Origin of the sequence: Methylophilus sp. 'Pure River' (assembly GCF_046765995.1) — a bacterium.
Taxonomy (GTDB): Bacteria; Pseudomonadota; Gammaproteobacteria; order Burkholderiales; family Methylophilaceae; genus Methylophilus.
In genome coordinates this window covers 1-54697 of sequence record NZ_JBKOUE010000009.1, presented here as the reverse complement: position 1 = coordinate 54697, position 54697 = coordinate 1, and the positions used below count along the sequence as shown (strand labels likewise).

At 49.5% G+C, this 54697-nt stretch carries 66 protein-coding genes, 1 tRNA gene and 1 pseudogene (1 of these 68 cut by a window edge); 56 read left to right on the top strand and 12 right to left on the bottom strand.

Annotated elements, in window-relative coordinates:
- Both ACIDE9_RS11595 and ACIDE9_RS11590 read right to left on the bottom strand, forming a co-directional pair.
- Positions 1-647 carry the 5' end (the start) of a sigma-54-dependent transcriptional regulator gene (locus ACIDE9_RS11595; RefSeq protein WP_194754977.1) on the bottom strand. The gene continues 853 nt to the left of window position 1, outside the view, so 647 of the gene's 1500 nt are visible here — the first part of the coding sequence; it begins with the start codon at positions 645-647; its stop codon lies off the left edge, out of view.
- Entirely contained in the window at positions 648-2252 is a 1605-nt protein-coding gene (locus tag ACIDE9_RS11590) for a two-component system sensor histidine kinase NtrB (RefSeq protein ID WP_411994933.1), read from the bottom strand.
- A 285-nt stretch (positions 2253-2537) separates the two neighbouring features.
- Between ACIDE9_RS11590 and ACIDE9_RS11585 the strand changes: the two genes are divergently transcribed.
- From ACIDE9_RS11585 to ACIDE9_RS11575, 3 genes are all read left to right on the top strand, one after another.
- Complete coding sequence (locus tag ACIDE9_RS11585; protein WP_411994932.1) at positions 2538-3113, top strand: RNA polymerase sigma factor; 576 nt, start codon at positions 2538-2540, stop codon at positions 3111-3113.
- Between the two features lie 3 nt (positions 3114-3116).
- Positions 3117-3488 carry a DUF3619 family protein gene (locus ACIDE9_RS11580; RefSeq protein WP_411994931.1) on the top strand — a complete coding sequence of 124 codons (372 nt, stop codon included), beginning with the start codon at positions 3117-3119 and terminating at the stop codon, positions 3486-3488.
- Between the two features lie 73 nt (positions 3489-3561).
- Positions 3562-4059 (top strand): DUF3106 domain-containing protein, encoded by a 498-nt coding sequence (locus ACIDE9_RS11575; RefSeq protein ID WP_194755095.1) that lies wholly within the window; start codon positions 3562-3564, stop codon positions 4057-4059.
- An 80-nt stretch (positions 4060-4139) separates the two neighbouring features.
- Here the strand turns inward: ACIDE9_RS11575 and pbpG are convergent, their stop codons facing one another.
- Positions 4140-5216 (bottom strand): D-alanyl-D-alanine endopeptidase, encoded by a 1077-nt coding sequence (gene pbpG / locus ACIDE9_RS11570; RefSeq protein ID WP_194754973.1) that lies wholly within the window; start codon positions 5214-5216, stop codon positions 4140-4142.
- A 215-nt stretch (positions 5217-5431) separates the two neighbouring features.
- On the opposite strand from pbpG, the gene ACIDE9_RS11565 reads away from it, so the two are divergent.
- The gene (locus tag ACIDE9_RS11565) at positions 5432-5803 is read left to right on the top strand and encodes a glycine cleavage system protein H (RefSeq protein WP_411994930.1); all 372 of its coding nucleotides are present in this window, start codon (positions 5432-5434) and stop codon (positions 5801-5803) included.
- 24 nt (positions 5804-5827) lie between these two features.
- Here ACIDE9_RS11565 and ACIDE9_RS11560 read toward each other — a convergent pair whose 3' ends face one another.
- The gene (locus tag ACIDE9_RS11560) at positions 5828-6022 is read right to left on the bottom strand and encodes a hypothetical protein (RefSeq protein ID WP_411994929.1); all 195 of its coding nucleotides are present in this window, start codon (positions 6020-6022) and stop codon (positions 5828-5830) included.
- A gap of 131 nt (positions 6023-6153) precedes the next feature.
- Here ACIDE9_RS11560 and ACIDE9_RS11555 point away from each other — a divergent pair, with 131 nt between their 5' ends.
- The 8 genes from ACIDE9_RS11555 (at position 6154) to yegQ (ending at position 12785) form a co-directional block, all read left to right on the top strand.
- Positions 6154-6420 (top strand): FmdB family zinc ribbon protein, encoded by a 267-nt coding sequence (locus ACIDE9_RS11555; protein WP_411994928.1) that lies wholly within the window; start codon positions 6154-6156, stop codon positions 6418-6420.
- A 13-nt stretch (positions 6421-6433) separates the two neighbouring features.
- Positions 6434-7033 (top strand): DUF502 domain-containing protein, encoded by a 600-nt coding sequence (locus ACIDE9_RS11550; RefSeq protein ID WP_194741250.1) that lies wholly within the window; start codon positions 6434-6436, stop codon positions 7031-7033.
- Between the two features lie 32 nt (positions 7034-7065).
- Positions 7066-8856, top strand: a complete 1791-nt coding sequence (gene aspS / locus ACIDE9_RS11545; RefSeq protein ID WP_411994927.1) for an aspartate--tRNA ligase — start codon at positions 7066-7068, stop codon at positions 8854-8856.
- A gap of 109 nt (positions 8857-8965) precedes the next feature.
- Positions 8966-9493 (top strand): adenine phosphoribosyltransferase, encoded by a 528-nt coding sequence (locus ACIDE9_RS11540; RefSeq protein ID WP_411995002.1) that lies wholly within the window; start codon positions 8966-8968, stop codon positions 9491-9493.
- 68 nt (positions 9494-9561) lie between these two features.
- Positions 9562-9993 (top strand): VOC family protein, encoded by a 432-nt coding sequence (locus ACIDE9_RS11535; protein ID WP_194754967.1) that lies wholly within the window; start codon positions 9562-9564, stop codon positions 9991-9993.
- Positions 9994-10089: 96 nt separating this feature from the next.
- On the top strand, positions 10090-10878 hold the full coding sequence (locus ACIDE9_RS11530) for a quinoprotein dehydrogenase-associated SoxYZ-like carrier (RefSeq protein WP_411994926.1): 789 nt from the start codon (positions 10090-10092) through the stop codon (positions 10876-10878).
- A 105-nt stretch (positions 10879-10983) separates the two neighbouring features.
- Positions 10984-11403, top strand: a complete 420-nt coding sequence (locus ACIDE9_RS11525; protein ID WP_024930884.1) for a secondary thiamine-phosphate synthase enzyme YjbQ — start codon at positions 10984-10986, stop codon at positions 11401-11403.
- A 35-nt stretch (positions 11404-11438) separates the two neighbouring features.
- Positions 11439-12785: a tRNA 5-hydroxyuridine modification protein YegQ gene (yegQ, locus tag ACIDE9_RS11520; RefSeq protein ID WP_411994925.1), complete on the top strand. Its 1347-nt coding sequence runs from the start codon at positions 11439-11441 to the stop codon at positions 12783-12785.
- Positions 12786-12842: 57 nt separating this feature from the next.
- Here yegQ and ACIDE9_RS11515 read toward each other — a convergent pair whose 3' ends face one another.
- On the bottom strand, positions 12843-13274 hold the full coding sequence (locus ACIDE9_RS11515; RefSeq protein WP_194754964.1) for a CBS domain-containing protein: 432 nt from the start codon (positions 13272-13274) through the stop codon (positions 12843-12845).
- A gap of 123 nt (positions 13275-13397) precedes the next feature.
- On the opposite strand from ACIDE9_RS11515, the gene ACIDE9_RS11510 reads away from it, so the two are divergent.
- The 22 genes from ACIDE9_RS11510 to xerD all read left to right on the top strand — a co-directional run bounded on the left by ACIDE9_RS11510 (position 13398) and on the right by xerD (position 28867).
- Positions 13398-13910, top strand: coding sequence for a MarR family winged helix-turn-helix transcriptional regulator (locus ACIDE9_RS11510; RefSeq protein WP_411994924.1), 513 nt, complete (start codon positions 13398-13400; stop codon positions 13908-13910).
- Positions 13911-13939: 29 nt separating this feature from the next.
- A complete protein-coding gene (locus tag ACIDE9_RS11505) occupies positions 13940-14317 on the top strand; it encodes a YybH family protein (RefSeq protein ID WP_194754962.1) in 378 nt (125 codons plus the stop codon).
- A gap of 34 nt (positions 14318-14351) precedes the next feature.
- Positions 14352-15254, top strand: a complete 903-nt coding sequence (locus tag ACIDE9_RS11500) for a DMT family transporter (RefSeq protein ID WP_411994923.1) — start codon at positions 14352-14354, stop codon at positions 15252-15254.
- A gap of 143 nt (positions 15255-15397) precedes the next feature.
- Positions 15398-16126: a YebC/PmpR family DNA-binding transcriptional regulator gene (locus ACIDE9_RS11495; protein WP_194754960.1), complete on the top strand. Its 729-nt coding sequence runs from the start codon at positions 15398-15400 to the stop codon at positions 16124-16126.
- A 41-nt stretch (positions 16127-16167) separates the two neighbouring features.
- Positions 16168-16728, top strand: coding sequence for a crossover junction endodeoxyribonuclease RuvC (gene ruvC / locus ACIDE9_RS11490; protein WP_194755094.1), 561 nt, complete (start codon positions 16168-16170; stop codon positions 16726-16728).
- Positions 16725-17300, top strand: a complete 576-nt coding sequence (ruvA, locus tag ACIDE9_RS11485) for a Holliday junction branch migration protein RuvA (RefSeq protein ID WP_411994922.1) — start codon at positions 16725-16727, stop codon at positions 17298-17300. Before ruvC ends, ruvA begins: the two co-directional genes overlap by 4 nt.
- Before the next feature lie 139 nt (positions 17301-17439).
- Positions 17440-18486, top strand: coding sequence for a Holliday junction branch migration DNA helicase RuvB (ruvB, locus tag ACIDE9_RS11480; protein WP_194741262.1), 1047 nt, complete (start codon positions 17440-17442; stop codon positions 18484-18486).
- Position 18487: 1 nt separating this feature from the next.
- Entirely contained in the window at positions 18488-18883 is a 396-nt protein-coding gene (gene ybgC, locus ACIDE9_RS11475; protein ID WP_411994921.1) for a tol-pal system-associated acyl-CoA thioesterase, read from the top strand.
- The gene (tolQ, locus tag ACIDE9_RS11470; RefSeq protein WP_194741264.1) at positions 18880-19554 is read left to right on the top strand and encodes a protein TolQ; all 675 of its coding nucleotides are present in this window, start codon (positions 18880-18882) and stop codon (positions 19552-19554) included. The genes ybgC and tolQ overlap by 4 nt, the downstream gene beginning before the upstream one ends.
- Positions 19555-19565: 11 nt before the next feature.
- Entirely contained in the window at positions 19566-19958 is a 393-nt protein-coding gene (locus tag ACIDE9_RS11465) for a biopolymer transporter ExbD (RefSeq protein ID WP_194741265.1), read from the top strand.
- Positions 19959-19979: 21 nt separating this feature from the next.
- On the top strand, positions 19980-20810 hold the full coding sequence (tolA, locus tag ACIDE9_RS11460) for a cell envelope integrity protein TolA (protein WP_411994920.1): 831 nt from the start codon (positions 19980-19982) through the stop codon (positions 20808-20810).
- Between the two features lie 58 nt (positions 20811-20868).
- Complete coding sequence (gene tolB / locus ACIDE9_RS11455; RefSeq protein WP_411994919.1) at positions 20869-22203, top strand: Tol-Pal system beta propeller repeat protein TolB; 1335 nt, start codon at positions 20869-20871, stop codon at positions 22201-22203.
- Between the two features lie 46 nt (positions 22204-22249).
- A complete protein-coding gene (gene pal / locus ACIDE9_RS11450; protein WP_194754955.1) occupies positions 22250-22804 on the top strand; it encodes a peptidoglycan-associated lipoprotein Pal in 555 nt (184 codons plus the stop codon).
- Positions 22791-23657, top strand: a complete 867-nt coding sequence (locus ACIDE9_RS11445; protein ID WP_411994918.1) for a YbgF trimerization domain-containing protein — start codon at positions 22791-22793, stop codon at positions 23655-23657. Before pal ends, ACIDE9_RS11445 begins: the two co-directional genes overlap by 14 nt.
- Before the next feature lie 84 nt (positions 23658-23741).
- Positions 23742-24383: a 7-carboxy-7-deazaguanine synthase QueE gene (queE, locus tag ACIDE9_RS11440; protein ID WP_411994917.1), complete on the top strand. Its 642-nt coding sequence runs from the start codon at positions 23742-23744 to the stop codon at positions 24381-24383.
- Positions 24384-24385: 2 nt separating this feature from the next.
- A complete protein-coding gene (gene queC / locus ACIDE9_RS11435; RefSeq protein ID WP_411994916.1) occupies positions 24386-25087 on the top strand; it encodes a 7-cyano-7-deazaguanine synthase QueC in 702 nt (233 codons plus the stop codon).
- A gap of 81 nt (positions 25088-25168) precedes the next feature.
- Complete coding sequence (rpsP, locus tag ACIDE9_RS11430; RefSeq protein ID WP_411994915.1) at positions 25169-25594, top strand: 30S ribosomal protein S16; 426 nt, start codon at positions 25169-25171, stop codon at positions 25592-25594.
- A 37-nt stretch (positions 25595-25631) separates the two neighbouring features.
- A complete protein-coding gene (gene rimM / locus ACIDE9_RS11425) occupies positions 25632-26168 on the top strand; it encodes a ribosome maturation factor RimM (protein WP_411994914.1) in 537 nt (178 codons plus the stop codon).
- A 17-nt stretch (positions 26169-26185) separates the two neighbouring features.
- Positions 26186-26920, top strand: a complete 735-nt coding sequence (gene trmD / locus ACIDE9_RS11420; protein ID WP_228520118.1) for a tRNA (guanosine(37)-N1)-methyltransferase TrmD — start codon at positions 26186-26188, stop codon at positions 26918-26920.
- 33 nt (positions 26921-26953) lie between these two features.
- Positions 26954-27343: a 50S ribosomal protein L19 gene (gene rplS, locus ACIDE9_RS11415; RefSeq protein ID WP_194754948.1), complete on the top strand. Its 390-nt coding sequence runs from the start codon at positions 26954-26956 to the stop codon at positions 27341-27343.
- A 61-nt stretch (positions 27344-27404) separates the two neighbouring features.
- A complete protein-coding gene (locus tag ACIDE9_RS11410; RefSeq protein ID WP_411994913.1) occupies positions 27405-27923 on the top strand; it encodes a methylated-DNA--[protein]-cysteine S-methyltransferase in 519 nt (172 codons plus the stop codon).
- An 8-nt stretch (positions 27924-27931) separates the two neighbouring features.
- Positions 27932-28867, top strand: coding sequence for a site-specific tyrosine recombinase XerD (gene xerD / locus ACIDE9_RS11405; RefSeq protein WP_411994912.1), 936 nt, complete (start codon positions 27932-27934; stop codon positions 28865-28867).
- A gap of 617 nt (positions 28868-29484) precedes the next feature.
- On the opposite strand, the gene folB is transcribed toward xerD, so the two are convergent.
- The gene (folB, locus tag ACIDE9_RS11400; protein ID WP_411994911.1) at positions 29485-29835 is read right to left on the bottom strand and encodes a dihydroneopterin aldolase; all 351 of its coding nucleotides are present in this window, start codon (positions 29833-29835) and stop codon (positions 29485-29487) included.
- A 114-nt stretch (positions 29836-29949) separates the two neighbouring features.
- Between folB and plsY the strand changes: the two genes are divergently transcribed.
- A complete protein-coding gene (plsY, locus tag ACIDE9_RS11395; RefSeq protein WP_411994910.1) occupies positions 29950-30561 on the top strand; it encodes a glycerol-3-phosphate 1-O-acyltransferase PlsY in 612 nt (203 codons plus the stop codon).
- 10 nt (positions 30562-30571) lie between these two features.
- Here the strand turns inward: plsY and tsaD are convergent, their stop codons facing one another.
- Positions 30572-31594: a tRNA (adenosine(37)-N6)-threonylcarbamoyltransferase complex transferase subunit TsaD gene (gene tsaD / locus ACIDE9_RS11390; RefSeq protein ID WP_411994909.1), complete on the bottom strand. Its 1023-nt coding sequence runs from the start codon at positions 31592-31594 to the stop codon at positions 30572-30574.
- A 148-nt stretch (positions 31595-31742) separates the two neighbouring features.
- Here tsaD and rpsU point away from each other — a divergent pair, with 148 nt between their 5' ends.
- From rpsU to cueR, 8 genes are all read left to right on the top strand, one after another.
- Entirely contained in the window at positions 31743-31955 is a 213-nt protein-coding gene (gene rpsU, locus ACIDE9_RS11385) for a 30S ribosomal protein S21 (RefSeq protein ID WP_018987466.1), read from the top strand.
- Between the two features lie 129 nt (positions 31956-32084).
- Positions 32085-32528 (top strand): GatB/YqeY domain-containing protein, encoded by a 444-nt coding sequence (locus ACIDE9_RS11380; RefSeq protein WP_411994908.1) that lies wholly within the window; start codon positions 32085-32087, stop codon positions 32526-32528.
- Positions 32529-32606: 78 nt separating this feature from the next.
- Entirely contained in the window at positions 32607-34346 is a 1740-nt protein-coding gene (gene dnaG / locus ACIDE9_RS11375) for a DNA primase (protein WP_411994907.1), read from the top strand.
- A gap of 151 nt (positions 34347-34497) precedes the next feature.
- On the top strand, positions 34498-36447 hold the full coding sequence (gene rpoD, locus ACIDE9_RS11370; protein WP_411994906.1) for an RNA polymerase sigma factor RpoD: 1950 nt from the start codon (positions 34498-34500) through the stop codon (positions 36445-36447).
- Positions 36448-36467: 20 nt separating this feature from the next.
- A tRNA-Ile gene (locus ACIDE9_RS11365) sits at positions 36468-36546 on the top strand.
- A gap of 303 nt (positions 36547-36849) precedes the next feature.
- On the top strand, positions 36850-39150 hold the full coding sequence (locus ACIDE9_RS11360) for a heavy metal translocating P-type ATPase (protein WP_411994905.1): 2301 nt from the start codon (positions 36850-36852) through the stop codon (positions 39148-39150).
- 101 nt (positions 39151-39251) lie between these two features.
- Positions 39252-39446: a heavy-metal-associated domain-containing protein gene (locus tag ACIDE9_RS11355; RefSeq protein ID WP_411995001.1), complete on the top strand. Its 195-nt coding sequence runs from the start codon at positions 39252-39254 to the stop codon at positions 39444-39446.
- A 66-nt stretch (positions 39447-39512) separates the two neighbouring features.
- Positions 39513-39926, top strand: a complete 414-nt coding sequence (gene cueR, locus ACIDE9_RS11350) for a Cu(I)-responsive transcriptional regulator (RefSeq protein ID WP_411994904.1) — start codon at positions 39513-39515, stop codon at positions 39924-39926.
- A gap of 81 nt (positions 39927-40007) precedes the next feature.
- Here cueR and ACIDE9_RS11345 read toward each other — a convergent pair whose 3' ends face one another.
- Positions 40008-40196, bottom strand: coding sequence for a hypothetical protein (locus ACIDE9_RS11345; protein WP_411994903.1), 189 nt, complete (start codon positions 40194-40196; stop codon positions 40008-40010).
- Positions 40197-40497: 301 nt separating this feature from the next.
- Between ACIDE9_RS11345 and ACIDE9_RS11340 the strand changes: the two genes are divergently transcribed.
- From ACIDE9_RS11340 to ACIDE9_RS11325, 4 genes are all read left to right on the top strand, one after another.
- Complete coding sequence (locus tag ACIDE9_RS11340) at positions 40498-41709, top strand: DUF2231 domain-containing protein (protein WP_411994902.1); 1212 nt, start codon at positions 40498-40500, stop codon at positions 41707-41709.
- Positions 41699-43078 (top strand): TolC family protein, encoded by a 1380-nt coding sequence (locus ACIDE9_RS11335; protein ID WP_411994901.1) that lies wholly within the window; start codon positions 41699-41701, stop codon positions 43076-43078. Before ACIDE9_RS11340 ends, ACIDE9_RS11335 begins: the two co-directional genes overlap by 11 nt.
- Positions 43079-43088: 10 nt before the next feature.
- Positions 43089-44468 (top strand): multicopper oxidase family protein, encoded by a 1380-nt coding sequence (locus tag ACIDE9_RS11330; RefSeq protein WP_411994900.1) that lies wholly within the window; start codon positions 43089-43091, stop codon positions 44466-44468.
- A 427-nt stretch (positions 44469-44895) separates the two neighbouring features.
- Positions 44896-45255, top strand: a complete 360-nt coding sequence (locus ACIDE9_RS11325) for a VOC family protein (RefSeq protein WP_411994899.1) — start codon at positions 44896-44898, stop codon at positions 45253-45255.
- Between the two features lie 686 nt (positions 45256-45941).
- On the opposite strand, the gene ACIDE9_RS11320 is transcribed toward ACIDE9_RS11325, so the two are convergent.
- Genes ACIDE9_RS11320 through ACIDE9_RS11310 form a run of 3 tightly spaced genes read right to left on the bottom strand, consistent with a single transcriptional unit; the run spans position 45942 to position 48764 of the window.
- Positions 45942-46127, bottom strand: a complete 186-nt coding sequence (locus tag ACIDE9_RS11320) for a hypothetical protein (RefSeq protein WP_411994898.1) — start codon at positions 46125-46127, stop codon at positions 45942-45944.
- A gap of 16 nt (positions 46128-46143) precedes the next feature.
- A complete protein-coding gene (locus ACIDE9_RS11315; protein ID WP_411994896.1) occupies positions 46144-46476 on the bottom strand; it encodes a cupin domain-containing protein in 333 nt (110 codons plus the stop codon).
- A 26-nt stretch (positions 46477-46502) separates the two neighbouring features.
- Positions 46503-48764 (bottom strand): nitric-oxide reductase large subunit, encoded by a 2262-nt coding sequence (locus ACIDE9_RS11310; RefSeq protein ID WP_411994894.1) that lies wholly within the window; start codon positions 48762-48764, stop codon positions 46503-46505.
- Positions 48765-49668: 904 nt separating this feature from the next.
- Here ACIDE9_RS11310 and ACIDE9_RS11305 point away from each other — a divergent pair.
- Positions 49669-50298, top strand: a complete 630-nt coding sequence (locus tag ACIDE9_RS11305; RefSeq protein ID WP_411994893.1) for a hypothetical protein — start codon at positions 49669-49671, stop codon at positions 50296-50298.
- Between the two features lie 52 nt (positions 50299-50350).
- On the opposite strand, the gene ACIDE9_RS11300 is transcribed toward ACIDE9_RS11305, so the two are convergent.
- Positions 50351-50596 carry a helix-turn-helix domain-containing protein gene (locus tag ACIDE9_RS11300; protein ID WP_411994891.1) on the bottom strand — a complete coding sequence of 82 codons (246 nt, stop codon included), beginning with the start codon at positions 50594-50596 and terminating at the stop codon, positions 50351-50353.
- A gap of 100 nt (positions 50597-50696) precedes the next feature.
- Between ACIDE9_RS11300 and ACIDE9_RS11295 the strand changes: the two genes are divergently transcribed.
- From ACIDE9_RS11295 to ACIDE9_RS11260, 8 genes and pseudogenes are all read left to right on the top strand, one after another.
- Entirely contained in the window at positions 50697-51335 is a 639-nt protein-coding gene (locus tag ACIDE9_RS11295) for a hypothetical protein (protein WP_411994889.1), read from the top strand.
- 14 nt (positions 51336-51349) lie between these two features.
- Positions 51350-51811, top strand: coding sequence for a hypothetical protein (locus tag ACIDE9_RS11290; protein WP_411994887.1), 462 nt, complete (start codon positions 51350-51352; stop codon positions 51809-51811).
- Between the two features lie 195 nt (positions 51812-52006).
- Positions 52007-52234 carry a hypothetical protein gene (locus ACIDE9_RS11285; protein WP_411994886.1) on the top strand — a complete coding sequence of 76 codons (228 nt, stop codon included), beginning with the start codon at positions 52007-52009 and terminating at the stop codon, positions 52232-52234.
- A gap of 78 nt (positions 52235-52312) precedes the next feature.
- Positions 52313-52783: a hypothetical protein gene (locus ACIDE9_RS11280; protein WP_411994884.1), complete on the top strand. Its 471-nt coding sequence runs from the start codon at positions 52313-52315 to the stop codon at positions 52781-52783.
- Between the two features lie 94 nt (positions 52784-52877).
- A complete protein-coding gene (locus ACIDE9_RS11275; protein WP_411994882.1) occupies positions 52878-53351 on the top strand; it encodes a hypothetical protein in 474 nt (157 codons plus the stop codon).
- Between the two features lie 306 nt (positions 53352-53657).
- Entirely contained in the window at positions 53658-53813 is a 156-nt protein-coding gene (locus ACIDE9_RS11270; RefSeq protein WP_411994881.1) for a hypothetical protein, read from the top strand.
- A 149-nt stretch (positions 53814-53962) separates the two neighbouring features.
- Entirely contained in the window at positions 53963-54112 is a 150-nt protein-coding gene (locus ACIDE9_RS11265; RefSeq protein WP_411994879.1) for a hypothetical protein, read from the top strand.
- A 12-nt stretch (positions 54113-54124) separates the two neighbouring features.
- Positions 54125-54373, top strand: a pseudogene (locus ACIDE9_RS11260) (antirestriction protein); the annotation flags it as partial.
- Positions 54374-54697 lie beyond the last annotated feature (324 nt).

The following is a 54697-nucleotide window of genomic DNA, read 5'->3' as shown; positions in this document are numbered from 1 at the left end:
GCACCGGTAAACGAACCTTTTTTATAGCCAAAGAATTCGCTTTCCATCAGGTTTTCCGGGATCGCTCCGCAGTTCACGGCGATAAACGACTGGTCTTTGCGCGAGCTGTTGAGGTGAATCAGCCGGGCGGCCAGTTCTTTACCGCTACCGGATTCACCGCTGATATAAACGGGTGCCTGGCTGCGTGCCAGTTTGGCGATCATGGTGCGCACGTAACCCATGGCTGGCGATGCGCCAATCAGGTCTACCGTGTTAGCGCCTTGAGATTCTTTTTGAGACGACAGCTTGAGCGCAGACTCTACCAGTGGCCGTAACTGCTTGAGGGAAATTGGTTTGGTGATGTAGTCATAGGCCCCAGCTTTTAAGGCGGAGACAGCATTTTCTGCACTGCCGTATGCGGTAATCACCGCGACTGGCAGGCCGGGAAACTGCGCATTGATATATTGCACCAGTTCTAGCCCCAAGCCATCAGGCAGGCGCATGTCGGTCAGGCAGAGGTCGTAGCTAAAAGAATTCAGCATGTGTTTTGCGTCGGTGACCGAGCTGGCACTTTCTGCCTGTATGCCCATGCGTTCCAGGGTCAGTACGACCAGTTCCCGGATATCGGTCTCATCATCGACCACCAGGCAGCGATAAGAATTTGCCATTTAAACGATTGCCTTTTTAACTGTCAGTGAAAATTGCGTGCCATTGGCACTGCTGATGTAATTGAGTTTCGCACCATTGGCTTCGGCTAGCTCACGGGCGATAAATAAACCCAGGCCGGTGCCGGTTTTTTCCGTGGTCATGAATGGCTCGAACAAATGTGGCTGAATTTTCGGATCAATGCCGCTACCATCATCTTTGATGGTGATATGAATAAACTGGCCGCTTTTGTCGCCCAACACTTTCAGTTGCAGACTCTTGGCGTGCTGCTGGCTATGCCGCCAGCCGTTCTTACATAAGTTCCATAAAATCTGGTTGATATGCCTGCGGTCGAAAACGATAGTACTCTCTTTAGCAGGCAGATCTAGCGTAAAGTGAGCCAGGTCTATCTTTTCTACAGCACCAAACTGCTGGTAGAACTCTTGCACAAAATGGTTGATATTGAGTTGTTCCTGATTGGTGCGGTCACGGCGGTTGAGCTCTAGCACATCCTTGATAATCTGATCCAGTCGCTGCACGTTATCAGAAATAATCTGCAGCATGCGCTGTGTGCCGGGCTGCTGGGTGTCTTCCTGCATGAGTTGCGTTGCATGGCTGATCGCGCTGAGTGGGTTGCGGATTTCATGTGCGATATTGGCCGTCAGTCTGCCCAATGCGGCCAGCTTGACCTGATGCGCCTGGGTCTGGATTTGTGACCAGTCCTCAATAAAAATCACCACGCCGTTATCAATATTCTCAGAAATAGCATGAAAGCGGATGCCCAAATCGCGGTTGTTGATACTCAGTTTGACGGCATCGGCGGCAGTCAGTTTGCTGGCGGGCGAAGACTGTAGCAGTTGTCTCACCGTCGGCATGAGTTGTGCCAGCGGTGTGTGTAGTTGCACGGCTGCCTGCATCATGTCTTCTTCCAGCCCCAACAGGTTGCAGGCCTGCTGGTTATAGTGCTTGAGCTGTTGGTGCTGATCTATGACCAGCACACCGTTAGGCATTTCCTGCGTAATCAGTGCATTGGTTTTGGCCAGATACTCAATATCCTGACCGCGTTGTGTTGCCAGGGTTTCACTCGTTTGCATGCGTGCGGTCAGCGTTTGCGCCAACCAGGCTGTCGCGAAGCAGCTCAATGACAACAAGACGGCATTGCTATAGTCATTGAGCGGCAGGTTGCGGTGAATCACCTGGAAAGTGTTTTCCAGCAAAATGCCTATGGTGGCAATGGCGGCATAAAACAAGGCGAAGCGTCCGTCACTGATCAGCCCGGCAAAAATAATATTAATAATCAGTAGCAGTCCGATGCCGCTTTGGTTGCCAGGTAAAAAGTGCATCATGCCGACGATAAACACAATATCCAGGCTGGTTTGGACTTTTAATGCCAGGCCACGTTTGCATTGTAGTGACTCGAAGCTAACACTGACGGCGATGGCATACAAAAAGAATATCAGCAGCAGCCAGAACGAGAATGAAGGATCGGTGGGGGCGTTCCTGAAATAGGGCCAGAGCTGGCTGCCAAACAGCATGCCTGAAGCTCCAAGGCGGAACAGGCTGTAAAGCCGCAGGTGTTGGCTGTCTGGTGTTCTGTCTGTGGTCGGTGTGAGGGTGTCTGCAGGCATCAGGCTGGCTCCGCAAAGGCGTGGCTGATGGCGTGGAAACGCCATGGATGCAATGAGTCAAGCAGGGGCATTGTTATTTTCGTCGTCATTAAGGAGTGTGCGTACTTTCGCTGCTATCGGCCTTATTCTAACAGTAAATAAATTTAAAACTGATATACTCGCAAGCGACAGGGAGATAAAACGGTGCATATTTCTGTGATGACATCTCATAATTCACAACAATATCGCGAAAAAAGCACGTGCGTCAGTGGCAAACACTGGTGATCTCGGGGAAGAGGATTTGTAGTGGCGAGTGCGCAAGAAATATCGGATTTTTTACGTCAGGTTGAAAAGCGGGCGTTCAGGCAAACTGCTTATGCAGTGCGTGATGACCATGCTGCGCTGGATATTGTGCAAGATGCCATGCTGAAACTGGCCGATAAATATGCCAGTAAACCTGTTGAAGAATACCCTATGTTGTTCCAGCGTATCCTGCAAAATACCATGCGGGATTACTGGCGTCGGCAGAAGGTGCGCAACCTGTGGACCACGCTGTTTTCGTCTTTTGGCCAGTCTGAGGACGAAGATTACGACCCGCTGGAAACCATAGAAGTAGAAAGTGCAGACAGCAACCCCGCCGATCAACTGGAGCGGTCGCAAATCATGGCCCTGATCGAAAAGGCATTGGCAAAATTACCTTTACGTCAACGAGAAGCATTCGTGCTGCGTTATTGGGAAGAGTTGGATGTTGCTGAAACGGCATCGGTCATGGGTTGTTCAGAAGGAAGTGTCAAAACGCATTGCTCGAGAGCGGTCAGTGCGTTATCTACATTGTTAGAGCAAGCCGGGATCGGAACCCGCAAGTTACAAAAGAAGGAGTAAGCCATGAGGAAACAACGTCATCCTGAAGACGACTTGCCTACCCCTCTGCGCGAAGGTGTTGAGTGGCTGAAGCAAGATGATCGCCCGTTACCGGCTGAGGTAGAGGCGCGCCTGGCTGAGGCGCGGCAGGCGGCATTGCAGCAGTTTGTCAAATCAAGCCAGTCTGGGCATGCCTGGGCCGATGCGCTTTCCTGGGCATCTTTTGGCCACCCGCGCGTGGCTGGTATGGCCGCCTTATCTGTATTTTTTGCGGTTGGCCTATTCGTCCTTTCAGCCAGCCATAACGATGATGCCATGTTGCTGAGCGATGATTTGCCGGTCGAGGCCTTTGTTGATAGCGGATTTGATGCTTGGCAATATTCAGAAAATATTTAAGTGGCCAGGCTGGATAAAAGCAAATGCTGGGCGTGATGAAGAGAATAATGTGTCAATGGAACAATGAGAAATGATGCGAAATCATTCTGTGTTATTAGGGTTGGTGGTGTGGTTGATGTGTGCGCCAGTCAATGTGAACGCGGCTGATGCTGAGTCCGGTCAGCGCTGGCTCGCCATGGCAGATATTGGTGCGATCAAAAATGATTTATCCCCTGCTGATCCTGCGGCCAATGTGACTTGGTCGCACCTGACTGACCAGCAGCGCGCTGTGTTATCGCCGCTGGGTGGCGAGTGGGATACCTTACGCCCGTGGCAGCGTGAGAAGATGCTGGATATTGCCAAAGAGTACCCCAAAATGGATGCGCAAAAACAACAGCGTATTCAGCATCAACTGGTGAAATGGAGTCGCATGACGCCGTATGAGCGCGAAAATGCGCGCAAGCGTTATCAGCAGTTCCAGAGCTTAAGCCCTGAGAAAAAAGAAGTGTTGCGCAAGCAGTGGAAAGAGCACAAACAAAAAGCGGCGATCACTGAGGGCTATGATCCTGAGTTTGATGGCGCTGAACATTAGTTTGATTGTTTTAGTGATAAGAATCAGCAAATAAAAAACCCGCGAATATCGCGGGTTTTTTATTTGAATCTGTGCAGTGATTAGTTGGCTTCGTCGCCCAGTGTTTTGCTCATTGAGAGACCTGTCAGCACAATGCCACCGTCGTTTTGTGAGCTCAGGGTGCTGTAGTTGTGTTCCATCCACTTTTTAATGCGTCTGGCGTCGCCGATACGGGTCAGTTTGCCAACGGAGTCCAGCAATACCAGGATTAATGGTTCGCCTGCGATCGTGGCTTGCATCACCAGGCAGCGGCCAGCTTCACTGATGTAGCCGGTTTTGGAGAGGCCGATTTCCCAACTGCTGTTAGTGCTCTCACGCACCAATGCATTGGTGTTGTGGAAGTGTATCGGTTGACGTCTGCTGCCCACATTCAAGTCGTAGTCGGAAGTGGTCGTGATTTGACGAATCAGCGGATATTGGTAAGCCGCGTGTACCATTTTGGCCAGGTCCATGGCCGTGGATACATTGTTGCTGGTCAGGCCGGTAGAGTCTTCAAAGTGCGTATTCATCATGCCCAGGCTGGCTGCTTTGGCATTCATGTCCTGAATAAAACGTGCTTTGCCGCCCGGGTAATTGGTGGCTAATGCAGAAGCGGCGCGGTTTTCTGAGGCGATCAAGGCCAGGTTCAGCATGTCTTCGCGTGTCATGGTAGTGCCCACTGGCAGGCGTGAAGAGGTCCCTTTCAGGTAATCCACATCCATATCGGTAATGGAGACCTGGTCATTCAGGTTTAATTTTGCATCCAGCACGACCATGGCAGTCATCAGCTTGGTGACTGAGGCGATCGGAGTCGGCGTATCCAGGTTTTTGGAGTAGATGATTTCGTGCGTGTTCTGGTTCATCACCAAGGCTTTGGTGGAGGCGATGGATAGATTGCCATTGCTACCAGACTTACCCTGAAATGAATCAAACATTTCTGCATCAATCGCAGGCCTGGCTGATTTTCTGGCATGCGCATGGAGTTTAACCGGGCGCATGGATTTGGTTTTTTCTGGATTGACACGATATTGTGAAGATCGCGTGCTGTATTTTTTACTTTTGGCCGCGGAAACGGTCTGTTTTTTAGAAGGTGACTTTGCTATGGCTTGACCCGCAGGTGCGAAAGCGATGGAACACATTAGCAACACTTTAAGACAATGCTTGTAAAAACTCATAATCAACCTTCCGAAAACCCGATTCATTATTGCTTAGTTATTATTCAGAGTCAATCACTTATCGCAATTTTTTAGTGTAAAAAATTAAACAGTTTTTTTGGCCGGTCTGAATAAGTTTTGGTGCGTTTCGCAGACTGTGGCACAATAATTATCCACTAAACTTTTGATTTTTAAATCATATGTCAGCAGGCTTGAAATACTTCTTTTCTAAAGACCACACCTGGGCGGCCCAGTCCGAAGATGGGGCGTGGTTGGTTGGGATTACCGATTATGCGCAGAATATGCTGGGTGATGTGGTGTTTGTGGATCCGCCCAAAGTGGGCCAATCCGTGCAGCAATTCAGTGTCTGCGGCTTGATTGAATCCGTTAAAACAGGTTCAGATATTTATGCGCCGCTGACAGGAGTGGTTCAAGCGGTCAATGAAGAGGCGCTCTCTTCGCCGGAAAAGATCAACGACCATCCGTACACCACCTGGATATTCAAGCTGGCGCCCGATGCGAGCGGTGTGGCGTCTTTGCTGGATCAGGCTGCTTACGACGCGCAGCTCTAAGGCTGTGTGCTGGTAGTGCGGCCCTTATTTCACTTTTCTGATTTTGAGTGTCGGCTCGGCGTAGAGCAAATCTGCCAGGTGTAAGGTCACCATTTTGTTGGATGGTGTCTGGCTGTTAAATGTCAGCATGGTGTGATGGATGTTGAGGTCGCGGCTGGCGAATCCCAGAAAAAACAGCATGCTCAGCATAAAGGGTAGTTTGAGTGAGAGTTGTTGCATGTCGTGCTCCTTTAAAGTCTTTTCAATTCAAATACATCAGCCGTGCTTTTGATGATTTGTAACGCGAATCAGGTATAATTTGCACTTGGTGAAATTTTTCCAGCAAGTTGCCCTTCAGGTTGTGTTAACAAATGCCTATCTACGATTTTCAATGTACAGCGTGTGGTTACCAGCAAGAGCTGATGCGCAAGGTGTCCGCGCCCTCTGTGGAGGCGTGCCCCAAGTGCGCGCAAGAGACCTTTAGCAAGCAGGTATCTGCCCCTAATTTTCAGTTGAGCGGTAGTGGCTGGTATGCCACTGACTTCAAAAACGGTCAGTCTGCCTCCAGCGCTAAACCTGCCGAGTCTGCCAGCACAGAGAGTGCTGCCAAGTGCAACCCAGGCTGTGCCTGCCATTAAAAAAACAAGACGCATGAAAAAATATTTCATTACAGGTTTGCTGGTGCTGGTCCCATTATTTATTACGGTGTGGGTGCTTAAAACTTTAGTGCAAACGCTGGACCAAAGCCTGCTGTTGCTGCCGGTTGCCTGGCGCCCGGAAGCTTTGCTTGGTGTCGATATTCCTGGCTTTGGCGTCATATTGACCGTGGCGATTGTGCTGGCGACTGGCCTGGTGGCGACCAATATTTTCGGCCAGCAGTTGATTGAGTTGTGGGAAGGGTTGTTGATCCGCGTGCCGGTGGTGAAATCCATTTACTCCAGCGTCAAGCAAGTGTCTGACACCCTGTTTTCTGATTCCGGCAATGCTTTCCGTCAGGCGCTGTTGATTGAGTATCCGCGCCAGGGTTCATGGACGATCGCCTTTTTAACAGGCACGCCCGGTGGTGATGTCGCTAATCACTTGCAGGGCGAATATGTCAGCGTTTATGTACCGACCACGCCTAACCCGACTTCTGGGTTCTTTCTCATGCTGCCCAAGTCCGATGTCGTGGAACTCGATATGAGTGTGGATCAGGCCTTGAAATACATCATCAGCATGGGTACAGTGGCGCCCTTGCCTAAACATCATTAACCGCAACACACCTTTAACTTTATAAAATTATTATGATGCGTACACATTATTGCGGTCACCTGAACCGCGAACATATTGGACAAACTGTGACACTGTGTGGCTGGGCCCACCGTCGTCGCGACCACGGGGGCGTGATTTTTATTGATTTGCGTGATCGCGAAGGCCTGGCGCAAATTGTGATTGACCCGGATACCAAAGACGCATTTGCGATTGCTGAAACCGTACGTAGCGAGTTTGTCTTGCGTGTGGTGTGTAAAGTGCGTGCGCGCCCAGAAGGTACCGTCAACCCGAACTTGCCTACTGGCGAAGTGGAGATGCTGGCGACTGAAATTGAAGTGTTGAACGCCTCACTGACGCCACCGTTTATGCTGGATGACGACAACCTGACCGAGACCGTGCGTCTGGAGCATCGTTATATCGACCTGCGTCGCCCGGCCATGCAGAAAAACCTGATGCTGCGTTACAAAGTGGCGAAAAACCTGCGTGATTACCTGGATGACAACGGTTTTATCGAAGTTGAAACACCGATGCTGACACGTTCGACACCTGAGGGTGCACGTGACTACCTGGTGCCATCCCGTGTACATCACGGCATGTTCTTTGCATTGCCGCAATCGCCGCAGTTGTTTAAGCAATTGCTGATGGTGTCCGGCTTTGACCGTTACTTCCAGATCACCAAGTGCTTCCGTGACGAAGACTTGCGTGCGGACCGCCAGCCAGAATTTACCCAGGTCGATATTGAAACTTCCTTCCTGGAAGAAAATGAAATCATGGACATCGTCGAAGAGATGATCCGTCGCATGTTGAAAAAAATTCAGGATGTGGATCTGCCTGCCAAATTCCCACGCATGCCTTTCTCTGAAGCGATGAACCGTTACGGTTCAGATAAGCCAGACATGCGCGTGACACTGGAAATCACTGAGCTTAGCGATGTGATGAAAGATGTCGACTTTAAAGTGTTTGCCGGAGCCGCCAATATGGCGGGTGGCCGTGTGGCGGCGATCCGCGTGCCTAATGGCGCGGCGATCAGCCGCTCAGAAATCGATGCCTACACCGAGTTTGTCAAAATCTACGGTGCCAAAGGCCTGGCTTATATCAAGATCAATGACATCACCAAATTGAATGAAGAAGGCCTGCAAAGCCCGATTGTGAAAAACATTCACGTCAATGCGCTGCAAGCCATTATTGAGCGTACAGGCGCACAAAACGGCGACATCGTATTCTTTGGTGCCGATAAAGCCAAAATCGTGAACGAAGCGCTGGGTGCTTTACGCACAAAAGTCGGTCATGAAAAAGGTCATGTCGATGGTCGCCAGTGGGCGCCATTGTGGGTGGTGGATTTCCCGATGTTTGAGCATGATGAAGAGGCTGACCGCTGGGTGGCCTTGCATCACCCGTTCACTGCGCCTAAAGATGGCCACGAAGATTTACTGGTCAGCAATCCAGGTGCCTGTTTGTCTAAAGCCTATGACATGGTGTTAAACGGCTGGGAAGTGGGTGGCGGTTCTGTACGTATCCATAAACAAGACATCCAGTCTAAAGTGTTTGATGCATTGAAAATCAGCAAGGAAGAAGCACAAGAGAAATTCGGCTTCCTGCTGGACGCCTTGCAATACGGTGCGCCTCCACACGGTGGCCTGGCGTTTGGCCTGGACCGCTTGGTGACGCTGATGGCCGGTGCCGAGTCTATCCGTGACGTGATTGCTTTCCCGAAAACCCAGCGTGCACAATGTCTGATGACCAATGCGCCAAACGAGGTGGACGAGAAACAGTTGCGCGACCTGCATATCCGCGTGCGCCAGCAGAACGTCGCAGGCAACTAAGCCGATTGGCTTGGTCGACCGGCCAGAGTCAAGAAACAAAGCGCGTCTACCATGGGGTAGGCGCGTTTTTTATTGGATTGAATGCCTTGCTTGAAGGGATGGGCGCATGATGGATATCCGCAGTTATATACGCACCATTGCAGATTACCCCAAAGCGGGCATCCAGTTCCGTGATATCACGACCTTGCTCAAGGATGCTGCCGCTTTTAATGCCACCATTGATGCCTTGGCATTGCATTATGCCGATATTGCCCTGGATAAAGTGGTCGGTATTGAGGCGCGTGGGTTTATTATCGGTGCTGCTTTAGCGAGCAAGCTTGGGCTCGGGTTTGTACCAGTGCGTAAACCAGGCAAGTTGCCTGCGGCCGCCATTTCACAAGGCTATGCGCTGGAGTATGGTGAAGATGCACTGGAAATACATCAGGATGCGATTACTGCTGGCGAAAAAACACTGCTGATTGATGATTTGATTGCAACCGGTGGGACGGCTCTGGCTGCGGTTGCGTTGATACGTCAGTTGGGTGGTGTCGTCGAGCATGCCGGGTTCGTCATTGATTTGCCCGACTTGGGCGGCTTGCAACATTTGCAGGCGAGCGGCGTCCAACCATTTGTCCTGTGTCAATTTGAAGGACACTGATTTTTGTACTATATTGCGCAGACGCTTTGCACACACTTTTGATACGGCACTAATTAGATTGGAAAATCATGCCATTGACAGGAATTGATCACGTCAACTTTCGCACCGATCGCGACACCATGCATTTGTTGCGTGACTTTTATTGCGACGTGTTGGGCTTGACGGTAGGTAAACGGGTGGCCAGTACGACTTATGGCTACTGGCTCTATATTGGCAGGCAGGCTGTGGTACACCTGGCTGAGTATAAAACGGCCGAGCCGCCGCAACTGCATGTGCATGGCACCTATGACCATGTCTCATTTAACTGTAACGATATGGATGCGATGGAAGCCAATCTGCAGGCGCGCGGGGTGACATACACCACACGTATCCTGGCGAATGGTATCCGCCAGATTAATATGCGTGACCCGGCGGGTAATGGCGTGGAATTGAATTTTGCTGAATACGCCGATCCCAATTACGAGATGCGGCCTTCAGGTGACCCGAGCAAACTGGCCTAGGACTAGTGTGATGTGCATCACATATTGACGTCAGGCATTCGTTAGACAATTATTTTCATGCAGATCAAAATCAATTATGTGAATACGGGGAAGATCATGAAAAAAGTATGGATGATGATGTTGGGGGTGGTGGTGTTAGGCATGGCCGGACAGGCGCATGCGGAAGCCGATCCCAAATTATGGGCCGTCGTTAAAGAAGCATTTTTTCCAAAGCGTGAGATTCAGGAGGTTGATTTCCTGAAAATTGAAGCGCCGCGCCGCGCCGAGAGTGGGGCGCAAGTGCCGGTCACGCTGATTTATGACAAGGCCGCCGCCAATGGCGTGGTGCTAAAAAAACTGTATGTCATTGTGGATGCTAACCCGATTCAACTGGCGTCTACCTATCACCTGACCGATATGTTGAATGGTTTCCAGATGGCCACCCGTATCCGCCAGGAAACGGATTCTTTTGTGCGCCTGATTGGTGAAACCGCTGATGGCAAGCTGTATATGGGCAAGCGTGAAATCCGCGCCGCGGGCGGCTGTGGTGGTACCGTGGATAATAATGAAGCTGAAGTGCGGGCCGCGGCCGGTAAAATCAAATTAAATGTAGATGCACCCAAGTTTGGTGAGGCGGCGACGGCCACCTTTAATATCCGCCACGTCATGCGCACAGGCTTACAGCGCGACTTGGTCTCCCAAGGGTATGTGCCAGCGTTTTATATCAATAAAACGACTTTTACCTACAACGGTAAAGAGGTGATGACGGTGGATGTGGGTGTGGGAACCAGTGAAGATCCTTATATGAAATTCAGTTTTATTCCGGATGCACCGGGCAAGCTGGAAGTCGTGGCGACGGATAATGAAGGTAAAACTTTTACGCAAAGTCTTGATGTACACAGCTAGATGAAATGTTGCAGATCAGGCCTCTTTATAGAGGCCTTTTTTGTTTTATGGCAAATGACAGTTTAATCCCGGTGCTAAAATAACCGCTTTAGGAAAGGGGACAAGATGAAGAGTTTTCGTAAAGAGCTGTGGTTTAACATTTCCGCGCGTATGGATTTCAAGAACATTACGCAGGATGTAGTGGCATGTGTACGCGAAAGTGGCGTCAGAGAAGGCCTGGTACTGATCAACGCCATGCATATTTCTGCCAGTGTGTTTATTAACGACGACGAGCGTGGCCTGCACCATGACTACAAAGTGTGGCTGGAAAAGCTGGCCCCGCATGAGCCTGTGAGCGGTTATCGTCACAATGATACCGGCGAGGACAATGCAGATGCGCACATCAAGCGCCAGATCATGGGCCGTGAGGTGGTGGTGGCGATTACTGAAGGCCAGCTGGACTTTGGCCCTTGGGAACAGATTTTTTACGGTGAGTTTGATGGTCGCCGCAATAAGCGTGTGCTGGTGAAAATTATCGGTGAGTAAATGCAAATACTGCGTGTTGAAATGGAAATACGGTAATGAAGTCTCCTGAGTTATTAGCCCCTGCTGGCGACTTGGATCGCATGCGTACGGCGTTTGATTATGGTGCGGATGCGGTGTATGCCGGTCAGCCGCGCTACAGTCTGCGGGTACGTGAAAATGATTTTTCGATGCAGAATCTGGCGATTGGTATCCAGGAGGCGCATGCGCGCGGCAAAAAGTTTTTTGTTGCCAGCAATATTTCGCCGCATAACGCCAAGGTAAAAACCTATATGCGTGACATGGTACCGGTGATCGCCATGCAACCGGATGCGCTGATTATGGCCGACCCTGGCCTGATTATGATGGTGCGCGAGCAATGGCCGGAAATGCCTATTCATCTATCTGTGCAGGCCAACGCGGTCAATTACGCCTCGGTCAAATTCTGGCAGCGCATGGGGCTGACGCGCGTGATTCTGTCACGTGAATTATCCCTCGATGAAATTGCCGAAATCCGCCAGGAATGCCCGGAGATGGAGCTGGAAGTGTTTGTACACGGCGCTTTGTGTATTGCCTATTCAGGCCGTTGTTTATTGTCTGGCTATTTCAATTCGCGTGACCCTAACCAGGGCACCTGTACCAACAGTTGCCGTTGGGATTACAAGGTGCATGATGCGCAGCCGGATGCAGCAGGCGTGATCCGTTTGAAAGAGTTTGATTTTCAGGCGGAAATGGAGAAATCCAGCTTGTCTTCTTGTGGTTCCTTGCCACGCCATCCGGCCGCCGACCAGGTCTACCTGGTTGAAGAAAAGGGCCGCCCCGGCGAGCTGCTGCCGATGATGGAGGATGAGCATGGCACCTATATCATGAACAGTAAAGACCTACGTGCGATTGAGCATGTGGAAAAACTGATTGCGCTGGGCGTGGATTCGCTCAAGATCGAGGGCCGTACCAAGTCACGTTACTACGTGGCTCGCACCAGCCAGAACTATCGTCAGGCGATTGATGATGCCGTGGCGGGGCGCCCGTTTGACTGGCGCTTGCTCGGCGAGCTGGAAAATCTGGCTAACCGTGGTTACACCGATGGTTTCTACCAGCGCCACCATACCGCTGAGCACCAGAATTATGTACAAGGGCATTCCAGCGCCAACCGTAGTTTGTATGTCGGTGATGTCGTAGATTACGATGCTGAACGTGGGCTGGCCTCCATTCAGGCGCGTAATAAGTTTGCCGTGGGCGATAAGTTGCAATTAATCCACCCCAGCGGCAATCGCGATATTGTGGTGGAGCAATTGTTTGATAAGCGCGGCACGCCTGTACAGCAGGCTGCTGGCAGTGGGCATTTCGTCAAGCTGCCTATCGCCGCCAGCGTGCTGGATAACGCGATGGTGGCCAGGTATTTGTAAGGGATGGGCAATAAAAATAAAGGGGAGCATAGCTCCCCTTTATTTTTATTGGATCGGCTAGCTGTGGATATAACTTTCCAGTTGCTTGATCAGCTCTTGCTGGTAACTGATGGTTTCCTTGAGGATGTCGCCGATAGACAGCATGCCCAGCATCTTGCCATTGTCTAGTACCGGTAAGTGGCGGATGCGTTTATCCAGCATGGTGCTCATGGCTGATTCGACCAGTTCTGTGGGCTTGCCAGTAATGACCTTTTCGGTCATCACTTCACTGATGGCCGTGGTTTTGGATGAGCGGCCTTTGAGGATAATCTCGCGCGCATAGTCGCGTTCGGAGAAGATGCCTACCAATTCCCCATCCTTGATCACGGCCAGGGCGCCGATCTGGTATTCCGCCAGGATGACCAGTGCATCATACACCGGCCGGTTGGGCGCAATGCTGATGATGCCTTGGTGTTTTTTATGAGCGAGTACTTGTTGAAGTGTCTTCATGACTTCCTCCTTTCATCGGGCACGGATAGTTAATATACACCGATGTGCTAGTTTGTAACATATTTGTTTCATTTTATTTCACCTCTTGACATAATTAGCCAGCTAACTATAATGTGGCTAATTATGTTGCAACTTAGAGATCTCCCTACCCAAGAAGTCTTGCAGCGGTTTGCCCAACGGTACCCCGCAGCAGACGTCACTGCTATTGCCGGTTTCCTCATGTTGTTGCGGGTGGCGACGGATTTATCCATTGCGCTCGATGCTTGCCTGAGCAAGCATGACTTGTTGCAAGGGCGCTGGTGGGTGTTGATCCTGCTCATGCGTGAAGCCGACCTGACGTCCACGCCTTCTACCTTGGCTGAGAAGCTTGGCGTCACCCGGGCGACCATGACGGGCTTGCTGGATGGTTTGGAGCAAGTGGGCCTGGTGCAGCGTGTGGCTGTGCTAGAAGATAGGCGTAGCGTGAAAATCCGCCTCACCGCGGCGGGCCAGGCCAAGCTGGATGCCGTGATGCCTGACTACTACACACGCTTGCGCCTGTGTATGCAAGGGTTATCAGAAAGCCAGCGCAACGATCTGCAAAGTATTTTAGGTGTGATAGACCAAGGGATGTCTGCCTGGGATTTTAATCAATAATTTCGCAATTTTTAAAGAGGAGTAACACCATGGCAACAGTAGTTGATACCTTGATCGCTTTGAATCAGCAATTTGATGCGGCTTTTAATAGCAAAAATACCCAGGCAATTGGTGCCTTGTATGCTGAAGACGCGATTGTGATGCCAGCACCAGCTGGTGCCCCAGTCAAAGGACGTCAAGCGATTGCAGATTTCTTCGGTGGCTTGATTCAGGCAGGCGTGATTGAACATGCACTGACCATGAAAGAGGCCGTTGTGACGGATGCCCTGGCGACACAAACCGGTAATTGGGCAGGTGCCTTGATCGGCGAAGATGGCGTCAAACAACAGTTTGGCGGCAACGTACAAGTCGTTTTCCAGAAACAAGCCGATGGCCAGTGGCTGGCTGTAACACATATCTGGAACTAATACACACGTCACATACTTCTATGGAACAGGGTTTATGGATCAACTGATCAAACAACGCTCGCAGGCTTTAACGGCCTTGCTCGTACTCACCATCATCTGGGGTTATAACTGGGTGGTGATGAAGAGCGCGCTGCAATATGCCGGACCGTTCCAGTTTGCGGCCATGCGTACGTTTTTTGGTGCGCTGGTGTTGTTCCTGGTGTTGTATGTGACGCGCCGCCCGATGGGCTTAACCGAGTTTCCGACCATGCTGCTGTTGGGTATTTTGCAAAACGTCGGCTTTACCGGTGTGCTTATGTGGGCCCTGGTAGAGGGGGGCGCGGGTAAAACTGCCGTGCTGACTTATACCATGCCGTTCTGGACCCTGCTGTTTGCCTGGCCGATGCTGGGCGAGCGGGTACACGGTTGGCAGTGGCTGGCGGTGATTGCTGCAGTGTTGGGCATGCTGTTTATTTTTGATCCGCTACATATCCGTGCCGATAGTTTCAGTATGTTGCTGGCAGTGTTGTCTGGCGTGTCATGGGCGTTGTCTGCCATCATGACCAAACAGTTGCACAGGCGCCATCCGACGCTGGATTTGATCAACCTGACGGCATGGCCGATGTTGCTGGGTTCATTGCCCATGGTGCTGATCGCCTGGCTGGTGCCTGCGCCGCCGATAGACTGGTCAACGTACCTGATCGGCGCGGTGTTGTTTAACGTGGTGCTGTGTGGCGCGCTGGCCTGGTTGTTGTGGCTGTTTGCCTTGCAACGGTTGCCCGCCGGGGTGGCGAGTATGGCGTCCATGCTGGCACCGGTGATTGGTGTCATTGCGGCCTGGATACAGTTGAACGAAGTACCGGATCATATGGAAATGACAGGGATGGCGTTGATTATCTTTTCGCTCAGCCTGATTTCCATCCTGATGATGCGGCCCGGTTACGGTAAAAGCCAGTAACCCAAAGCCAGTTCGTATAAAAGGCCTGACAATGTCAGGCCTTTTTTGTTATGTGCGACGGTCGTTTGGTGATCGGGCGGCTGTGGTAAAATCAGCGGCTTAAATTACCTCAACAACGTTGTTAAAAAATACAAGGAAGCACTATGGCTGGGCATAGTAAATGGGCCAATATTCAGCATCGTAAAGGCCGTCAAGACGCCAAACGCGGCAAAATCTTCACCAAGCTGATCAAGGAAATCACGGTTTCTGCCCGCATGGGCGGCGGCGATACCGCCATGAATCCGCGCTTGCGTGCGGCAGTGGCTGCGGCTAAAGAAGAGAATATGCCTTCTGACAATATCACGCGTGCGATTAAAAAAGGCACGGGCGAACTGGAAGGTGTGAATTATGAGGAAATCCGTTATGAAGGCTATGGCATCAACGGTGCGGCCATTATTATTGATTGCCTGACTGATAACCGCCAGCGCGCGGTGATGGACGTGCGTCACGCCCTGACCAAGCACGGCGGCAACCTGGGCACCGATGGTAGCGTGGCATTCATGTTCAAGCACTGTGGGCAATTGGTGTTTGAGCCAGGCGTGTCAGAAGATGCGGTGATGGAAGTGGCGCTGGAAGCGGGCGCGGAAGACGTGATTACCGACGAAGATGGCAGTATTGAAGTGGTCACTGCACCGGGTGATTTCGTGACCGTCAAAGAGGCGCTGGAAGCCGCTGGGCTTAAAGCCGTGATGGCGCAAGTCACAATGAAATCACTGAATGAAGTGGTGTTCACTGGCGATGATGCCGTCAAAATGCAGAAAATCCTCGACATGCTGGAAGACCTGGATGACGTGCAGGATGTGTACACCTCTGCTGTGATCGAAGAGGCTTAATTGATGCGGTTCGCTGCTGGCATGTGTTCAGAAAACTGCTGATGGCGGTACAACGCATACTGGGCATAGACCCCGGCTTGAGGATCACTGGCTTCGGGGTGATTGAAGCCGTGGATGGCAAGTTATCGTATGTCACCAGTGGCGTGATTAAAACCGCTTCAGCTAAAAAAAGTGCAGAAGGCGAGCCGGAAAAAGAAGCCTTGCCTGAGCGTCTCAAAGTCATTTTGGATGGTTTGTTTGAAGTGATTGCCACTTACCAGCCGACGCAAGTGGCAATTGAAAAAGTATTTGTGAACGTCAACCCGCAATCGACCTTGTTGCTGGGGCAGGCGCGTGGCGCGGCGATTTCAGCGGCGGTGATCCGTCAATTGCCGGTGGCAGAATACACGGCGCTGCAAGTCAAGCAGTCTGTGGTCGGTAATGGCCATGCCCAAAAGGAACAGGTGCAAGAGATGGTCAAACGCTTGCTCAAATTGCCTGCCACCCCTAGTCCTGATTCAGCCGATGCCCTGGCTTGCGCCATCTGTCATGCGCATGGCGGGCAGGGCCTGGGTGCATTGGCTACCACCGGATTTAGAGTCAGAAATGGAAGATTGGTATGATTGCGCGTTTGCAGGGAAAATTGCTGGAAAAATCACCGCCTTTGATTGTGATTGACTGCAATGGCGTCGGTTATGAGGTGGAGGTGCCCGTGAGCACCTTTTATAACTTGCCTGAGTTGGGCCAGCCGGTACAGATATTGACCCATATGGTGGTGCGCGAAGATGCGCAATTACTGTATGGCTTTGGCAGTGAGCAGGAGAAAAACACTTTCAAGCAATTGCTTAAGGTCAATGGTATAGGCGCCAAATCCGCGTTGTCCATCCTCAGTGGCGTCAGCGTCAATGATTTAATGCTGGCAGTCAGCCAGCAAGAAGTTTCCATGCTGACACGCATCCCTGGCATCGGCAAAAAAACCGCCGAGCGTTTACTGCTTGAGCTTAAGGACAAGTTTGTGGTGACCGGCTCTACCTCGGCGCAACCTTCGGCTAAAGCAGCCACCGACGATATCCTCAATGCGCTGGTGGCATTGGGTTACAACGAGCGTGAAGCGTCTGCGACCGTCAAATTGCTGGAGCCTGGTGTCAGCGTCAGTGATGGCATCCGCCAGGCCTTGAAGTATCTGGCCAAGTGAGACATCACGCGCATGCGCCATGGTCTGTAATAGTCAAACGCCGCATGGTATCATCACAAAAAATAACTTACCTCTTTAGTGACCGGCAATGAGGTTTTGCGTTGACTAAATTTGCTTTGCACTTCATTACCGACCACCCATGATTGAAACCGATAGACTCGTCGCTCCTGCCACTGCCAGCGTCCAAGAAGAAGCGCTGGAACGTGCGTTGCGCCCCAAAGTGCTGGATGAGTATGTGGGGCAGGAAAAAGCACGTGGTCAACTCGAAATCTTCATCAATGCCGCCCGTGGCCGTCAGGAAGCGCTGGATCATGTGCTGTTGTTCGGCCCACCTGGCCTTGGTAAAACCACACTTGCCCATATTATTGCCAAAGAAATGGGCGTCAATCTGCGCATGACTTCCGGCCCTGTGCTGGAACGCGCAGGCGATTTGGCCGCCCTGCTGACCAATCTTGAACCTAACGATGTCCTGTTTATTGACGAAATCCACCGTTTAAGCCCAGTGGTCGAAGAGATTCTGTACCCGGCCATGGAAGATTACCGGCTGGATATCATGATTGGTGAAGGTCCGGCCGCACGCAGTGTGCGCCTGGATTTGCCACCGTTTACGCTGGTGGGCGCCACTACGCGTGCCGGCATGCTGACCAATCCTTTACGTGACCGTTTTGGCATCGTCGCCCGCCTGGAGTTTTACAGCCACGACGAGCTGGCCAAGATTGTCAGCCGCTCTGCCAGCTTGCTTGAAGTCGAGATGCAGCAGGCCGGTGCTTCTGAAATTGCCCGTCGTGCGCGTGGCACGCCGCGTATTGCTAACCGCTTGCTGCGCCGCGTGCGTGATTATGCGCAGGTAAAATCCGATGGCGTGGTGACGGACAAAGTGGCGGATGCCGCGCTGAAGATGCTCGATGTCGACCAGCAAGGGTTGGATGTGATGGACCGCAAGTTGCTGCAAGCGGTGGTAGAAAAATTTGGTGGCGGTCCTGTCGGCCTGGATAACCTGGCGGCGGCCATTGGCGAAGAGCGCGATACGATAGAGGATGTGCTGGAACCTTATTTGATTCAGCAAGGCTATCTCATGCGTACGCCGCGCGGTCGTGTTGCGACGCTGATGACCTATCAGCATTTTGGCCTCAAAGCGCCTGCCAGCATGGTGTCTGGCGAGTTGTGGCAAGAGGCCGGGCAGTAATATGTTTGTGTTCCCGGTGCGTGTGTATTATGAAGATACCGATGCGGGCGGCGTGGTCTATCACAGCCGCTACCTGAACTTTATGGAGCGCGCACGGACAGAATGGTTGCGGGCGGCGGGTTTTGCCCAGGCTGCGTTAAAGCAACAAGAGCAGGTGCTGTTTGTGGTTCACAGCATGCAACTGCAATTTAAAAAACCAGCCAGGCTGGATGACCAGTTACAGGTAGTATCACGCTTGATCGAGATGAAGCGGGGCAGTTTTAGCTGCCAGCAGCAGATCATGTGTGGCGAAACGATGTTAATAGAGGCGCAGGTCAAGGTGGCTTGCGTCGATGCGGATTCATTTAAACCAACGGGTATTCCGGCCCGACTCAAAATTGCACTGGAGTCTTCATGAATGTAGCGAACGATATGTCGATTTTTACCCTGGTGAGTGGGGCCAGTTTGCCAGTTCAACTGGTCATGCTGATCCTACTGCTGACCTCGCTGGTCTCCTGGTGGTATATCTTCATTAAAGTGTTTTCATTAAAGGCTGCCAATGAAAATGTCGACCAGTTTGAAGCCCAGTTCTGGTCCGGTGGTGACTTGAACGAATTGTATGAGCGCATTACTGCAGGCAGGAAAACGCCACAAGGCATGGCCAGTATTTTCCAGGCGGGTCTCAAGGAGTTTATTCGCTACAAACAGCAAAAAGATACTGAAGTGAGTGACGTGATGGAAGCCACACGCCGCGCCATGCGTGCCGCGTATAACCGTGAACTAGATTACCTGGATTCGCATTTACCATTCCTTGCGTCGGTCGGTTCCGTCAGCCCTTACATCGGTCTGTTTGGTACGGTGTGGGGCATTATGAACGCGTTCCGTGGCTTGTCTAACGTGGCACAAGCCACATTAAGCCAGGTAGCACCAGGCATTGCTGAAGCGCTGGTGGCAACGGCGATCGGCCTGTTTGCGGCGATTCCGGCCGTGATTGCCTATAACCGCTTTGCGGCAGGGGTGGACCGTCTGTCCGTACGCTACGAGAGCTTTATCGAAGAATTTACCAACATTTTGCAACGTAGAGCCTGATCGGAACCACTATGAGCAGAACGCGTAAACGGCGCATGATGAACCAGATTAACGTCGTGCCTTACATCGACGTCACGCTAGTATTGTTGGTGATTTTTATGGTGACAGCCCCCATGACTAATCCCGGTATGGTCGAATTGCCTAAAGTCGGCCAGGCGCTTAAACAGAGCGGTGACCCGATTGTGATCACTGTGCAAAAAGAAGGCACCGTGCTCATGGAAGGTAAGGAAATGCAGCGTGACGATATGTTGGCATTGATCCGTCAGCGCCTGGCTGAGGCGCAAAAGCCAGTGGTGGTGTCTGCCGACAAGAATACACCTTATGGTGAAGTAGTGTCGGTGATGGACTTGCTGAAACAGGCGCAGGTCAATCAGGTGGGCTTGTTGTTTCAGAACGAGAAGTAAGCAGTCAGTGATTTAAAACAGATGAAAATCGCATTGTCTCCACAAGATCAGGTCATACGCAAACGCGCAGCGGTGTTGTCTGTGCTCATGCATGTGCTGTTATTCCTGGGCATGATTTTTATGGTCGACTGGAAAGCCGTGCACGTCAATCCGAGCGTGATGGAGGCCACATTATGGGACAGTTTGCCCAGCAAACAGCCCTCCAAAGCGGTGACTAAACCTGTGGAGCCACCTCCTCCGCCACCACCGCCAGAGCCTAAGCCAGAACCCAAACCACCTGAGCCTAAACCACCGGAAAAAGCACCGCCGCCGGAGCCGCAAGTCAAACAAGCGGAACAAGAAGCGGAAATTGCACTCAAAAAACGGGAAGATGAGAAAAAGCGCCTGTTGGATGAAGAGAAAAAGAAAGAACTTGAGCAGAAAAAGCAGGAAGAGAAACTGAAGAAAATTCAGGAAGCCCTGCGCAAGCAAGAGGAAGAAGACAAGCTGAAAAAAATCCAGGACGCCATGCGTCAGCAGGATATGGATGCGCAGCAGTCAGCTGCGGCAGCAGCAGTTGATCCCTCTGTGCTTAACTATTACATGGGGCTGATGAGCCGCAAGATTCGCAACAATGTGAACTCTGGTTTATGTCCGGTGACCAACCCGGAACTGCTGGTTGACATACAAATGACCAATTCGGGTGATATATCTGGTATGCCCAAGCTGGTTAAAGGTTCGGGGGATGCCGTCTGTGATGATGCGGTGATCCGTGCCGTTCTGGCGGCAAAACCGTTTGATATGCCTGATGATCCGGCCGCGCGCAAGAAGATGGTGGATCAGATACGTTTGAAGTTCAGGCCGCGTAGCTAATACAGCCATGACGCTGAACACGCTTTTCGTTATAATTCTTGTCTATAAGCAAACCAAAATGAATAAAACTGTGACCATGCAAAACCTTAAAAATGGGTTGATCCATTTTTTGTCTCAAACCATCGGTGCTGGCGTACTGGTCTGGATGTTTGCGCTTCCGGCCCAGGCCGCACTGGAACTCGAGATCAGTGGCGGTAGCGCGATCCAGGTCCCTGTCGCGATTTTGCCCATGGCTGAATCCGGCGCTGTGCCATCCGGCAGCCGTTTGCATGAAATTATCAGCAACGACCTGCGCGGTAGCGGCATGTTCCGCATTATCAATACCAGTGGCATGCCTGCGTTGCCGACAACTGCTTCACAAATCAAATATACCGACTGGACCGCACTGAAAGCGCAAGGCCTGAGCTTGGGTGAGGTGCAGCAAGTGGGTGGCAATTTGAAAGTCTCTGTGCAAGTGATGGATGTATTGCGCCAGACCGCCTTGTTGCAATTGACTTATACCGTTTCACCTAGCCAGTACCGCCATGTGGCACATTTGATTGCTGACCAGATTTATGAAAAATTTACCGGTCAGCCAGGCGCGTTTGCGACACGTATTGCCTATGTGACTAAGGTGGGCAAGCGTTTCACCTTGCAGATCGCAGATTACGATGGTTTTAATGCACAAACGCTGGTGTCATCCAATGAGCCGATTATTTCACCGGCATGGTCGCCAGATGGCAGCAAAATGGCTTATGTTTCTTTTGAGAAAAAGAAGCCGATTGTATTCGTGCAGTCCCTGTATACCGGCGAACGTAAAGTGGTTGCCAACTTTAAAGGCAATAATAGTGCGCCGGCCTGGGCACCTGATGGTAGCAAGCTGGCTGTTGTATTGACTTATGGCGCCAACTCGCAGATTTATACCATCTCTGCTGATGGCTCCAATTTGCAGCAAGTCACGAAAAGCAGTTCGATTGATACCGAACCTGCATTCTCACCGGATGGCCAATCGATTTATTTCAGTTCAGACCGTGGTGGACGCCCGCAGATTTATAAAGTGCCTGCATCAGGTGGTTCAGCGTCTCGTGTGACATTTGAAGGCAGTTATAATGTGAGTCCGCGCTTTTCGCCAGACGGTAAGTACCTGACGTATATCCGCAATGATGGCGGCGCATTCAAGGTGGCTGTGCAGGACCTGGGCAGCGGCGATGTCAAAGTGCTCAGCACCGGCTCGCAAGATGAATCGCCCAGCTTTGCCCCTAATTCGCGTACTATTATGTACGCAACCCGTGTTGGCGGCAAAGGCACGCTGGCGACCGTCACTGTGGATGGTCTGGTCAGGCAGCGTTTGTCAGAAGCGGGCGGAGATATTCGTGAACCTGCATGGGGGCCTGCACAAGCAGCGCCCAAGTAGTCTATCCGTGGTCAATTTATTTAGTCACTCATTTTAAGGAGAAAGTATGAACAAGACAATTTGGACAGTTGCAGCACTTGCATTGGTGTTGACTGCTTGTAAAAGCACCCCGATGAACCCGGCAAAAGTGGAAGATTCCAGCGTGACTCGCCCAATTGCTAAATCACAAGGCAACACAGGTGCTGACAGCTCTGCCAGCACAGACAAAATCAATATCAAAACAGTGGATGTTGACACCAGCAAAGATGAGTTGAGCGCTGCTGAGTTGGCTAAACGTCAAGTGTTCTTTGATTATGACAGCGATGCGATTCGTGAAGAGTACAAGGCATTGGTGGCTAACCACGCTAAATACCTGGTTGCTCACCCGCAAACTAAAGTGGTGCTGCAAGGTAACACCGATGAGCGCGGTACACACGAGTACAACCTGGCTTTGGGTCAGCGTCGTTCAGTGGCCGTTAAAAACGCACTGAATGTATTGGGCGTAAGCGATAGCCAAATCGAAACCGTGAGCTACGGTGAAGAGCGTTCTAAACAAAACTGCGCAGATGACGGTTGCTTCCAGCAAGATCGTCGCGTAGACATCGTCTATGCAGGTCAGTAATTTGCGACTTTCTGCTGCTTTGATCGCCCTGGGGCTGACAGTGTCGACTGTCAGCCACGCGGCTTTGTTTGACGATACCGAGGCCAGAAAGCGGATCCTCGAACTGGAAAACAAGCAAACGTCTGACCATGATGCGCAACAAAAAGCCATCACTGACCTGACGCGTACCCAGCAATCGCTGGATCGGCGCGTGCAAAGCCTGGAAGCCCTGATTAACGGCAAGGGCTTGCTGGATATGCAAAACCAGTTGGAACAGATCAGGCAAGATGTGGCGCAGCTCAAGGGCGACCTTGAGGTGGTGACCCATCAGCTGGAAGATATGCGTACCAAGCAAAGTGCTTCATACACTGATCTTGATACACGTGTGCGTAAGCTGGAAACGCTGGCGCAGTCTGTGACCAGTGGTCAAATGCCGGTGACATCATCTGGCAGTAATGGCGGTGCTACTGATGCGAAAGCAGATGTTTCACAGCAAGAATCCAGTGCGTTTGCTGAGGCGGAGTCTTTAAACCAGGCAGGTAAGTACAAAGAGGCATTTAATGCTTATGATGCTTTTTTGAAAAACCACGCGGCGAGCAAGCTGGCACCTGATGCACTGTATGGCATGGGTTACACCCAGTTTGCATTGAAGAGCTACAAATCGTCTGCCGCAACGCAGCAGAAGTTTCTGGATAGCTATGCTTCGCATGCGTTGGCGCCCAATGCCATGCTCAACCTGGCGAATAGCCAGATTCAGTTGGGACAGATTCCTGCAGCCAAAAAGACCTTGAAAGACTTGGTTACAACTTATCCGTCGGCTGAAGTGACGCCAAGTGCGCAAAAACGCCTGAAGGTGTTGGAAAGTATCAAATAGCAGATTTTCGTTATTGAAATTACTTTATTTCGGCGATAATAGCGGGCAGATAGCAATATCTGCCCGTTTATTTTTTACATCCTCATGACCACACTCAGAATTTTCGAGATTTTCTATTCCTTGCAGGGCGAAAGCTCGCGCGTTGGCCTGCCTACTATTTTTATCCGTCTGACCGGTTGCCCACTACGCTGTGGGTATTGTGATACCGAGTATGCGTTTAAAGGTGGCAGCAATATGACGCTGGATGACATCATGCAGCAGATTGCCGCGTATGGGACGCCTTATGTCTGTGTGACGGGTGGCGAACCGTTGGCGCAAAAGCCATGTGTCGAATTATTGACCCGCTTAAGTGATGCCGGTTATCAGGTGTCGCTGGAAACCAGTGGCGCCATGGATATTGCGCCTGTGGATGCCCGCGTCAAAGTGGTGATGGATATTAAAACGCCTGGCTCTGGCGAAGTGGAGAAAAACCGCTGGGAAAATTTACCATTACTCAAAGCCGGTGACGAAGTGAAATGGGTGATTTGCAGCCGCGAAGATTTTGACTGGGCCAAGCAGATGTTAGAAACCCAGCCGTTTCCTGCGCACTGTGACCAGTTATTCTCCCCGAGTTTTCATGATGTCAGTGGCGAAACGCTGGCCAGCTGGATTTTGCAGGATCACCTCAAGGTGCGCATGCAATTGCAATTGCACAAAATCCTTTGGGGCGAGAAACAAGGAGTTTAAGCGTGCTTGCAACACAAAAACCTAAAGCCGTGATTTTGCTCTCCGGCGGGCTGGATTCCAGTACCGTGCTGGCCATTGCCAAGTCACAAGGCTATGACTGCTACTGTCTGAGCCTGGATTATCACCAGCGCCATAATGTCGAATTGTTGGCGGCGCAACGCGTAGCGACTGCGCTGGGTGCGGCTGAACATAAAACCGTGCAACTGGATCTATCGCTGTTTGGCGGTTCTGCACTCACTGACAGCAATATCGCCGTGCCTGAACAGGAAACGCAAGGCATTCCCGTGACTTATGTGCCTGCGCGCAACACCATTATGTTGTCGTTAGCGCTCGCCTGGGCGGAGGTGCTAGAGGCGCGTGATATTTTTATCGGCGTCAATGCGCTGGATTATTCGGGTTACCCGGACTGTCGCGGTGAATATGTCAAAGCTTTCCAGCAGATGGCCAATCTGGCAACCAAGGCGGCGGTAGAAGGTCAGACCATTACCGTGCATGCGCCATTGATTGATATGACTAAGGCGGATATTATTCGCAGCGGCCATGCATTGGGGCTGGATTACGGGTTAACGGTCTCCTGCTACCAGGCCAATCAGCAAGGCGCTGCATGTGGTGTATGTGACTCCTGTCGTTTCCGCAAAGCTGGCTTCGCGCAAGCCGGGGTGGCCGACCCTACGCCTTATGTAGGCGCATCTTCTGGTGCGTGAAAAACACTTGCCATGCTTTGATAATATCAAGTATAATCCGCGCCTTTCTGCAAAGAAATTCAATTTTAAGAGAACAAGATTATGGTCGTTATTCGTTTATCACGTGGTGGCTCCAAAAAGAACCCGTTTTACAGCGTAGTTGTGGCAGAGTCCCGCAACCGTCGTGACGGTCGTTTTATCGAGCGCGTTGGTTTCTACAATCCATCTGCACGCGCTGGCGCTGAAGGCTTGCGTATCGATGAAGCACGTACACAATACTGGGTGGACAACGGTGCGCAACTGTCTGACACCGTGGCACGCTTGGTTAAATTCCACGCCAAAGGCGTTGAAGGCATGGCTGCTGTTAAAGCTAAAGAAGTTGCCAAAGCTGAAGCTGCTAAAGAAAAAGCAATCGCTGAAGCTGCTGCTAAGTTGAAAGCTGAAGCTGACGCCGCTGCTGCAGAAGCTGCCGCTAAAGCCAAAGCAGATGCTGAAGCTGCTGCTGCTGAAACGCCAGCTGCTGAGTAATTGTTTCCGCGCCTGAGTTTATATGGCGTCTGAGAACATGGTCGTAATGGGGCGCATCGTCGCCCCATATGGCGTTTATGGCTGGGTTAAAGTCGTGCCGGATACGGAGTATCTGGACGGTCTGCTGGATTACGACGCCTGGTGGGTAGGTAAAGCGCCCAACTGGCGTGAAGTCACAGTTGAACAAGCCAAACTGCACAATGATGTGTTGCTGATCAAGCTGGCGGGTGTCGCTGATCGCGATGCAGCGTTTGCCTTGAAAGGGCAGCAAATCGCCGTACCGCGTGAGTCGCTGCCTGAGCCTGAGGAAGGCGAGTATTACTGGTCTGACTTGATTGGGCTGAGTGTGACCAACACTGAAGGTGTGGCATTTGGCAACATCACGCAAGTGTTTGAAACCGGTGCCAATGACGTGATTGTGGTGCGTGAAGCACAGCCAACCAGTGTCAAGGGTAAAGACGGCAAGCAGCGCGAAGAATATCGTGAACGCTTGATTCCGTTTACCAGCGATGCCGTGCCAGAGGTGAATATAAAAGCCGGGACGGTGCTGGTGGATTGGGATGCTGATTTTTAAAGAAAGCGCAGCTCATGATGCAGATTGAAGTCATCAGTTTGTTTCCTGAGATGTTTGCAGCACTGACTGAATATGGCATTACCAGCCGTGCCAGACAGCGCGGGTTGTATCAGTTAACACTGACCAATCCTCGCCAATATACGCAGGACGTGCATCATACGGTCGATGATAGGCCTTATGGTGGTGGTCCTGGTATGGTGATGCTGGCAGAGCCGTTGACTGCTGCCATTGGTGATGCCAAAGCGCGTTTGCAGGCGCAAGGGATTGCGCCTAGGGTGATGCATTTATCACCACGTGGCAAACCGCTGACGCACGAAAAGGTGTTGCAGCTAAAAGAATGTCAGGGGCTGGTGTTGTTAGCCAGCCGCTATGAAGGTGTAGACCAGCGTGTGCTGGATACACTGGTGGATGAGGAAGTCTCCATTGGTGACTATGTATTAAGTGGTGGTGAGTTACCCGCCATGGTGCTGCTGGATGCAATTATCCGGCAATTGCCTGGTGCGTTGGGTGATGCTGATTCGGCGCAGGAAGATTCATTTGTGAATGGCCTGCTGGATTATCCGCACTACACGCGCCCGGAAGAGTTTGCAGGATTAAAGGTGCCCGAGGTATTACTCTCCGGACATCATGAAAAGATTAGACAATGGCGATTACAGCAATCGCTACTGCTAACCAGGGCTAAACGCCCTGATTTATTGGCCGCAAGGCCGTTGACGAAGGAAGAGGCTAGGCTACTCAAAGAGGTCGAGTAGGAACGAGTCACTTTATAATTAAAAGGAACCAAAATGGCAGACATTATCAAAATGTTAGAGCAAGAAGAAATTGCTCGTTTAAACAAAACCATCCCTAGCTTTGCGCCAGGCGACACCGTGATCGTTGGTGTAAACGTGGTTGAAGGTACGCGTAAACGTGTGCAGGCTTACGAAGGCGTGGTCATCGCTATCCGTAACCGTGGCCTGAACTCTTCATTTATCGTGCGTAAAATCTCTTCAGGTGAAGGCGTTGAGCGTACATTCCAGACTTACTCTCCACAAATCGCTTCTATCGAAGTGAAACGCCGTGGTGATGTTCGCCGCGCTAAACTGTACTACTTGCGTGAGCGTTCAGGTAAATCTGCACGTATTAAAGAAAAATTGGTTGCTCGCGAGAAAGACATCGCTGCAAACAACGGTTAATTTAAACGTTGCACAAAAAAGCCCTTCATCAGAAGGGCTTTTTTATTGCCATGACACACTGGTGTTGGTTGCAGCCTGGGCGAGATTACAGTTTAATACGGTGATGAAGAGTCTTGATGATGAACTTGATGCCTTGGTCCCGGCGCCTTTTGGCTTCGTTGGCGTGCGCTGTGATGACGCTGGTGAGACGCTGCAGTTTTTACTGCATGCCTTACCAGTCAAGCATAAGCCTAATCCACGCGCCCAAGCCGTGGCTGACCAGATAGCCGCTTATCTCGAGAATCCAGACCACGTTTGGCAGCCGATTGTCTCGCAGCGCGGTACGCCGTTTCAGCAGCGTGTCTGGCAAGCCATGCGCGAGATTCCTGTCGGTGAAACGCGCACCTATAGCCAGTTAGCCGCTGCGGTAAAGTCTGGTCCGCGCGCAGTCGCCAATGCCTGTGGCGCCAATCCCTTGCCTTTGTTTAATCCTTGTCACCGTATTGTCGCCAGCAACGGCTTGGGTGGTTTTATGCAGGGCATAGACGGTGGCCTGGAAATCAAGCGCTGGTTGTTGGCACATGAGCAGCGACGCAAGTAAGTGATCAGATGCGGCAAAAAAAGAATTCTTTAGTGGCAACGCCATATTCGCCCCAACTGGTCACGTTTCCTGAGATCGATATCTTTATCGACCAGCTTTGGCTCGAAGATGGCTTGTCAGCGAATACCTTATCCAGCTATCGCAATGATTTAAAGGGTTTTGCCGAGTGGTGTGGCCAACAGGCGCTGACGTTGTGGCAAGTGCAGTCACAGCACGTGCAAGCGTATTTGGCACACCGCTTTCCATTGGTAAAAGTCCGTAGTATCAACCGCCTGATTGCCACGCTGCGCCGTTTTTATCGCTATGCCTTGCTGGCAAACCTCATCAAGCAAGATCCGACGCTGCATATTGAAGCGCCCAAGATGCCAAAATCACTGCCCAAAACGCTGAGTGAGTCGCAGGTGGAAGACTTACTGCATGCGCCAGATGTGAATACGCCTTTGGGTTTGCGCGACCGTGCCATGCTGGAGTTGTTATATGCCAGCGGCTTGCGTGTCTCGGAGTTGGTCAATGTGAGTATTGCCGAAGTCAGCACGCAAGACGGTGTAGTGCGCGTGACGGGCAAGGGCAGCAAAACCAGACTGGTGCCTATGGGGCAGGAAGCGGCGGAGTGGATAGACCGCTACCTGGCGATTGCGCGACCAGAGATATTAAAAGGTGGCTTGAGCGATGCCGTGTTTGTCACCACACGCGGCGCGGCCATGACGCGGCATGCGTTCTGGCATATTATCCAGCGCTATGCGTTGCAGGCAGGCATTTCACAACATATCAGTCCGCACGTGCTACGGCATGCGTTTGCTACACATTTGCTCAATCATGGCGCGGATTTACGCGTAGTGCAGATGTTATTGGGGCATGCGGATATTTCGACCACGCAGATTTATACGCATGTGGCTAGGGAGAGGTTGCAGCAATTGCATAAGGTGCATCATCCTCGCGGGTGATTGTTTTGTGAGCGAATCTATTTCGCCTCTAGGCGACCATTCTTTCTTATGCTTGTCCATAAGAAAGAAGGCAAAGAACAAGACACCCCAGCTTCCGCTTGTATCCTGTGCTACTCGGCTTGCCGGGCGTCCATCGAAACTCGCCCTGACAAGCCACACAAAACGTGGCTTGTTGCGGAGCTCAGACAGCCGATGGCCGAAGACTCCCGTCAACCCTGTGTTGCTCGGCGCGGCAGATGGGGGCCCCTAACACCTAATGAGCGCCACCGCTCCTAGTCGTTATCAATCAGCCAGAAGAATTATGCTTCCTATCAATTTTCATAATTGGTAGTTTGGCGAGATCAGTCCCATTCCATCACGCTGAGTAGCGGAGACAAAATAAGAGTAGAGGGAGCGACTGTTTGAGCACCGCGGCAGCTTGCGTAGTGTGCAAGCTGCTAGGGCGAGTTTCGTGACCGGCTTATGCCTAAGTCCAGCAAAGCAACGGACGAAAGTCCTAGTTTGAGCAACGCAAGGGAGCCGTTAGGCCGTGATGGCTGGGTGCCCTCTTCTTTGCTTACTTTCTGAGGGGCAAGCATCAGAAAGTGACTCGCCTAAAGGCGAAAGGGGCTTTGAATTTATGCTGCACGGTAAATTTGAATCCCTAAAGCCTTCAACCCCGGCAATATCCCCGGTTTACTCACTTTCAACTTCACACTTTGCGCTTTAAATTCCTGCAAAATCAGCTGGCACACATGCTCGCCTAGCGCTTCAACGAGTTTAAAACTGTGCTCTGCTAATGTTTCCCGGATGCGAGCAGCCACTTGCCCGTAATCGATGGTGTCTTCAATTGCATCGGTCTGGCAGGCTTTGCTAAAGTCATAGCCGATTTCAATATCCAGGATGACAGTCTGCGCGACCGCGCGTTCCCAGTCGGGTACGCCGAGTTTGGTTTGCACTTTTACTTGTTCGAGAAAGATAATATCCATCAGCGCTGTTCCTTGTTCTTATTTCCGCATAGGCCGGAATCCAGTATGATTCGGCATCATACAACATCGTGCAGTGGCTGGCATAAGCGGCTGCATTTCAGTGGAATTTAAAGCATGAACGAAATTGGGTTTGATATTGAGGCGCTGGTGTGGGTTGTGGCGGCTTATTTGATTGGGTCGATTGCCTTTGGCATTATTATCAGCAAGCTGTATCGCCTGCCTGACCCGCGTACGGTGGGGAGCGGCAATATTGGTGCGACCAATGTGGCGCGTAGCGGTAAAAAATCTGCGGCGATTCTGACTTTGCTGGGCGACGCGTTTAAAGGCTGGTTACCGACATGGTTGGCATTACAGGCCGGCATGCTCATGGATGTGGTCGCGCTGGTGGGTTTGGCGGTATTTATCGGCCATTTGTACCCGATTTACCATAAGTTTAAAGGCGGTAAAGGGGTTGCTACTGCGCTAGGTGTGATGATTGCATTTTCCGGCTGGCTGGCATTGAGCGTGGTGGCGGTTTGGCTGGCGGTATTTTTAATCAGCCGCATTTCTTCCCTGTCTGCCTTGGTGGCTGCCGTACTGGCCCCTGTGATTGCCTGGCAGTTTTTGTCGCCGTACCCCGTGTATGTGGCGGTTGTTGTCGTGATGACGGCGTTTTTAATTATTCGCCATCAATCCAATATTGAAAAATTGCTGGCAGGCACTGAGACTCGCTTCGGCAAAAAGTGACGGCGGCAAATTAGGCTGGCGCCGCCAGCTCGGATAAATCCCAGCGTGGACGGATGCTGAAGCTGTAATCTTGTTTCACTGCCTGCATGGCGTGCAGGCGCATGGCACCGGCAAACGCAATCATGGCGCCATTGTCAGTGCAAAATTCCAACCGTGGATAGCTGACGCTGATGCCGCGTTTGCTGGCGGCTTCATTCAGCCTGGTGCGCAAACGCTTGTTGGCGCCGACACCACCGGAAACGACCAGTCGATTCAGTTTGGTCTGCTTGAGTGCTTTGAGGCATTTATGCACCAAGATCTCGGTGACAGATTCCTGAAATTCCCAGGCAATATCTTTGACGGTTTCATCGTCCATGTGTGGCTGGTTATTGACCAGCGTGAGCACAGCGGTTTTTAGACCGCTAAAGCTGAAATTCAAATCTTTGCTGTTGAGCATGGGGCGTGGCAGTTGGAAGTGCGATTTGCCCTGGTCTGCCAGTTTGGAGACAGCCGGGCCACCAGGATAGCCTAATCCCAATAATTTGGCGGTTTTATCAAACGCTTCGCCCGCAGCATCATCCAAGGTGTCACCTAATAGCTCGTATTGGCCGATACCGTCTACGCGCATGAGTTGGCTGTGGCCACCCGAAACCAGCAAGGCGACAAACGGGAACGCAGGTGGGTTTTCCTCCAGCATAGGTGCCAGCAAATGACCTTCGAGGTGATGGACGCCTATAGAAGGCACATTCAGTGCCATTGCCAGTGATTGCGCAATGCTGGTGCCGACCAGCAAGGCGCCAGCCAAGCCGGGGCCTTGTGTATAAGCGATGCCTTCGATGTCTTGCAGGGTTTTATCGGCCTCTGCCAGCACCTGTTGCGTGAGTGGTAGCGCGCGGCGGATATGGTCACGCGAGGCGAGCTCCGGCACCACGCCGCCATAGGCGGCATGCATGTCTACTTGTGAGTGCAGGGCGTGCGCCAGCAGGCCGCGGCGCGTGTCATAGAGCGCGACCCCGGTTTCATCACAAGAAGATTCAATGCCTAATACCAACATAAGTGCTTTCTCGCAGACAATATTTTGCGGAAATGATTGATAAATCCAAATAAGCGCGATAGAATACGCGGTTTTCAGTGCTGCATCAATCCGCAAGCACTAAATCGACTAACAAGTTACCAACCATTTTTGAAGGATAGGGATTTACATGACCGCTATTCGTGTGAAAGAGAACGAACCGTTTGACGTTGCAATGCGCCGCTTCAAGCGTTTGATTGAAAAAACCGGTTTGTTGAACGACTTGCGTGCACGCGAGTTCTACGAGAAGCCAACTTGGGAACGTAAACGTAAAGCTGCTGCTGCGGTTAAACGTCAGTACCGTCGTCTGCGCAACCAACAGTTGCCGACAAAACTCTACTAATTTTTAGTGGATGTGAATGGTTAACCACGTGTTGGTTAACCGATGATGCGAAGGTTGTGGATTTCCGCAACCTTTAGCTATTTATACGGCCTACATTTAAGCCCCGTTTATTCAGATAAAGATAATTCTATGAGCCTGAAAGCACAAATCTCCGAAGACATGAAAACCGCCATGCGTGCCAAAGACATGCAAAAGCTGGGTGTGATTCGTTTGTTGCAAGCTGCGATCAAGCAGCGCGAAGTCGATGAGCGTATTGAGCTGGATGATGATGCCGTAATTGCAGCGATTGAGAAAATGCTCAAGCAGCGCCGTGATTCGATTGCTGCGTTTGAAGGCGCTAATCGTCACGACCTGGCAGATCAGGAGAAGTTTGAAGTCACTGTGTTGCAGGCCTACCTGCCAGCACAATTATCTGAGGATGAAATCAACGCCATCATCGCCAAAGTGGTGGCTGAGACTGGCGCTGAGGGCGCTAAAGACATGGGTAAAGTGGTGGGTGCGGTGAAGCCGCTGGTGGCAGGTAAGGCCGATATGGCAAAGGTCTCTGGCCTGATCAAGGCTGCCTTAGGTTAATCAGTCTTTAACCGCATAAACAATGGGGCGCATTTGGCGCCCTTTGTTTTTTAGTGCGCATAAGCGATACTTGCATCTATGATCCCCGAAAGTTTTATTCAAGAGCTGCTGAATCGTGTAGATATTGTCGAAGTCATCGACAAGGCGGTGCCGCTGAAAAAAGCCGGGGCTAATTACTCGGCTTGTTGCCCGTTTCATAACGAAAAATCCCCCAGTTTTACCGTCAGCCCGACCAAGCAGTTTTATCATTGTTTTGGGTGTGGTGCACATGGCTCGGCCTTGAGCTTTTTAATGGAATATAACGGCCTCAGTTTTGTCGAGGCCATACACGACCTGGCCAAGCAGATTGGCATGATCGTGCCACAAGAGCAGCGCGACCCGAATCAACCGGCGCCGCCGTCAAAGGCTGTGCTGTTGAGCTTGCAGGAGACCTTGCAGCAGGCGGCCAATTACTACAAAGCTGAGTTGAAGCAGTCACCGCGCGCCATTGATTACCTGAAAAACCGCGGCTTAAGCGGGCAGGTGGCGGCCAAGTTCCAGGTGGGCTATGCCCCGGCGGGTTGGCAAAACCTGCAAACGGTGTTTCCACAATATGATGCTGAAGCGCTGGAAACAGCTGGGCTAGTGGTGCAGAACGAGCAAGGGCGGCGTTATGACCGCTTTCGTGACCGTATTATTTTCCCTATCCATAACCAAAAAGGCGAAGTGATTGGCTTTGGCGGGCGCGTGATTAATCCCGAAGATACGCCCAAGTATTACAATTCGCCAGAAACGCCGCTGTTTCAAAAAGGCCATGAGTTATATGGCTTGTTTATGGCGCGCCGCGCTATTCGCGATGCAGGCCGCGTGCTGGTGGTGGAAGGGTATATGGACGTGGTGGCACTGGCGCAATATGGCATTGAATATGCCGTGGCTGCACTGGGCACGGCGACGACGCCGTTTCACATTGCCAAATTGATGCGGCAAACCGATGAAATTGTCTTTAGTTTTGATGGCGACAAAGCTGGGCGTACCGCCGCCTGGCGTGCGGTGATGAACGCTTTGCCTGCGATTAAAGATGGCCTCAAGTTGCGCTTTTTATTTTTGCCTGCCGAGCATGACCCCGATAGTTTTGTGCGTGAATTTGGTAAGGAAGCGTTTGAGGCTGAAATGGATAAAGCCATGCCGCTGTCGCAATACATTATTCAGCATTTGAGTGAGCATAACCCGATGGCCTCGCAAGAGGATAAGCTGCAGTTTTTGAATGATGCTGAACCTATCCTCAAGCAGATCCAGGCGCCGCGCTATGCCATGCTGCTGCGTAAAAAAGTGGCCGAGATGACAGGTCTGGCCGGCGGTGAAATGCAGCGCATGCTCAAATTGCCTGATCCGGTTAAAACCAAAGAAAAAGCCGTGCGCCAGCGTTCACGCACGCCATTGTCGCTCTATGTGCGCCTGGCCTTGATGCTGCTCATGCGGCCGCAATGGGCCAAGCCTGAATTGATGGCTGAGATTGTTGGCGAGGGTGATGAGGAGCAGATGCTGCGCGTGGTGGTGAGGGCTGCAATCGCCAAGCCAGAATCGCGGCCAGTTGTTCTGCTGCAAATGATCGCCCCCTATATTTCTGAAGTCTTGCGACACCAATTGCAGCGCGAGTTGTCTTTATTGGACGAAACGCTGGACTTCACGCTTGAATTTGAAGGGGCTTGTACCCAATTATCAGACATGGCGCTCATCGCGCGTGAAAAGTCCCTGTTGGGGCGGCTGACAGAAAAGCCATTTTCTACGCTGTCGGATGCTGAGCGTGAGGCCTTGCGGCAGTTAACCAGCAAGCGCTAGTCGGCACTATTCCCTAAAAACCGTGTGGGCATGCTTAAAAAACGTGCAAAAATCTGGTAAAATAAAGGGTTTCCCGTAATGTTAAATCGAGTGATGTGCCAGCAGTAGTCGCCAGCACTCGGCATCAATCATTTTAGAGGTGGAATCGGCCATGGCCAGACCCAAAGCAGATAAAAGTTTAGACAAAGAACTCGGAATCAACGAAGTCGAAACACACAAAGACCCCGCCACCCAGGCAATGGATGCCGAGGCACGTCGTACCCGCCTGAAAACCTTGATTGTTCTGGGTAAAGAACGTGGTTACCTGACCTACGCCGAAATTAACGACCACCTGCCGGACGATGTGCAAGACTCCGAGCAGATCGAGAGCATTATCGGCATGATCAACGACATGGGTATCCAGGTCTATGAAGAAGCGCCAGATGCCGAAGTGTTGCTGATGTCTGATGCGCCACCTGCAGTGACTGACGAAGATGCAGCAGAAGAAGCCGAGCAAGCCCTGGCCACGGTAGACTCCGAGTTTGGCCGTACGACAGACCCGGTGCGTATGTATATGCGCGAAATGGGTACGGTAGACCTGTTGACACGTGAAGGCGAAATCGAGATCGCCAAGCGTATCGAAGATGGCCTCAAACACATGGTGCAGGCGATTGCTGCCTGTCCAACCACCATCGCCCAGTTGCTGGAGATGGTCGATAAAGTTGAAAAAGACGAGATGAGCGTCGATGAGCTGGTAGACGGTTTGATCGATAGCGACCTCGGCCTCGATGACGCCTTGGCGGTGGCTGACGCTGAAGAAGAGGAAGCGGCTGACGAAGAAGAGGATGAAGACGACGAAGATGGCGATGCCAAAGCATCCGCCTTGTCCGCTGAAGCGCTGGCCAGACTCAAAGACGAAGTCCTGTCCCGCTTTGCTGTTATTCGCGCGGCTAACACGCAAATGAACAGCATCCGCGAAGCCAAGGGCACCAATGATGCAGAATACAAAACCCTGCATCAACAAGTGCTGGACGAACTGACTGCGTTCCGTTTCTCTGCCAAGCAAGTAGAAGCCCTGTGTGACCAGGTGCGTAACATGGTCGAAGAAGTGCGCACGCATGAACGCAAAATCATGGATTTCTGCGTGGATAAAGCCAACATGCCGCGTCAGCAATTCATCAAGAGTTTTGTCGGCAACGAAATCAACCTGGAATGGTTAGATGGCGAACTGGCAGGTAATCCAGCGTACGCAGAGCGTTTAAGCCGTTTCAGACACTCAATTCTCGACCAGCAAGAGCGCCTGCAAAACCTGCAAAACCGTGTGGGCTTGCCAATCAAAGAGCTGCGCGAAATCAACAAACAAATGACCACCGGTGAAGCCCGTGCCCGTCGCGCCAAACGCGAAATGATCGAGGCCAACCTGCGTCTGGTGATTTCCATCGCCAAAAAATACACCAACCGTGGCTTGCAATTCCTCGACCTGATCCAGGAAGGCAACATCGGCCTGATGAAAGCCGTGGACAAGTTCGAATACCGTCGTGGTTACAAGTTTTCTACCTATGCAACATGGTGGATTCGCCAGGCCATCACGCGTTCGATCGCTGACCAGGCACGTACCATCCGTATCCCGGTGCACATGATCGAAACCATCAACAAGATGAACCGTATCAGCCGCCAGATTCTGCAAGAAACCGGCCTCGAACCTGATCCGGCCACCTTGGCTGAAAAAATGGAAATGCCGGAAGAAAAAATCCGCAAAATCCTCAAAATCAGCAAAGAGCCAATCTCAATGGAAACGCCGATTGGTGACGATGAGGACTCCCATTTGGGCGACTTTATCGAAGACAACACCACACTGGCGCCTATGGACGCAGCAGTTTACGCCAGCCTGCGCGACGCTACAAGTGAAGTGCTGGAATCACTGACCCCGCGCGAAGCCAAAGTACTGCGTATGCGCTTTGGTATCGAAATGAACACTGACCACACGCTGGAAGAAGTGGGCAAACAGTTTGATGTCACCCGTGAACGTATCCGTCAGATTGAAGCCAAAGCACTGCGTAAACTGCGCCATCCAACGCGCTCCGAACGCCTGCGCAGCTTCTTAGAAAACGGACAAGATTAGTTTATAATCGAACGCTTTTCGGCCCCTTAGCTCATGCTTGGTTAGAGCAGCGGACTCATAATCCGTTGGTGCTGTGTTCGACTCACAGAGGGGCCACCATTTATAGAGAGACTCAAGGTTAACGCCTTGGGTCTTTTTGTTTTGGGTGCGACTTGTTGATGGCTTCAATTTAGTGCATTGTTAGGAGAAATTCAGAAGAAGCTGATAATGTCAGATAGCCGACATTATTGGTTTTTTAATTCTATCCAAAATCCAATTAACATCTATGTAGAAAGACATAGATTGAAATTCAGGATCAATATTAGGTACCTCTCCCCAAACAATTTGAATAAGGTATTGACCTTCCAATAATGGCAATGTTTAAACTGTCTTATTTCGAACATAACTATATAGGCTGTCGAAATGAATCAATACACAAAACTTGCTGCAGAAAATGGTGGCTCCACCATCAGTTTAGATGTTCAGGGGATGACCTGTGCCTCGTGTGTCGGACGTGTGGAAAAAGCCTTGAAGGCTGTGCCGGGAGTAGTTGATGCAACAGTCAATCTAGCAACAGAACAAGCTACAGTTCGAGGCTCAGTAAATATAGAAAGCTTAATATCTGCCGTCGAGAAGGTTGGATATGATGCCAAGGCCGCCAGGGTAGACGATCAAGCTGAAGAAGCTGCCACTCGCAATAAAGAGGCTGAGCGTGCGCTTCTCCGAAAAGAGTTGCTATTAGCCACGCTACTAGCGATTCCTGTATTTCTAATCGAAATGGGATCTCACATGATCCCTTCAGTACATGAATTAATCATGAATACCATAGGCATGCAAAATAGCTGGTATTTACAATTCGTGCTGACAGCAGTCACGCTAGCAATTCCGGGTAGAAGATTCTTCCAAAAAGGAGTTCCTGCACTATTCCGGTTAGCCCCTGACATGAATTCATTAGTGGCAGTGGGTACGGCAGCCGCACTTGGATATTCTGTTGTGGCAACGTTTGCTTCTGATCTATTGCCTGAAGGTACCGTTAACGTTTACTACGAAGCCGCTGCAGTGATTGTCGTGCTGATACTACTTGGCCGCTTCCTAGAAGCTCGCGCCAAGGGCAGGACATCCGAAGCAATTAAGCGTCTGGCGAAGATGCAAGTCAAAATTGCGCATGTGATTCGTAATGGCAATTCTTTGGATATTCCCATCAATGAAGTGCAGCTACATGATGAACTGGAAGTTCGTCCAGGTGAACGCATACCTGTAGACGGGAAAGTGACTAACGGCAAAAGCTTCGTGGATGAATCCATGATTACTGGCGAACCTATTCCCGTTGAAAAATCTCTCGGTAGTAATGTCGTTGGGGGAACCGTTAATCAAAAAGGTGCCTTCACAATGCAGGCGACAGCCGTAGGTGAGCAAACGATGCTAGCGCAAATCATTCGTATGGTGGAGCAAGCGCAAGGATCTAAGCTCCCCATCCAAGCTGTCGTCGATAAAGTGACAATGTGGTTTGTTCCTGCAGTTATGCTTGCTGCACTCTTAACGTTTTTTGCTTGGATAATTTATGGGCCATCTCCTGCGCTGACTTTCGCTCTGGTAAATGCTGTAGCAGTGTTAATCATAGCCTGCCCATGTGCCATGGGTTTAGCCACACCCACCTCCATTATGGTCGGTACCGGGCGTGGTGCTGAACTGGGGATATTGTTTAGAAAAGGTGAAGCACTGCAGTTATTAAAAGATGCCAAGGTTGTTGCCGTCGACAAGACGGGCACTTTGACAGAAGGCCGCCCTGTGCTGACTGATTTTGAGGTGGCTGAAGGCTTTGATCGCAACAATGTGCTGGCAAAGGCTGCAGCGGTTGAGTCTAAATCCGAACACCCGATAGCTCGCGCAATTGTGTTAGCCGCTACTGAGAGTGGACTTGCTTTGCCGTCTTTAACGGACTTTGAATCTGTGACCGGTATGGGTGTACAAGCGACTGTAGAGGGCTCGATCGTGGAAATCGGTGCAGATCGGTTTATGCGTGCACTTGGGTTAGATGTCAGTGTCTTTTCAGTAGTTGCCGAACGTTTGGGCAAAGAAGGAAAGTCGCCGTTATATGTTGCAATTGATGGTCGCCTGGCTGGCATTATTGCTGTTGCAGACCCCATCAAACTTTCTACACCACCAGCAATTGCTGCCCTTCATCAATTGGGCATTAAAGTAGCGATGATCACCGGAGACAATGCAAAAACCGCAAACGCGATTGCTCAGCTGCTGGGCATTGATGAAGTCGTAGCCGAAGTAATGCCTGAAGGAAAGGTTGAAGCTGTTCGCCGCTTAAAAGCCACTTACGGGAAAATAGCTTTTGTGGGCGATGGTATTAATGATGCGCCAGCGCTCGCGGAAGCTGATGTCGGGTTGGCGATTGGCACAGGTACAGATGTAGCGGTAGAGTCAGCAGACGTAGTATTGATGTCTGGCAACCTGCAGGGAGTGCCGAATGCCATTGCACTATCCAAGGCAACGATAAGTAATATTCATCAAAACTTGTTCTGGGCATTCGCCTATAACACGGCATTGATTCCTGTCGCAGCTGGGGCACTTTACCCAGGTTGGGGAATATTACTCTCACCGATATTTGCGGCAGGTGCGATGGCTTTGTCTAGCGTCTTTGTATTAGCGAATGCTTTACGCCTACGCGGATTCAAACCGCCTTTAGCCGAAGGATCAAGCAATCTGAACTGATAAATATTTGGATAAACTCAAATGACAGATATCTCTTTACCTTGCCATTGTTGGAAGCTTTAAGCTGACTTCACTACCAATTAGTTACTAAGGAGTTCATGATGCAATTTCACATTGAAAATATGACCTGTGGTGGTTGTGCAAGAGGTGTAACGAGGGCGATTCAGGGTGTTGACCCAGATGCAAGCGTTACTACCGATCCCCCAACAAGATCAGTCAAAGTTGAAACAACAGCTTCAGAATCAGAGATCGTTTCAGCCCTGAATGGTGCTGGCTTTCCGCCCGTCAGAGAGTAACAATTACTCGCCTGCTGAGTTAAATCAGCAGGACTTTGTATCAATTGCTTTGGAGGTGTAAGTGCGATGAGCCTATTTAATATCGGGCAAGCTGCAAAAGCATCAGGTATCTCAGCCAAAATGATTCGTCATTATGAGAGCGTTGGCTTGCTGGCAGCTACCTCACGAACCTTCTCCGGATATCGTCAATATTCCGAGAAAGATATTCATACGCTCAGTTTCATTAGACACTCACGCGACCTGGGTTTCTCAATCAAGCAAATTGAGAAGTTGTTGAGTATGTGGCAAGACCCGCATCGACCTAGTAGCAAGGTGAAGGAACTTGCTTCGGCACATGTGGAAGCCTTGAACCAAAAGATACAGAGTTTAATGCTGATAAAATCTGAATTACAAAGGCTCGTTCATTGTTGTCATGGGGATGATCGCCCTGAATGCCCAATACTAGACCAGCTTGCGTTAAATCAAGAAAGTCATGTGTAACGAAGCAAACTACAAATAATTTTATTTTTGAAACGGAATCATTTTTAGTTTAGGTATATCATAAAGCCTATCGTGAGAAAGCTAATTAACATCTTTGCTATTTGGCTCATCGCATTCATCCTGCCAGTGCAAGGTATTGTAGCTGCTACCGTGATGAATTGTGAGAACCTTCAAAGCCAGCAGACCCAAGAAAGTGTAAGTGGCCATTGCCATGAACATGAGGCTGCTGCGGATAGTCACGCTCACAAAAACCAAGACAATTCTAAACATGCCTGCAACCATTGTTCGAAATGCTCTGCTTGCTGTTCAGGATTCACATTTGCTGCATCTGGCGACGATCTAATTCACCAATTGAATATCGCAACTGCAGGAATTGGTTTCGCATCTCCCGATTTCACTAGCTACATACCCTCCGGTCCAGAGCGACCTCCCCGTTTTACCCTCATTTAGTTTGTTCTTGGCTGAAGCCCTTACTGGGCTTTAGTCATCATTCTTATGCGATTGCATGCTAAGTGCATGCGAAAGATTGAATTCTCAATTCGATATTGAGCGTTCTAAATGAGAGGTTTCTATGAAATTCGTCGCCCGTAAGAGAGGCTTATTTGCTTCTCTACATCGATACATTCTATGTCTTGTTATGACATCGACATTGGGTATCGGTATATCTTTTGCGGAGGATAACTCCGCGCCTTATCAGTCTACCTTTGATGATTACCAGGTACTGAACAAAGACTCCCAAACTGACTGGAAGTCTCTTGATTCTTCAATTGCCAATAATGGGCACTCAATGTCCGGCATGCAGCATTCTCATGGACAATCAATGAACCATGAAGCAATGGGTCACACTATGTCTCATGGTGATGCTCATACTTCTAATGCTGCCAACTCTGATATGTCCACAATGGACCATAGCAAGATGTCGGGTATGGATCATAGCCAAATGTCGCACATGGATCACAGCAAGATGGAAGGCATGGACCACTCGACAGTGCATGCTGAAGGTTCGACTCATAAGCATGATCATGGAATGATGAACCACGCTGAGATGGAACACTCAGCTGATACTACTTCAGAGCCCATGCAGATGAGCCATGAAGAGCATCAACACGATCACCCAGCTGCTGAAACTGTGCCTACAGAAGAAAGTCACTCAGGCCACAACCATAACCATTCAGAATTGGCTAAATCACAAGCGGCTGGGGAATCCAATGAGTTCAAGATCATTCCGAATCTGCACCCTGCTGTAGTGCACTTTCCAATTGCTTTAACGATGGCAGCTTTCATTTTTGGATTAGTTGCTCGGCTAACCCGCAAGTCTGAATCATCACATTTAGTGGCTGCAGCCGGGAATTACACATTGATACTCGCTGCCTTGAGCGCAATTGCTGGAGTGGTCTTTGGTTGGCTAGCGTTTAACTCCACCATGAATCACGATGATGCTGGTCATGCGGCCATGTTGTTACATAGGGCCTGGGCAATTCCAACAGCAGTAGGTTTAGTGCTGCTGGCCATCTGGAATTCGGCAAAATCTCGCCTCAGCAACATCATGTCTATCCCAGTATTGGTTTGCTTAGCGGGGTTATCAATGGCCGTTGCTACAACAGCATGGTTAGGTGGCGAAGTGGTTTATCGCCATGGCATTGGTGTTTTATCTTTGCCGGCCTCTGGTGGTCACAATCATCAAGGACATCATGGCGAAGCAAGTGAATCTGACAAGCCTGCTGAAGACAACCATACAAGTCATCAGCATCCACCATCACAAGGAGGCTCACATGAACACTAATATCGGATCATTAAGAGCACGCAGTGCAATCATCATTGCTGCGAGCCTAGTGCTGGGAGGTTGTGCAACCTTCTCAAAAGACGGTGGAATAGGTGAGGTGCAAAAGCAAACTCAACCACATCTCAAACAAGACTTTGAATGGGCTAAGACAGAAGAGTCTGCAAAGTCCCTTCAGGACAAAACAAACGCACTATTGGCACAACCCTTGGATGTTGAGAGCGCTGTACAGGTGGCTTTATATAACAACAAGGGATTGCAGGCTGCATTCTATGAATTGGGCATTTCTGAAGCTGACCTTGTACAGGCTGGCCGCTTACCTAATCCTAGATTCTCAATGCTATATGTACGTAATGCCGGTGAATACAAAATTGAGCAGGCATTCACGTTCAACGTTTTCTCGTTACTTACGATGCCTAAAGCTGTAGAGATCGAGAAAAGGCGTTTTGCCCAAGCACAAGCCTCCACAGCAATTGAAGTTCTGAAACTTGCCTATCAGACAAGGACAGCATATTTCAACGCTGTAGCCGCAACGGAGTTAGTCAAATACAGCGCTCAGGTGAAAGAGTCTGCCGAGGCAGGTGCAGAATTAGCTAAAAGGCTGCATGAGACTGGCAACTGGAATCGTTTAGAGCAATCACGTGAGCAAAGCTTTTATGCAGATGCTGCGCTGGAATATGCCAATGCCAAGAACGCCGAAGTTAAAGCATATGAGGCGCTTGCAAGACAGCTAGGCGTGAAAACCTCGCAGATTAAGATTCAGACACGATTACCAGATCTACCTCAATCACTTTCTGAGTTACAGGCATTCGAACAGAACGCTTACGAACAACGGTTGGATTTACTAGTTAAGCGCTCTGAAATGGACGCATTGGCCAAACAGCTTGGACTGACGAAAGTTACTCGATTCATAGACGTCATTGAATTAGGTCCGGCTCGAGTCCTGGAAGGCAGAAGAAGTGAGCCTTACAAGAAAGGTATCGACATTTCCTTTGAAATCCCGCTGTTCGATTGGGGGCAAGCGAAGGTGCCACGCGCTGAAGCCATTTACATGCAGTCCGTACAGGAAACAGCAAAACTGGCAATCAATGCTCAGTCCGAGATTCGTGAGCGATATAACACTTACCGTACCAAGCATGATGTGACTCGCCATATTCGTGACGAAATTGTGCCATTGCGCAAACGCATCCTGCATGAAGAGCAACTGCGTTACAACGGCATGCTTTCAAGTCCGTTTGAATTGTTTGGTGACGCTAGAGCACAGGTACAAAGCGTTAAGGGGTATATCGAATCATTACGTGACTTCTGGTTAGCTGATGCAGAACTGCAAGCAACATTAGTCGCTAGTCCTCACATGATGGAAGGTCAATAAGATGACAACTATGGATAGAAGAAACTTTTTTAGATATGCCGGGATGGGCGTGGCAGGTGTCGCAGTCAGCGCAGTGAGTAAATCTGCCTTGGCTGCTCTGCCAGAAATCATTAGCGTTGACGCTGCAAGCACTCAACAACCATTGTTTCCTAAAACAGGTCGGCAATACAATCCAGTAGTGACTTTGAACGGTTGGAGTCTGCCGTGGAAAATGAATAATGGTGTGAAGGAATTCCATCTAGTCGCAGAACCTGTTGTCAGGGAAATCGCCCCGGGCATGGTTGCCAATCTTTGGGGCTATAACGGTCAGAGTCCAGGACCGACCATCGAAGTCGTTGAAGGCGATCGCGTGCGTATCTTTGTGACGAACCGATTACCTGAAAGAACGAGTATTCATTGGCACGGACAGCGTTTACCAAATGGAATGGATGGCGTGACCGGATTAAACCAGCCTCCCATTGAGCCGGGTAAAACCTTCGTCTATGAGTTTGAAGCAAAGCGACCAGGTACTTTTATGTACCACCCCCATGCAGATGAGATGCTGCAAATGGCAATGGGCATGATGGGAAGTTGGGTGACTCATCCGAAGAACCCTAGCTTTATGCCGGTAGACCGAGACTTCATCTTCTTATTGAATGCGTTTGATATCGAGCCAGGTAGTTACACCCCCAAAGTAAATACCATGCTGAATTTCAACCTATGGACATGGAACAGTAGAGCTTTCCCAGGTATTGATCCTATTGTAGTAAACAAGAATGATCGGGTAAGGATCAGGGTTGGCAATCTCACTATGACAAATCATCCTATCCATATCCACGGCCATGAGTTCGAAGTGACCGGTACTGATGGTGGTTGGGTTCCTAAAACTGCCCGCTGGCCAGAGGTAACCACAGACGTTGCAGTGGGCCAAATGCGTGCCATAGAATTCAAAGCAGATGAGCTTGGTGACTGGGCATTCCATTGTCATAAAAGTCATCACACCATGAATGCGATGGGGCACGACGTTCCAACGATGATTGGAGTGAAACAAGACGATTTGATGAAGAAAATCACCAATCTCGTACCTGACTATATGCCTATGGGTAAAACCGGAATGTCAGAGATGGCAGAAATGGCCGGAATGCCACTTCCTAAAAATACACTCCCCATGATGGCTGGTATCGGCCCATTTGGAGAATTGGAAATGGGCGGGATGTTTACGACGGTGAAAGTGAGGGAGGGACTCGCACGCAATGACTACAAAGACCCTGGTAATTTCCGTCACCCGTCAGGAACAGTTGCTCACGAAGTAGAGATAGATGCTTCAGACATTAAACGCATGACAGCACCTAATACCTCAAATGTGAAGTTCAAGGCTGTAAAGCCGGTTACTGGACATGAGGGACATTAATGAATGTGGCGAAGCCCTAGAGATAGGGCTTTTCTTTTGTTAATGCATACAACTGCTTAGACTATTAAGCTTTAATCACTCTCAAGCTTGGCGGTTTGCACTCAATGCCAGAAATCTTGCAAATAAGAAGTACATTGCAGGTTGTGCCAGCATTAGCCAGTGTTATCCAGGTGATCCACTCACAGTCATGTTGACCGCTAACTATTCGTTCAAGTAGTCTCAGGATTAAGCCTACTTGCAGACATGTGAGTCGCTTTTCTTTTTCGATTATTTAGTTAGAGCAGATGACTCAAATCAGTTGGCTCTGTTCTACTCTAAGAGAGGCTACCATTTATCAAGAGACTCAAGGTTAACGCCTTGGGTCTTTTTGTTTTGTGTTGAGGTAAACTTACAAGTGATTCAATTAGTAATCGATTAGAAAATTATTATGCAAGCAGTACTCGGCTCGATCATTATTTATGCAAGAGATATGCAGAAGACTGCAATTTTCTATAGTAAATACTTTGGTTTTCAAACCTCAGGTGAAGTGGTTGAGGGCTTGATAGAACTCAATTCTCCGGGTGCTGGAGCACAAATTCTAATACACCAGGCAGCCAAGTCAGTGAAACTTGGGCAGGTTGGAGTTAAGCTTACATTTCATGTTGAGGATGTTGAACAATTCGTACAAACATCCAAAGAGTTCGGTTTGGAGTTTGGCCCGATTCATCAAGCGAATGGTTATAAGTTCACAAATGCGAAGGACCCCGACGATAACTCAATCAGTATTTCCAGTCGTTCATTTAGATAAATCAGATTTTACTTTCCCACTCTACCCGACGACGTGTCGCCTTTCAATGCGCTATATGGCCGAATGGCCAACGTCGGCTTGGTCAGGGCGTCGATTCGCAACTTCAGCTTACACCCAAAATCCCACTCATCCGCAGCCCCGAACCCTGCCCATAGTCACACGTCTTGAGCCATAGCCAAGCAATCACGGGCTGACTGATACCGACGGTAATCCCGGTGGAAATCATCGGCCGTTATGTTGGCTTGGCGTGGGAGTTGGGATTTTTCCAGGCGGGAGTAGTTAAGCGTTATTGCTAGATTCGATTAGCTAGCCTCCTCGCTACCGCCAGATAGTCTACCCTATGTGGATGCTTGCAATATAATTCTGTTTGTTAAGCGCCAAAGAAATGTATTTATGTCTGAGTATATAAATTTAATCATCAGAATATTGTATTGGACAGGGGTTCTTGTAATAGTCAGAGTTATATGGGTTATTTATTTGCTGTTAAAAGTCTTCCCGGTAATTGGATTGTTGTTAGCAAGCTTTCTCGGATGGGTGTTCTTGTTTGAGTAAATAATAGTGCAAAGATATCTGCTCCCCCATTCCAATTGTGCGTGTGCCGTGTTCGGCTTACAAGAGTGGTTTATAAAGAGACTTAAGGTCAACGCTTTAGGTTTTTTGTTTTTGTGGTTCGCAACAGGGAGAGGTTAAATGTCATTCCCGCTATTAAGCTCGCTTTCAGAGAGCAGGCCATGCTCAACCTCTAACCCAATTTCTTCTTCAAGCGCCTGCTCTATGCCTAGGTGATATTTTTTAATTTTTTTCTTGTCTGCATGCGTGTTTGCCTCTTGATCAGAAGGGTTGTTGACGTTGGTTTGTAATTTATCTGCCATCGTGGCTTCCTTTCTATTATTCGCGTTGCAGTAAGATCGTAATCAGTAGCGTACTGTCCGAAAGAGCTTTAACTGTATGGCTGGCACCCGCACTCAAATAAACCAGAGTATTTGCTTTCAGAATTCTGATTTGTCCTGCCAGATTCAATTCAACCTCACCTTCAATACACTGAATAGTGACAGCACCGGCTGCTGTATGCTCTGGTGTGGTTTTGCCTGCGTTTAAAATAAACCTGAAAACCTCAATATGGCTTTCGCGTACTAAGGTTTCCGATTTGGCAGACTCAAATTTGGCGCCATCAGGACTAATGTTGATCACTTCACCTGGCGCGTAGTGTTGAATGCTCATATGGAAACCCTTCTGCTCAATTGTAATTAAACAGTACTTATATGATGGTGCGGCTTCCTATCCAAAAGGCTCAGTGTAACTTGGCTTGCAATGGATAAGGCCCCAATAATGAAGACAACATCCCCAAAGGTTCTTACCCATCTTAGGGTTTGCAATAATGGTTGTTGCATGAACTCCTCACTACGTGCGTACCAGAGGCCTTCGTTAAAGCTGGCTTGGAATTGCATAAAACCAATCGGCAAGAGGCTGGTAAATATCATTAACAATAATCCGATATTGAGCGCCCAAAAGCCTGTTCTCATTAGCTTTTCGTTAAAGATTACGTGCGGGCGGATATATCGTAACACTAGCAGGCAGAAGCCGATAGCAAGGAAGCCATATACACCAAACAGTGCAGCATGAGCGTGTACCGCTGTCGTGTTGAGCCCTTGAATGTAATATAGAGAAATAGGTGGATTGATTAGAAAACCAAATACGCCTGCGCCCAGCATATTCCAGAAAGCTACAGCTGCAAAGCAACATAAAGGCCAACGTAAGTTCTCAAGCCATATTGCTCGTTTATGCAAGTGCCAGTGATGCCACGCTTCATGACTGAGCACAAGTAAAGGAACAACTTCTAGCGCACTGAAACTGGCGCCGATTGCCATAACTGGCGTAGTCGTTCCAGAGAAATAAAGGTGATGGAACGTACCCGGAATGCCACCAACCATAAACAACGATGCTGATGCCAAGCTAGTGATTGTTGCAACAGACCTAGATACCAGGCCAAGTGACATAAAAATGTAGGCCAACGCTGCAGTGGCAAATACCTCGAAAATACCTTCCACCCACAGGTGCACAACCCACCAACGCCAGTATTCCATCACCGAGAGATTGCTATGTTCACCATAGAACAGGCCACTGCCATAAAATAAACCAATCGCAATCACCGAAGCGGTCAATAATGCCAGTAGATTTTTATCGCTATCTTTTGCCTTAAGCGCGGGGATCATGCAGCGAAGCATTAAACCTAGCCACAATAACAGGCCAACAAATAATGCAATCTGCCAGAAACGGCCAAGGTCTATATATTCATAGCCCTGATGCCCAAACCAGAAATTAAATGCAGTTGGTATTAGGTGAGCGATCGCTGAATATTGGCCAAGGAAAGAACCTGTGACCACAATCAGTAAAGCGATAAACAGAATATTCACCCCTAGTTTTTGATATGCAGGATCTTTGCCGCCATTAATGATCGGTGCCAAAAATAATCCAGCGGCCAGAAAGCCGGTGGCGATCCAGAATAAAGCACTCTGGATGTGCCAGGTACGGGTGAGTGAATAGGGAAACCATTGTGATACGTCAACGCCATAAAACTCTTGGCCTTCTACCGTGTAATGTGCAGTAAACCCACCAATAAACACTTGGAATATCAGCAAGGCAACCACAATAAACAGGTATTTTCCTAGGGCTTGCTGCGAGGGTGTTAATGCGAAACTGGTAATAGGATCAAGCTTGCCTGCTTTGGGAGGTACATCATCTTCTTTGCGTAATGCTGTCCAGCCTAAAATTAGCAGCCCTATGCCAGCCAACAAAAATACAATACTGCCCATGGACCAAAGGATATTCTCGCTGCTCGGTTTGTTGGCGATCAAGGGCTCATGAGGCCAGTTATTGGTGTATGTTACCGCTCCCTCGGCACGCTCGGTTGCTGCTGCCCACGATGTCCAGAAAAAGAAATATGCCATCTTTTTCCTGGCCTTCGCATCGGGCAATGTATTGTCTTTCATGGCATATGCGATACGGGTTTTCTTAAGCTCTGGTGCATCAGAAAACAATGCTCCGTAATATGCGGCGGTTTGTTGCACCGCTTTAGCGCGACGTGGTGTCAGTGACAAGATGCCTTGGTCATCCAGTCGATTGCTGCGATATTCTTGCTTGAGCATCTCACGCAGGCCTGCTTGTTTAACAGGATCCAGCATGTCATAACTTGAACTATAGGTTTCCTGAGCTGCTAAATTCAGCCAAGCGATCAATTCACGATGTAACCAATCGGCAGTCCAGTCTGGCGCTTGGTAAGCGCCATGTCCCCATATTGAGCCTATTTGCATTCCACCAATTGATTGCCAGTGTGATTGCCCCGTCAGAATGTCAGCTTCTTTAAATTCAAGTTGATGGTCATTGCTCATCACGCTCTTGGGAATCGGTGGTGCTGAACGATAAACCTCGGCGCCCATATAGCCCAGAATAGTAAATGTAACTATGAGTACTGCAATGAGGATGAGCCAAAGCTTTTTATATATACCCATGAAACGCTCTCTTTCTTATATGGAGGCTGCTGTACAAAATAAATACAATTTGCACAGTGCATTATTAATGTGACCGTGACGATGATGCAAGTCTAGACTATAAAATATGTCCCTCTTTGAGCTTGCGATAGATCAATAAATGGATTCTTAAAAAACAATATTTAGATGTTTGATAGTCCTCCAGCGCTCTCGAATAGCTGGACAGTATCGGGAGCGTAAGGTCGACGAGTCGAGCCTCTGGAAATTACTTATTCGGAGCCCTCAACCCTGCCTATAGTCGCTCGTCTTGAGCTATAGGCAAGTAATCAGGGGCTAGCTGATACGGCGGTAATCCCGGTGGCAATCGTTGGCCATTATGTTGGCTTGTGGTGGAGGTTTGGATTTATCCATACAAAGGGGTTGGCGATAGATAAAGAAAAAGCCCAACACTCGGAGGAATGCCAGGCTTTAATCATCGGTTTCCTCGGGAAAGGATGGATGTTTATTCAATATAAGTACTCGTAATCCAGCTGTCAAAGAAGACCTGACACTCCCATTAATATTAGGAAGAAATCCCATATGCGGTTGGGATCTGATCCTTCATTATTCTGTTCAGGGCATGGTTTGCCACTAGGACCGTTTGAAATGAGGTGACTTATTTTGAGCGGGGTAAAACATTCCCTACCCGCATTCGATAACTTGCATATTGATTCAATGCTAAAAAAGCATCTCTTTTGAGGTGCTTTTTTCTTTTTATTTAGTCCTCGTGCAATCGTGGAGTTTTACGGTCAATCAGATTTAGCAAGCGAACTTGATCGCCTAGCTTACTAATTGGCGGGTATTGATACTGCTAATTCGGATAACAAGCTCAGCGAAGAGGTTTTATATTTGCCGATAAGGTAAATTGAAGTGTCAGGGGGTAGTCATGTCGGTAAACAGTGTTGGTTCTTACAGTGCCTATCAAACTCAAAGTGTCACGAATTGGCAGCAAGTTAAACAAGACGTCAAATCTCTTGATAGTGCGTTGAAGTCCGGAGACTTGCAGACAGCTAAAGATGCTTTCTCAAGGCTTAGCCAGGCTAAGAATATTGGTAGCAATAGCCCCCTCGGCAAGATTGGTGAAGCATTACAAAAAGATGATATTAAATCTGCCTTGCAAGTCATTAACCCAGCTCAAACAAGTTCAACTAACGAGACAACACCCTTAGCGTGGCAGCAGTTGGCCAAGCTAGCCTCCAGCACCGACGCTACAGAAAACGCCGTGTCAGTTAACAACAAGGTGTCTAGCCTTCTTAATTATTTGTCCTCCGGCGATGCCGGGACAGCCTCAATTTCAACAAAATACACACCGGGCATTATTAACCAGGTGTTATCAGAAATTAGTAGCTCCAATAGTGCCAGCACTAAAGTGTCATTGGGAACATCTGCCTCTACTGAAACCACTGAGCTTTATTCTCAATTAGCCCAGCAAATCAAAAATAATCCGCACTTGGGAGCGCTGCTTGTAGAGCGTTTGAAAGCACAGTCGTCTAATGGGGTATTTAGTTATCTATAGAGGTGATAGCGCTACCGGAACTCATTGTGGTATTTAAATAAAGGAGGCCAAGTTACAGTTCACAATTAAGCAATACTTCACTCAGTCTCAAATCTAAAGCATCTGCAATTTTAAGCAGATTCATAAAGGCGACGTTATGCTCGCCACGTTCAATTCCACCGATATAAGACCTATCAATGTTGGCCTTATCTGCGAGTGCCTCTTGTGACAGCTGTCTATCTAGTCTCGCAGCACGAATAGCAGCGCCGAGCTTTACTAGTGCTGGATTACCGGAAAATGATGGAGAAGGTTTAGCCACGCCATTATGGTGAATCCTTGCTGCATTTGGTACCACGGGATATGATACCCATAATTAACATATTAAAAATATGACTCAGACAAAAAGAAAGGAAAAATAATTGAGAACTTTTGCTACAGGCCTAATGGTCGCAGGCCTGATTACTTTAGTTTCAGCGTTCAATATGCTGAACTATCTGGCCGGAAACCTGTTTGATGTCGCATTGTTGGGGGAGCGGAATACCTACCTTGGGATCGGAGCGTTTATCGCGATATTAGGCGCTGTGCTGTTTGCTGCACAACCAAAAGAAAAGGCTGATGATAGACCGTTGCTAGATAAGTATTTTGCTTATTGGGATGCAGGTTTGCATGGTGAAAAAATCATGATTACTGCCGTCTTCCTGGTGTTTCTGTCATTTCTATTCCCCTGGCAGCTCACAGAAAATACAGATCACGCAGCAAGGCTGCAGGTGTCCTATGGAAGCGTGATGCTCATTGCTGTGCTATGGAGTTACCCATTAGCAACAGTCTTGTTAAGACAATCTTTAAAGCCTGCCCGCTATTTGTTGCTCAACATCACTTCAGTTCTCTTGCTCATTGAGCACATGATGATCTACACGTCTCACTTCATTCAATTTCAAGGGGAGGGGTTACATCAGCTATTCAATATCCCCACAGGCGCTGCTCTCTTTTTGTACGCCAACTTTCTTTACTTCAGCGGCATCGTTTTTGATATGCACCAGGAAGGGAAAATTATTTGATTCAAAATATATATATGCAAATTCAATTGATGGCAAACAAGATAACCTTATGGGTTGTGCTCCCGACTTTGCTGCTTACCGGGTGCGGACTTCTTCCCAATAGACCTGCCAAATGGGTACATCCAACAAACGCTCAAGCCAAGATTAAGAGCGATCATTATGAGTGCGTTGATGAGGCATGGCAGCGTTACCCTAAGAAGCCAGGTCTTGTGACAATCAAAGAGGGATATTGGGACGAGGGGAGCTATGCAACCACTAATTGTCGGTACAACAAGTATGGCAACAATACTTACTGTGTCTATACCCCGGCCACAGAACGAGCCTGGGTTAACGCCCAAACTGCTCAAGGCGACGAGAACGGCAAAGACCGTGCGCAATGGTATGGTCAATGCATGACTGCAAAAGACCCCAAATACCAATGCGTAAAAACCTTCTCCGTCCTGGATGGTTCATCGTGCGGACACTATACGGAGTAACTCACTCAAGGACTTAAACCTCATGCCAAATCCACATCGGATTTGGTTTTTTACTTTAAGGAGCCCACTATCGCCAGAAGAAAAAACTACGCATCCATTTTTAACCATGCTAAGAAGTCAGCCGATATCACAGGCAACGGCTTAGCCAAACTGGCCACTGCTCACCAGCCATTTGTCAGCCGCAATAGTCACTTTATGGCTGATCGAATTTCACATGAAATTAATATCGCCATCCTGCTCTACAAGCAACGCAGATACGATGTGCCAAGAGCTAGCCTGCCCATAGACATCAGCAAACTGGTTTGGGATTTGATTTGGGCTTTCGTTGGGCCATTTCTTTATGCGCTGGTGATGATGGTTGTTTATATCGTCGTTTCACTCAGTGTATTTGGGGTGATTTTTTACCTCATCTTCATCCTGTAAACAGCGTTTCAGTACTTCACAACCGTAACCCGTATACCGAAAGGTGTGCGGGTTTTTTATTTTCAGCAAAGGAGACCTATGGTTGAAATCAATAGTTTTAAGCAAGCCTACCAACGTTACCTGGGGAAGAATCTACCACTACCAATCCTGCAAGACATAGCCTTCATGCTCATGAGTGCTTGCCAGGACATCCCGCCCAATGTGAGCACTTATACCGATATCAATCCCGACAATCTAATCTGGCTGTCTGGCCAGTTATCCGCTGAATTTTCTTTTGATGAATACCTTGGAGGCCATGCCTATATCAGTGAGTTGGAGGCGGATTTGTTAGCAATCAAAGGCTATGACTCAGATTGGTTTAATCAACATGGCGAGTGGCCCAATGTGACCGACAAAGCGATGCGATGGGATGTATGCCAGCTACTCAACGATGACTGGGCCGTGTTTGCCTACTGTTGGAACAACGCAGGTGGCAATGTGTTCTATGTCCCACAGTCGCTATGGCGGCAAGCAAAAGTAAGCGAACACTTACAGATCAATTTAGGCTGATTTTAACTGCGGGAAATTCAGTATCTTATATGAAGCGCAATGCATTCAGTGTCTCGTTTCAATCCTCAAAAACCAAGCTAAAAGGAATTACTTTATGAAAGCAAAACGTATCGTCAAAGTAGGCGAATGTCTCAACCTGTCTGCTAAATTCAAACTGACTTACCACATCGGCATTGATGACCAAAACAGCATCATGGTCCGGGTGGCTGAGAATGAAGGAGGAGGGTATTTCAGTCCTGAGTGGGTAAAGTTGGACAGCATTCTGGCTAAGCTGGAATCAGCTAAAAAGCCACTCACCTCATTCTCATTGCATGGCATCTTTGAAGGCAAGTCAGCCAACACACCTGGCTTTATCTTCGCAGTGCTTTATGCCGAAGGGCTGGTAGAGCGAGATATGGATAACCCACGCGTCTATGTCAGTTGTGACCCTAAACCTGTCATTGAAGCAATAGAGCTTCTTATCAAATCCGATACCGATATCAAAGTCGAACACATCCCTGATGGCCGCAAGACCACATCAAAGCCTGCACCCACCAAAAAGCACAATCCCAGCAAGACCTCTCAATAAGCCCCATCACCGCTGTGACGGAGAGTTAGTCCGTCACTCTTGAAATACCCTCCGCCATAATACTAAGCCAGATAAGGCTTCATTTCAGTCTTCTACAAGACTCCCGGTTATACCGATCTTATACCGCCCCACACACCTTCCGTGTCTGTTTTCTCGGCAAGGGCTTTAACCACTATTGGAGACCTAAATGTCTTTTTACACCCTGTACCTCATTGGGCAGCTATATCCAATTCCACTATGGGCAGTTGCCGTTGTCACCCTGATTCTGTTGCTTTGTTACTTCAAATTTAAATAAGGAGATTCATCATGTGTATTGCCAACCAGAACTACATTATCCAAGCCATTGATGCTGTGCTCACCTGGGACATTCCAGACGATGCGGTTGCTTTTGCAGTCGCTGAACAGGCAAAGCTAATGGCCGGGTTTGATTGCGACCAACCATATCTGGATATACAGCAATAAAAACGCTTTATCCCTTTCTTTACTCTTCGCCTCACTAAACCTTCCTGCACATGACACGCATAAAAATCAGCTTAATTGTTGAGGCATCGTCACGTCTGTTGGTTTGGTGGGGCAGAGGGTCTGCCACTTATTTTTTTGAAAGCATCATCATGACTAAAGTCACTGCCACATTGGTACCTGAAGCATTACGCATTGCTATCCCTGCCCAGCAGTTCAAACAACATTTCCCATTCAAGATTGAGCCCGCAATCTACCACCTGGCCAGAATGCTTTGCCCTGGATATCAGGGGGCCTACTGAGACTTCTACACACTCAGCAATAACGGATTTTTCATGGTGCCGGATATTGATGAGCCGGTCAGTATCGTTTGCCAAAATGGCTACGAAGGCCGAATCTCTAAAGAGGCATTTGGCATCATTGTTTGTCTGTATACCTACAGCCATCTGTCCTTTGTGAAGGTCTCTGAACTTGCAGTTATGAGCAGCGAGCATTTCCATGCGCTACGTGACTTTGCATTGCAGCATGCAGAGGCGGCGGCAATTTTAGAAGCGGTAGACTAGCTCCACTTGTCCACTCGACGACCTGACGTATTCGACGCTAACCTAGCTGCCTTATACTATATGGTTTGGCGACGAGTCGTCGGGTGCGCCGAGTAGGTTCGCACATTATTTTAGGGAAAATATGCCGATTATTTACGATAGTGAATGGGGTGGAGATCGAGTTCTATTGAATCCACTCTTAACGATTGAAGAAGCCGTGATGGTCTTGTTAAACAAGTCCCCGGAAGAGTACCCGTTTATCATTCTTTGAATCGCCACTAACTTTGTAGACACTGTTCAGCCGATTGATTGAACTGCTTTTCAAAGTCTATCGGAGATAGCAAG

Coding starts and splice junctions, on each gene's coding strand:
- tolB (WP_411994919.1), top strand. CDS start 20,869: ATGAATAAAACTGTGACCATGCAAAACCTTAAAAATGGGTTGATCCAT.
- ACIDE9_RS11535 (WP_194754967.1), top strand. CDS start 9,562: ATGCCATTGACAGGAATTGATCACGTCAACTTTCGCACCGATCGCGAC.
- xerD (WP_411994912.1), top strand. CDS start 27,932: ATGCGGCAAAAAAAGAATTCTTTAGTGGCAACGCCATATTCGCCCCAA.
- ACIDE9_RS11495 (WP_194754960.1), top strand. CDS start 15,398: ATGGCTGGGCATAGTAAATGGGCCAATATTCAGCATCGTAAAGGCCGT.
- ruvC (WP_194755094.1), top strand. CDS start 16,168: ATGGCGGTACAACGCATACTGGGCATAGACCCCGGCTTGAGGATCACT.
- ACIDE9_RS11285 (WP_411994886.1), top strand. CDS start 52,007: ATGGCTGATCGAATTTCACATGAAATTAATATCGCCATCCTGCTCTAC.
- ACIDE9_RS11275 (WP_411994882.1), top strand. CDS start 52,878: ATGAAAGCAAAACGTATCGTCAAAGTAGGCGAATGTCTCAACCTGTCT.
- ACIDE9_RS11305 (WP_411994893.1), top strand. CDS start 49,669: ATGTCGGTAAACAGTGTTGGTTCTTACAGTGCCTATCAAACTCAAAGT.
- ACIDE9_RS11280 (WP_411994884.1), top strand. CDS start 52,313: ATGGTTGAAATCAATAGTTTTAAGCAAGCCTACCAACGTTACCTGGGG.
- trmD (WP_228520118.1), top strand. CDS start 26,186: ATGCAGATTGAAGTCATCAGTTTGTTTCCTGAGATGTTTGCAGCACTG.
- rpsP (WP_411994915.1), top strand. CDS start 25,169: ATGGTCGTTATTCGTTTATCACGTGGTGGCTCCAAAAAGAACCCGTTT.
- ACIDE9_RS11530 (WP_411994926.1), top strand. CDS start 10,090: ATGAAAAAAGTATGGATGATGATGTTGGGGGTGGTGGTGTTAGGCATG.
- ACIDE9_RS11500 (WP_411994923.1), top strand. CDS start 14,352: ATGGATCAACTGATCAAACAACGCTCGCAGGCTTTAACGGCCTTGCTC.
- ruvA (WP_411994922.1), top strand. CDS start 16,725: ATGATTGCGCGTTTGCAGGGAAAATTGCTGGAAAAATCACCGCCTTTG.
- ACIDE9_RS11270 (WP_411994881.1), top strand. CDS start 53,658: ATGTGTATTGCCAACCAGAACTACATTATCCAAGCCATTGATGCTGTG.
- ACIDE9_RS11565 (WP_411994930.1), top strand. CDS start 5,432: ATGTCAGCAGGCTTGAAATACTTCTTTTCTAAAGACCACACCTGGGCG.
- ACIDE9_RS11560 (WP_411994929.1), bottom strand. CDS start 6,022: ATGCAACAACTCTCACTCAAACTACCCTTTATGCTGAGCATGCTGTTT.
- pbpG (WP_194754973.1), bottom strand. CDS start 5,216: ATGTGTTCCATCGCTTTCGCACCTGCGGGTCAAGCCATAGCAAAGTCA.
- ACIDE9_RS11590 (WP_411994933.1), bottom strand. CDS start 2,252: ATGCCTGCAGACACCCTCACACCGACCACAGACAGAACACCAGACAGC.
- ACIDE9_RS11355 (WP_411995001.1), top strand. CDS start 39,252: ATGCAATTTCACATTGAAAATATGACCTGTGGTGGTTGTGCAAGAGGT.
- rimM (WP_411994914.1), top strand. CDS start 25,632: ATGGTCGTAATGGGGCGCATCGTCGCCCCATATGGCGTTTATGGCTGG.
- ACIDE9_RS11510 (WP_411994924.1), top strand. CDS start 13,398: ATGTTGCAACTTAGAGATCTCCCTACCCAAGAAGTCTTGCAGCGGTTT.
- ruvB (WP_194741262.1), top strand. CDS start 17,440: ATGATTGAAACCGATAGACTCGTCGCTCCTGCCACTGCCAGCGTCCAA.
- ACIDE9_RS11575 (WP_194755095.1), top strand. CDS start 3,562: ATGCGAAATCATTCTGTGTTATTAGGGTTGGTGGTGTGGTTGATGTGT.
- rplS (WP_194754948.1), top strand. CDS start 26,954: ATGGCAGACATTATCAAAATGTTAGAGCAAGAAGAAATTGCTCGTTTA.
- ACIDE9_RS11325 (WP_411994899.1), top strand. CDS start 44,896: ATGCAAGCAGTACTCGGCTCGATCATTATTTATGCAAGAGATATGCAG.
- ACIDE9_RS11290 (WP_411994887.1), top strand. CDS start 51,350: ATGCAAATTCAATTGATGGCAAACAAGATAACCTTATGGGTTGTGCTC.
- ACIDE9_RS11360 (WP_411994905.1), top strand. CDS start 36,850: ATGAATCAATACACAAAACTTGCTGCAGAAAATGGTGGCTCCACCATC.
- cueR (WP_411994904.1), top strand. CDS start 39,513: ATGAGCCTATTTAATATCGGGCAAGCTGCAAAAGCATCAGGTATCTCA.
- ACIDE9_RS11555 (WP_411994928.1), top strand. CDS start 6,154: ATGCCTATCTACGATTTTCAATGTACAGCGTGTGGTTACCAGCAAGAG.
- ACIDE9_RS11330 (WP_411994900.1), top strand. CDS start 43,089: ATGGATAGAAGAAACTTTTTTAGATATGCCGGGATGGGCGTGGCAGGT.
- yegQ (WP_411994925.1), top strand. CDS start 11,439: ATGAAGTCTCCTGAGTTATTAGCCCCTGCTGGCGACTTGGATCGCATG.
- plsY (WP_411994910.1), top strand. CDS start 29,950: ATGAACGAAATTGGGTTTGATATTGAGGCGCTGGTGTGGGTTGTGGCG.
- ACIDE9_RS11445 (WP_411994918.1), top strand. CDS start 22,791: ATGCAGGTCAGTAATTTGCGACTTTCTGCTGCTTTGATCGCCCTGGGG.
- ACIDE9_RS11505 (WP_194754962.1), top strand. CDS start 13,940: ATGGCAACAGTAGTTGATACCTTGATCGCTTTGAATCAGCAATTTGAT.
- tsaD (WP_411994909.1), bottom strand. CDS start 31,594: ATGTTGGTATTAGGCATTGAATCTTCTTGTGATGAAACCGGGGTCGCG.
- ACIDE9_RS11540 (WP_411995002.1), top strand. CDS start 8,966: ATGGATATCCGCAGTTATATACGCACCATTGCAGATTACCCCAAAGCG.
- aspS (WP_411994927.1), top strand. CDS start 7,066: ATGATGCGTACACATTATTGCGGTCACCTGAACCGCGAACATATTGGA.
- ACIDE9_RS11465 (WP_194741265.1), top strand. CDS start 19,566: ATGAGCAGAACGCGTAAACGGCGCATGATGAACCAGATTAACGTCGTG.
- ACIDE9_RS11525 (WP_024930884.1), top strand. CDS start 10,984: ATGAAGAGTTTTCGTAAAGAGCTGTGGTTTAACATTTCCGCGCGTATG.
- ACIDE9_RS11580 (WP_411994931.1), top strand. CDS start 3,117: ATGAGGAAACAACGTCATCCTGAAGACGACTTGCCTACCCCTCTGCGC.
- rpoD (WP_411994906.1), top strand. CDS start 34,498: ATGGCCAGACCCAAAGCAGATAAAAGTTTAGACAAAGAACTCGGAATC.
- rpsU (WP_018987466.1), top strand. CDS start 31,743: ATGACCGCTATTCGTGTGAAAGAGAACGAACCGTTTGACGTTGCAATG.
- tolQ (WP_194741264.1), top strand. CDS start 18,880: ATGAATGTAGCGAACGATATGTCGATTTTTACCCTGGTGAGTGGGGCC.
- pal (WP_194754955.1), top strand. CDS start 22,250: ATGAACAAGACAATTTGGACAGTTGCAGCACTTGCATTGGTGTTGACT.
- ACIDE9_RS11550 (WP_194741250.1), top strand. CDS start 6,434: ATGAAAAAATATTTCATTACAGGTTTGCTGGTGCTGGTCCCATTATTT.
- dnaG (WP_411994907.1), top strand. CDS start 32,607: ATGATCCCCGAAAGTTTTATTCAAGAGCTGCTGAATCGTGTAGATATT.
- tolA (WP_411994920.1), top strand. CDS start 19,980: ATGAAAATCGCATTGTCTCCACAAGATCAGGTCATACGCAAACGCGCA.
- ACIDE9_RS11310 (WP_411994894.1), bottom strand. CDS start 48,764: ATGGGTATATATAAAAAGCTTTGGCTCATCCTCATTGCAGTACTCATA.
- folB (WP_411994911.1), bottom strand. CDS start 29,835: ATGGATATTATCTTTCTCGAACAAGTAAAAGTGCAAACCAAACTCGGC.
- ACIDE9_RS11340 (WP_411994902.1), top strand. CDS start 40,498: ATGAAATTCGTCGCCCGTAAGAGAGGCTTATTTGCTTCTCTACATCGA.
- queE (WP_411994917.1), top strand. CDS start 23,742: ATGACCACACTCAGAATTTTCGAGATTTTCTATTCCTTGCAGGGCGAA.
- ACIDE9_RS11265 (WP_411994879.1), top strand. CDS start 53,963: ATGACTAAAGTCACTGCCACATTGGTACCTGAAGCATTACGCATTGCT.
- ACIDE9_RS11315 (WP_411994896.1), bottom strand. CDS start 46,476: ATGAGCATTCAACACTACGCGCCAGGTGAAGTGATCAACATTAGTCCT.
- ACIDE9_RS11515 (WP_194754964.1), bottom strand. CDS start 13,274: ATGAAGACACTTCAACAAGTACTCGCTCATAAAAAACACCAAGGCATC.
- ACIDE9_RS11380 (WP_411994908.1), top strand. CDS start 32,085: ATGAGCCTGAAAGCACAAATCTCCGAAGACATGAAAACCGCCATGCGT.
- ACIDE9_RS11345 (WP_411994903.1), bottom strand. CDS start 40,196: ATGTTTAGAATTGTCTTGGTTTTTGTGAGCGTGACTATCCGCAGCAGC.
- ACIDE9_RS11335 (WP_411994901.1), top strand. CDS start 41,699: ATGAACACTAATATCGGATCATTAAGAGCACGCAGTGCAATCATCATT.
- ybgC (WP_411994921.1), top strand. CDS start 18,488: ATGTTTGTGTTCCCGGTGCGTGTGTATTATGAAGATACCGATGCGGGC.
- ACIDE9_RS11320 (WP_411994898.1), bottom strand. CDS start 46,127: ATGGCAGATAAATTACAAACCAACGTCAACAACCCTTCTGATCAAGAG.